Annotated in this window: 47 protein-coding genes and 1 tRNA gene (1 of these 48 only partly in view); 26 read left to right on the top strand and 22 right to left on the bottom strand. The window is 65.9% G+C overall.

Features of this window, described 5'->3' with window-relative positions:
* The 6 genes from phoB to GTH22_RS05045 all read right to left on the bottom strand — a co-directional run.
* A protein-coding gene (gene phoB / locus GTH22_RS05070) for a phosphate regulon transcriptional regulator PhoB (RefSeq protein WP_252943674.1) crosses the window boundary here: on the bottom strand, positions 1–201 show its 5' end (the start). The gene continues 492 nt to the left of window position 1, outside the view; 201 of the gene's 693 nt are visible here — the first part of the coding sequence; its start codon is at positions 199–201; its stop codon lies beyond the left edge, outside the window.
* A gap of 8 nt (positions 202–209) precedes the next feature.
* Positions 210–932 (bottom strand): phosphate signaling complex protein PhoU, encoded by a 723-nt coding sequence (gene phoU / locus GTH22_RS05065; protein WP_252943673.1) that lies wholly within the window; start codon positions 930–932, stop codon positions 210–212.
* 4 nt (positions 933–936) lie between these two features.
* On the bottom strand, positions 937–1,734 hold the full coding sequence (gene pstB / locus GTH22_RS05060) for a phosphate ABC transporter ATP-binding protein PstB (RefSeq protein WP_252943672.1): 798 nt from the start codon (positions 1,732–1,734) through the stop codon (positions 937–939).
* An 18-nt stretch (positions 1,735–1,752) separates the two neighbouring features.
* A complete protein-coding gene (gene pstA / locus GTH22_RS05055) occupies positions 1,753–3,087 on the bottom strand; it encodes a phosphate ABC transporter permease PstA (RefSeq protein ID WP_252943671.1) in 1,335 nt (444 codons plus the stop codon).
* Positions 3,087–4,550 carry a phosphate ABC transporter permease subunit PstC gene (pstC, locus tag GTH22_RS05050; protein ID WP_252943670.1) on the bottom strand — a complete coding sequence of 488 codons (1,464 nt, stop codon included), beginning with the start codon at positions 4,548–4,550 and terminating at the stop codon, positions 3,087–3,089. Before pstC ends, pstA begins: the two co-directional genes overlap by 1 nt.
* 120 nt (positions 4,551–4,670) lie before the next feature.
* On the bottom strand, positions 4,671–5,711 hold the full coding sequence (locus GTH22_RS05045) for a substrate-binding domain-containing protein (RefSeq protein ID WP_252943669.1): 1,041 nt from the start codon (positions 5,709–5,711) through the stop codon (positions 4,671–4,673).
* Positions 5,712–5,986: 275 nt separating this feature from the next.
* Here GTH22_RS05045 and GTH22_RS05040 point away from each other — a divergent pair, with 275 nt between their 5' ends.
* Positions 5,987–6,343: a Rid family hydrolase gene (locus tag GTH22_RS05040; RefSeq protein WP_252943668.1), complete on the top strand. Its 357-nt coding sequence runs from the start codon at positions 5,987–5,989 to the stop codon at positions 6,341–6,343.
* Positions 6,344–6,400: 57 nt separating this feature from the next.
* On the opposite strand, the gene GTH22_RS05035 is transcribed toward GTH22_RS05040, so the two are convergent.
* The 4 genes from GTH22_RS05035 to GTH22_RS05020 are packed head-to-tail and all read right to left on the bottom strand — an operon-like array spanning position 6,401 to position 9,507.
* The gene (locus GTH22_RS05035; protein ID WP_252943667.1) at positions 6,401–7,429 is read right to left on the bottom strand and encodes a cell wall metabolism sensor histidine kinase WalK; all 1,029 of its coding nucleotides are present in this window, start codon (positions 7,427–7,429) and stop codon (positions 6,401–6,403) included.
* Between the two features lie 6 nt (positions 7,430–7,435).
* Positions 7,436–7,960 carry a gamma carbonic anhydrase family protein gene (locus GTH22_RS05030; protein WP_252943666.1) on the bottom strand — a complete coding sequence of 175 codons (525 nt, stop codon included), beginning with the start codon at positions 7,958–7,960 and terminating at the stop codon, positions 7,436–7,438.
* Complete coding sequence (gene gmk, locus GTH22_RS05025) at positions 7,957–8,601, bottom strand: guanylate kinase (RefSeq protein ID WP_252943665.1); 645 nt, start codon at positions 8,599–8,601, stop codon at positions 7,957–7,959. Before gmk ends, GTH22_RS05030 begins: the two co-directional genes overlap by 4 nt.
* A 9-nt stretch (positions 8,602–8,610) precedes the next feature.
* A complete protein-coding gene (locus GTH22_RS05020) occupies positions 8,611–9,507 on the bottom strand; it encodes a YicC/YloC family endoribonuclease (protein ID WP_252943664.1) in 897 nt (298 codons plus the stop codon).
* Between the two features lie 132 nt (positions 9,508–9,639).
* Between GTH22_RS05020 and GTH22_RS05015 the strand changes: the two genes are divergently transcribed.
* Positions 9,640–10,407: a PAS domain-containing protein gene (locus GTH22_RS05015; RefSeq protein WP_252943663.1), complete on the top strand. Its 768-nt coding sequence runs from the start codon at positions 9,640–9,642 to the stop codon at positions 10,405–10,407.
* Between the two features lie 85 nt (positions 10,408–10,492).
* On the opposite strand, the gene GTH22_RS05010 is transcribed toward GTH22_RS05015, so the two are convergent.
* Complete coding sequence (locus tag GTH22_RS05010; RefSeq protein WP_252943662.1) at positions 10,493–11,863, bottom strand: class II 3-deoxy-7-phosphoheptulonate synthase; 1,371 nt, start codon at positions 11,861–11,863, stop codon at positions 10,493–10,495.
* 189 nt (positions 11,864–12,052) lie between these two features.
* Here GTH22_RS05010 and GTH22_RS05005 point away from each other — a divergent pair, with 189 nt between their 5' ends.
* The 3 genes from GTH22_RS05005 to GTH22_RS04995 are packed head-to-tail and all read left to right on the top strand — an operon-like array spanning position 12,053 to position 14,680.
* Complete coding sequence (locus GTH22_RS05005) at positions 12,053–13,057, top strand: GlxA family transcriptional regulator (protein ID WP_252943661.1); 1,005 nt, start codon at positions 12,053–12,055, stop codon at positions 13,055–13,057.
* A gap of 16 nt (positions 13,058–13,073) precedes the next feature.
* Entirely contained in the window at positions 13,074–13,577 is a 504-nt protein-coding gene (locus GTH22_RS05000) for a GNAT family N-acetyltransferase (protein WP_252943660.1), read from the top strand.
* The gene (locus GTH22_RS04995; protein ID WP_252943659.1) at positions 13,574–14,680 is read left to right on the top strand and encodes a hypothetical protein; all 1,107 of its coding nucleotides are present in this window, start codon (positions 13,574–13,576) and stop codon (positions 14,678–14,680) included. Before GTH22_RS05000 ends, GTH22_RS04995 begins: the two co-directional genes overlap by 4 nt.
* Before the next feature lie 166 nt (positions 14,681–14,846).
* Here GTH22_RS04995 and GTH22_RS04990 read toward each other — a convergent pair whose 3' ends face one another.
* Complete coding sequence (locus tag GTH22_RS04990; protein ID WP_371928319.1) at positions 14,847–15,932, bottom strand: PQQ-dependent sugar dehydrogenase; 1,086 nt, start codon at positions 15,930–15,932, stop codon at positions 14,847–14,849.
* A 152-nt stretch (positions 15,933–16,084) separates the two neighbouring features.
* On the opposite strand from GTH22_RS04990, the gene GTH22_RS04985 reads away from it, so the two are divergent.
* The 11 genes from GTH22_RS04985 to GTH22_RS04935 all read left to right on the top strand — a co-directional run bounded on the left by GTH22_RS04985 (position 16,085) and on the right by GTH22_RS04935 (position 26,127).
* Positions 16,085–17,281, top strand: coding sequence for an ABC transporter substrate-binding protein (locus GTH22_RS04985; RefSeq protein ID WP_252943658.1), 1,197 nt, complete (start codon positions 16,085–16,087; stop codon positions 17,279–17,281).
* A 64-nt stretch (positions 17,282–17,345) separates the two neighbouring features.
* Positions 17,346–18,128, top strand: a complete 783-nt coding sequence (locus GTH22_RS04980) for an ABC transporter ATP-binding protein (protein WP_252943656.1) — start codon at positions 17,346–17,348, stop codon at positions 18,126–18,128.
* 34 nt (positions 18,129–18,162) lie between these two features.
* Positions 18,163–18,888 carry an ABC transporter ATP-binding protein gene (locus GTH22_RS04975; RefSeq protein ID WP_252943654.1) on the top strand — a complete coding sequence of 242 codons (726 nt, stop codon included), beginning with the start codon at positions 18,163–18,165 and terminating at the stop codon, positions 18,886–18,888.
* Between the two features lie 2 nt (positions 18,889–18,890).
* Positions 18,891–19,274, top strand: coding sequence for a hypothetical protein (locus GTH22_RS04970; protein WP_252943652.1), 384 nt, complete (start codon positions 18,891–18,893; stop codon positions 19,272–19,274).
* Entirely contained in the window at positions 19,271–19,651 is a 381-nt protein-coding gene (locus GTH22_RS04965) for a hypothetical protein (RefSeq protein ID WP_252943651.1), read from the top strand. The genes GTH22_RS04970 and GTH22_RS04965 overlap by 4 nt, the downstream gene beginning before the upstream one ends.
* Positions 19,651–20,034 (top strand): hypothetical protein, encoded by a 384-nt coding sequence (locus tag GTH22_RS04960; protein WP_252943650.1) that lies wholly within the window; start codon positions 19,651–19,653, stop codon positions 20,032–20,034. The genes GTH22_RS04965 and GTH22_RS04960 overlap by 1 nt, the downstream gene beginning before the upstream one ends.
* Positions 20,031–20,435 (top strand): hypothetical protein, encoded by a 405-nt coding sequence (locus GTH22_RS04955; RefSeq protein ID WP_252943649.1) that lies wholly within the window; start codon positions 20,031–20,033, stop codon positions 20,433–20,435. Before GTH22_RS04960 ends, GTH22_RS04955 begins: the two co-directional genes overlap by 4 nt.
* Positions 20,435–21,445: a branched-chain amino acid ABC transporter permease gene (locus GTH22_RS04950; protein WP_252943648.1), complete on the top strand. Its 1,011-nt coding sequence runs from the start codon at positions 20,435–20,437 to the stop codon at positions 21,443–21,445. Before GTH22_RS04955 ends, GTH22_RS04950 begins: the two co-directional genes overlap by 1 nt.
* Entirely contained in the window at positions 21,442–22,740 is a 1,299-nt protein-coding gene (locus tag GTH22_RS04945) for a branched-chain amino acid ABC transporter permease (RefSeq protein ID WP_252943647.1), read from the top strand. The genes GTH22_RS04950 and GTH22_RS04945 overlap by 4 nt, the downstream gene beginning before the upstream one ends.
* Before the next feature lie 345 nt (positions 22,741–23,085).
* Positions 23,086–25,494, top strand: a complete 2,409-nt coding sequence (locus tag GTH22_RS04940; protein WP_252943646.1) for an FAD-dependent oxidoreductase — start codon at positions 23,086–23,088, stop codon at positions 25,492–25,494.
* Between the two features lie 30 nt (positions 25,495–25,524).
* Positions 25,525–26,127 carry an NTP transferase domain-containing protein gene (locus GTH22_RS04935; protein WP_252943645.1) on the top strand — a complete coding sequence of 201 codons (603 nt, stop codon included), beginning with the start codon at positions 25,525–25,527 and terminating at the stop codon, positions 26,125–26,127.
* A gap of 68 nt (positions 26,128–26,195) precedes the next feature.
* Here the strand turns inward: GTH22_RS04935 and GTH22_RS04930 are convergent, their stop codons facing one another.
* From GTH22_RS04930 to GTH22_RS04900, 5 genes are all read right to left on the bottom strand, one after another.
* Positions 26,196–32,369: a Hint domain-containing protein gene (locus GTH22_RS04930; protein WP_252943644.1), complete on the bottom strand. Its 6,174-nt coding sequence runs from the start codon at positions 32,367–32,369 to the stop codon at positions 26,196–26,198.
* A gap of 287 nt (positions 32,370–32,656) precedes the next feature.
* Positions 32,657–34,516 (bottom strand): Hint domain-containing protein, encoded by a 1,860-nt coding sequence (locus GTH22_RS22195; RefSeq protein WP_305884653.1) that lies wholly within the window; start codon positions 34,514–34,516, stop codon positions 32,657–32,659.
* A 457-nt stretch (positions 34,517–34,973) separates the two neighbouring features.
* Positions 34,974–39,251 carry a Hint domain-containing protein gene (locus GTH22_RS04910; RefSeq protein ID WP_252943642.1) on the bottom strand — a complete coding sequence of 1,426 codons (4,278 nt, stop codon included), beginning with the start codon at positions 39,249–39,251 and terminating at the stop codon, positions 34,974–34,976.
* Positions 39,252–40,278: 1,027 nt separating this feature from the next.
* Positions 40,279–40,364, bottom strand: a tRNA-Leu gene (locus GTH22_RS04905).
* Between the two features lie 45 nt (positions 40,365–40,409).
* Positions 40,410–41,258, bottom strand: coding sequence for a neutral zinc metallopeptidase (locus GTH22_RS04900; protein WP_252943639.1), 849 nt, complete (start codon positions 41,256–41,258; stop codon positions 40,410–40,412).
* A gap of 83 nt (positions 41,259–41,341) precedes the next feature.
* Here GTH22_RS04900 and GTH22_RS04895 point away from each other — a divergent pair, with 83 nt between their 5' ends.
* Both GTH22_RS04895 and GTH22_RS04890 read left to right on the top strand, forming a co-directional pair.
* Positions 41,342–41,920 (top strand): YqaA family protein, encoded by a 579-nt coding sequence (locus tag GTH22_RS04895; protein ID WP_252943637.1) that lies wholly within the window; start codon positions 41,342–41,344, stop codon positions 41,918–41,920.
* Positions 41,920–42,396 (top strand): disulfide bond formation protein B, encoded by a 477-nt coding sequence (locus GTH22_RS04890; protein ID WP_252943636.1) that lies wholly within the window; start codon positions 41,920–41,922, stop codon positions 42,394–42,396. The genes GTH22_RS04895 and GTH22_RS04890 overlap by 1 nt, the downstream gene beginning before the upstream one ends.
* 21 nt (positions 42,397–42,417) lie before the next feature.
* Here GTH22_RS04890 and GTH22_RS04885 read toward each other — a convergent pair whose 3' ends face one another.
* Positions 42,418–42,687 carry an usg protein gene (locus tag GTH22_RS04885; RefSeq protein WP_252943634.1) on the bottom strand — a complete coding sequence of 90 codons (270 nt, stop codon included), beginning with the start codon at positions 42,685–42,687 and terminating at the stop codon, positions 42,418–42,420.
* A gap of 216 nt (positions 42,688–42,903) precedes the next feature.
* Here GTH22_RS04885 and gyrA point away from each other — a divergent pair, with 216 nt between their 5' ends.
* The 7 genes from gyrA to gluQRS all read left to right on the top strand — a co-directional run bounded on the left by gyrA (position 42,904) and on the right by gluQRS (position 50,823).
* Complete coding sequence (gyrA, locus tag GTH22_RS04880; RefSeq protein WP_252943632.1) at positions 42,904–45,693, top strand: DNA gyrase subunit A; 2,790 nt, start codon at positions 42,904–42,906, stop codon at positions 45,691–45,693.
* Entirely contained in the window at positions 45,690–45,902 is a 213-nt protein-coding gene (locus tag GTH22_RS04875; protein ID WP_252943630.1) for a YebO family protein, read from the top strand. Before gyrA ends, GTH22_RS04875 begins: the two co-directional genes overlap by 4 nt.
* 210 nt (positions 45,903–46,112) lie before the next feature.
* On the top strand, positions 46,113–46,979 hold the full coding sequence (locus GTH22_RS04870; protein ID WP_252943629.1) for a LysR family transcriptional regulator: 867 nt from the start codon (positions 46,113–46,115) through the stop codon (positions 46,977–46,979).
* A 182-nt stretch (positions 46,980–47,161) separates the two neighbouring features.
* On the top strand, positions 47,162–47,563 hold the full coding sequence (locus GTH22_RS04865) for a hypothetical protein (protein WP_252943628.1): 402 nt from the start codon (positions 47,162–47,164) through the stop codon (positions 47,561–47,563).
* A 225-nt stretch (positions 47,564–47,788) separates the two neighbouring features.
* A complete protein-coding gene (locus GTH22_RS04860; RefSeq protein WP_252943627.1) occupies positions 47,789–48,577 on the top strand; it encodes a hypothetical protein in 789 nt (262 codons plus the stop codon).
* 39 nt (positions 48,578–48,616) lie between these two features.
* On the top strand, positions 48,617–49,981 hold the full coding sequence (gene trmFO, locus GTH22_RS04855; RefSeq protein WP_252943626.1) for a methylenetetrahydrofolate--tRNA-(uracil(54)-C(5))-methyltransferase (FADH(2)-oxidizing) TrmFO: 1,365 nt from the start codon (positions 48,617–48,619) through the stop codon (positions 49,979–49,981).
* Complete coding sequence (gluQRS, locus tag GTH22_RS04850; protein ID WP_252943625.1) at positions 49,978–50,823, top strand: tRNA glutamyl-Q(34) synthetase GluQRS; 846 nt, start codon at positions 49,978–49,980, stop codon at positions 50,821–50,823. Before trmFO ends, gluQRS begins: the two co-directional genes overlap by 4 nt.
* A gap of 10 nt (positions 50,824–50,833) precedes the next feature.
* Here gluQRS and hisI read toward each other — a convergent pair whose 3' ends face one another.
* Entirely contained in the window at positions 50,834–51,193 is a 360-nt protein-coding gene (gene hisI, locus GTH22_RS04845; RefSeq protein WP_252943624.1) for a phosphoribosyl-AMP cyclohydrolase, read from the bottom strand.
* 66 nt (positions 51,194–51,259) lie between these two features.
* On the opposite strand from hisI, the gene GTH22_RS04840 reads away from it, so the two are divergent.
* Positions 51,260–51,700 carry an iron-sulfur cluster assembly scaffold protein gene (locus GTH22_RS04840; RefSeq protein WP_252943623.1) on the top strand — a complete coding sequence of 147 codons (441 nt, stop codon included), beginning with the start codon at positions 51,260–51,262 and terminating at the stop codon, positions 51,698–51,700.
* A gap of 588 nt (positions 51,701–52,288) precedes the next feature.
* Here GTH22_RS04840 and recG read toward each other — a convergent pair.
* From recG to ctrA, 3 genes are all read right to left on the bottom strand, one after another.
* The gene (gene recG / locus GTH22_RS04835) at positions 52,289–54,379 is read right to left on the bottom strand and encodes an ATP-dependent DNA helicase RecG (RefSeq protein WP_252943622.1); all 2,091 of its coding nucleotides are present in this window, start codon (positions 54,377–54,379) and stop codon (positions 52,289–52,291) included.
* Positions 54,376–56,631 (bottom strand): NAD-dependent DNA ligase LigA, encoded by a 2,256-nt coding sequence (ligA, locus tag GTH22_RS04830; RefSeq protein ID WP_371928318.1) that lies wholly within the window; start codon positions 56,629–56,631, stop codon positions 54,376–54,378. Before ligA ends, recG begins: the two co-directional genes overlap by 4 nt.
* Before the next feature lie 171 nt (positions 56,632–56,802).
* Entirely contained in the window at positions 56,803–57,522 is a 720-nt protein-coding gene (gene ctrA / locus GTH22_RS04825; RefSeq protein WP_252943621.1) for a response regulator transcription factor CtrA, read from the bottom strand.
* Positions 57,523–57,671 lie beyond the last annotated feature (149 nt).

Genomic DNA, 57,671 nt, shown 5'->3' with positions numbered 1-57,671 from the left:
CTCGATGCCCGAGAGGTTGGGCAGCATCCAGTCCAGCACGATCAGGTCGGGGCGCTCCTCCTCGACCAGCAGCATGGCGTCCTCGCCATTGTCGGCGCTGACCAGATCAAAGCCCTCGGCCTCGAGGTTGTAGCTCAGAACCTCCCGCTGGGCGGGCTCGTCTTCTACAACCAAGACAAGGGGTTGTGCAATTCTGCTCATGTCGTTTCTCAGCCGTCGACCTCGTAGGCCGGCGCCGTCTCCTTGGGTCTCGCGTCTTCCGGCATGTCGCCGGTGACAAGGTAGATCACCTGCTCGGCCACCGAGGTCACATGGTCGCCCATCCGCTCGGTGTTCTTGGCGATGAAATGCAGATGCATGCAGGCCGTGATGTGGCGCGGGTCTTCCATCATGTAGGTCAGGAACTCGCGGAACAGCGCGTTGTACATCTGGTCCACTTCGCGGTCGCGGTTGCGCACGTCCTCGGCCAGCTCGGCATCGCGCTGGATATAGGCGTCGAGCGCGTCCTTCAGCATCCCCTCCACGGTCCGGCACATCCGCCGGATCGAGGTCGTCGCGCCCTCGATCGGGTCGAGCTGCACCAGAACCCCGGTGCGCTTGGCCATGTTCTTGGCATAGTCGCCCACCCGCTCGAGGTTGCCCGAGATCTTCATGACCGACAGCGCGGTGCGCAGGTCGGTGCCCACGGGCGCACGCAGTGCGATCAGCCGGGCGACCTCCTCGCTCACCTGCTCCTCCAGCGCGTCGATCGCCTGGTCGTTCTTGCGCACGCGCTCGGCGGTCTCCTCGTCGCGGGCATCCAGCGAAGAGGCGGCATCGGTGATGGCGGTTTCAACCATGCCGCCCATCTTCATGATCATCGCCTGAATGGCTTCCAGATCACGGTCGAAGGCCGAGGCGATATGCTGTTCGTTCGGGGGAAGTGCGGACATGAGATCAACCAATTCTGCCTGAAATGTAGGATTCGGTGCGCGGGTCGGTCGGGTTGGTGAAGATCTGCCCGGTCTCCCCGAACTCGACAAGATTGCCGAGGTGGAAGAAGGCGGTCTTCTGGCTCACCCGTGCAGCCTGCTGCATCGAATGGGTCACGATCACAACCGAATACTGCTCGCGCAGCTCGTCGATAAGCTCCTCGACCTGGCTGGTGGCAATCGGGTCGAGCGCCGAGCAAGGCTCATCCATCAGCAGAACCTCGGGCTCCGTGGCCACGGCGCGGGCAATGCACAGCCGCTGCTGCTGCCCGCCCGAAAGCCCGGTGCCGGGCTTGTCGAGCCGGTCCTTCACCTCGTCCCAGATCGCGCCACGGCGCAGGCTCTTCTCCACGATCACGTCGAGATCGGCCTTGCTCTTGGCCAGCCCGTGAATGCGCGGCCCATAGGCGATGTTGTCATAGATCGACTTCGGAAACGGGTTCGGCTTCTGAAACACCATGCCCACCTTGGCGCGCAGCTGCACCGGGTCGACCTTCTTGTCATAGATGTTCTCGCCATCCAGCAGGATCTCGCCCTCGACCCGGCAGATGTCGATGGTGTCGTTCATCCGGTTCAGGCAGCGCAGAAAGGTCGACTTGCCGCAGCCCGACGGGCCGATGAAGGCGGTCACGGTCTTGTCTTCGATCTGAACGTCCACGTCCTTGATCGCGTGCGTCTCACCGTAATAGACCTGACAGTTCGACGCCGAGATCTTGATGTTGTCCGTGTCCACTATTCTCTCCAGCGGTCGCATGTCATTCATTGTTGTATCCTCCATGGATTACCACCGCCGCTCGAAGCGCCGGCGCAGCACGATGGCGATGGCGTTCATGATAAGCAGGAATACGAGCAGCACGATGATACCGCCCCAGGCCTTTTCATAGAAGGCCACATCCGAACGTGCGGCCCAGGTGTAGATCTGCGCCGGCATGGCCGAGTTCGGCTCCACGAACCCCTCGACAAAACCGCCCGGATATTCGCGCGCCACAAAGCCCACCATCCCGATCAGCAGCAGCGGCGCGGTCTCCCCCAGCGCCTGCGCCAGCCCGATGATCGTGCCGGTCAGAATGCCCGGCGCGGCCAGCGGCAGCACGTGGTGAAAGGTCGCCTGCATCTTGCTCGCGCCTACCCCGAGCGCCGCATCGCGGATGCTCGGCGGTACCGCCTTCAGCGAGGCCCGCGTCGAGATGATGATGGTCGGCAGGGTCATCAGCGTCAGCACCAGCCCGCCCACCAGCGGCGCCGACTGCGGCAACCCGGCAAACTGGATAAAGACCGCCAGGCCCAGAATACCGAACACGATCGAAGGCACCGCGGCGAGGTTCGAGATGTTCACCTCGATGATATCGGTCCAGCGATTGCGCGGCGCGAATTCCTCAAGGTAGATCGAGGCCGCCACGCCAATCGGCAGCGCCAGCGCCAGCACCACCAGCATCATGAAGAACGAGCCCAGCACCGAGGCGCCGATCCCCGCACCGCCGGGGTTGTCCACGCCCGCATCCTTGCCGGTGATGAAACCCCAGTCGAACTGCCGGGTGATGATCCCGGCCTCGTTCAGCGCATCCACCACGTCAAGGTCGCTGGCCACCATGAAGCGGCTGTCCACCAGCGTCTCCCGGTTCACCCGGCCCTTGAAGTAGCCATCGACCCGGCTCGCGGCGTTGAGCGTGAAGGTCACCGGCTCACCGATCTTGTCGGGGTTTTCCTGGTAGAAGACCCGCAGATCGCTGCCCACCTTGCCCATGATCCGCTCGATCGCGTCATCCTGCACGTCATCGCCAATCCCGGCCTCGCGCAGCTGCACCCCGAGCTTGGTGATGAAGAGCCTGGTATAGGCGGCGGTCTTCAGCATCCCGCTCTCGGCCTCGTCAATCTCGCCCCGGCTCACGTTCATCTCAAGGCTGACAACCGTGGTGGTGAAGGCCGGAATGCCCGAGCGCAGGATCGAAGTGGCCAGCACCACCAGAAAGAACAGCCCCAGCGCAATCGCGGCGATCCCGTAGGCCCGAAACCGGGCCTCGGCGGCATTGCGGCGCTTGGTGCGCGGGTCCAGCGTGGCCAGCGAGCCGTGGCGCGAGGCCGGAGCGGCGGCAGGGTTTGCAGTTGCGTCGGCCATCAGTCGTATTGCTCCTGATATTTGCGCACGATGTAGAGCGCGAAAACATTCAGCCCCAGCGTGATGACAAACAGGGTCATCCCGAGGGCAAAGGCCACCAGCGCCTCGGGCGAGGCAAAGTCGGCATCGCCGGTGAGCTGGCTGACGATCTTCGCGGTGATGGTCGTCATCGCCTCGAAGGGGTTGAGGCTCAGGCGGGCCGCGGCGCCCGCGCCCAGCACCACAATCATCGTCTCGCCAATCGCCCGCGAGGCCGCGAGCAGCACCGCGCCCACGATGCCCGGCAGCGCAGCGGGCAGCACCACCTGCCGGATCGTCTCCGACTGGGTGGCGCCAAGGCCGTAAGAGCCATCGCGCATCGCCTGGGGCACCGCGTTGATGATGTCATCGCTGAGCGAGGAGACGAAGGGAATGAGCATGATCCCCATCACGAGGCCGGCCGTCATCACCGCCGTCCCCGACTGCATCCACCCCAGCCCCTCATCGCCGAACATCGCCATCAGCACCGGGCCGACCGTGAGCAGCGCGAAGAGGCCGTAAACGATGGTGGGAATGCCCGCGAGGATCTCCAGCAGCGGCTTGGCCACCGAGCGCACCCGGTTGGAGGCGTATTCGCTGAGGTAGATCGCCGCGAAAAGGCCGATCGGCACCGCCACCGCCAGCGCGATGACCGAGATATAGAGCGTGCCCCAGAGCAGCGGCCAGACCCCCAGCTCCGAGCCGCCGCCAAAGGAGGGCGACCACGTGAGCGAGCCAAAGAACTCGCCCGCCGGATAGAGCCGGAAGAACTCGATGGTGTTGAACAGCAGCGACAGCACGATGCCCACGGTGGTCAGAATGGCAATCGACGCCGCGCCCACCAGCATCCAGCGCACCCCGCGCTCCACCACGTTGCGCGCCCGGTAGTCCTTCTGCGAGCGCAGCACCGCCAGCGCAGCGCCAAGCACGGCCAGCGCGAGCACCGCAATCATCATCCACTGGCGCGAGCTGGCGTCGGCCTTGCGCATCTCCTGCGCGGCCCGCAGCACCGGCACCGTGACGTTCTGGGTGATGATCTGCCCGGCCTCCTTCAGCCGCGCCGTCATGTCGGTGAAGTCACCGCGCGCGTTGGTCGCCATGTCCTCGCTCATCGCGCCCATGGCCACCGCATTCTCGAGCCCCACGGCCACCCGGCGCACCTCGGCCATCAGCAGCCCCTGCGAGGCCGACTGCTCGATCACATCGGCAGGCAGATGCCGCGCCACCTGCCGCTCGATCACCATCGGCCCGATGATGAGCCAGAGAATGAGCAGCAGCAGGGCCGGCGCGGTGGCAAACATGAAGCCCATGTAGCCGTAGTAGCTGGGCAGCGAATGCAGGTGCCTCGGGTCGTTTCCGGTGCTGGCAAGCGCCTTCGTGCGCGCCGCCACATAACCTGCAACGCCCAAGGCAAGAACGATCAGGATGATCCACAAAACCGGCATGTGCCGTCCCCCGGGGTCTGAAATCTGGGCCCCGTAACTGGGGCGGGCACTGGTATCGAAACTGAAACAGAAAAACGGAGGCGGCACCGCACCGGCACCGCCTCCGAAATCCGGGGAGGCTTACATGCCTTCGCCCATGGTCTGCTCGTCGTTCACCATCTTCTGGGTCGCGGCCAGCTCGGGGTCGGACACGAGGCCATAGTTGGCGAGCGGGCCGGAGGGGCCGGCCAGGTCATCGGAGATGAAGAACTGGGCGTATTCCTTCAGGCCGGGGATCACGCCGATATGGGCCTTCTTGATGTAGAAGTAGAGCGGACGGCTCACCGGGTACTCACCCGAGGCGATGGTCTCGGTCTTCGGCTCGATGCCGCCCATGGTGGCAACCTTCAGCTTGTCCTGGTTGTTCTCGTAGAACGCCAGGCCGAACACGCCGATGCCGTTGGGGTTGGAGTCGATGCGGGCGAGGGTCTCGGTGTAGTCGCCGTCGATGTCGACCGACTTGCCATCGGTGCGAACCGAGAGGCAGGCGCCTTCGGCATCGTCTTCCGACATGCCCGAGGCAATCATGGCTTCCAGAGCGCCGGTGGCTTCACAGCCAGCCGCCATCACCTTCTCTTCGAAGACTTCGCGGGTGCCGTGCTTGGTGCCGGGGATGAAAGCGGCGATCTCGGCGTCGGGCAGATCGGCGTTGAACTCGTTCCACTTGGTGTAGGGGTTGTCGACCAGCTCGCCGTCCTTCAGCACCTTGGGCGCGAGGGCGTTGTAGATGTCGGCGGCTTCAAAGGCGGTGAAGGCCGGGCCGGACTGCTGGGAGGCAAAGACGATCCCGTCGTAGCCGATGCGCACTTCGATGATGTCGGTCACGCCGGCATCGGCACAGGCCTTGATCTCTTTTTCGCGGATCGCGCGCGAGGCGTTGGCCACGTCGATGGTGTTCTCGCCCACGCCTTCGCAGAAACGCTTGAGGCCAGCCGAGGAGCCGCCCGATTCCACAACCGGGGTCGGGAAGTCGGTGTTGTCGCCGAAGGCTTCGGCCACGATGGAGGCATAGGGCAGCACGGTGGAAGACCCGGCAACCTGCACCTGGTCACGCGCGGCAGCAGTGCCGGCGGCCAGCGCGGTCAGCGCGAGGGTGGAAACTGTGAGCTTGGTCAGGGACATTTTGAACTCCGTTAATGTCAGGCTCGCCCCAACTGCTCATGCGGGGCGTTCGCCGGGCCCTTCTCTGCCCCGCGTGTTAGGCTTTTGTGACGGCTGTGTAACAGTTTGATGACATACCGCGGGGGAAAGCGGGATAATCCCCGACATTATGGGCCCGAGGCCCACCGAACGCCCGTCTTGCTTTCGCTCGGCGGCGCAGCGAATGTCGTGCTTCAGGACAAACCTGAATTGGACGGATCGGGCATTTGGCTAAGCAGGCAATCATCCCCAGCACCATGACGACCCTCTACAGGGACTGGAAGATGGCCCCCGGTTCCGAAGTGGACGGCTTCCTTTTTCTGACCGGTTTCAACGGCATGGGCCTTGATGGCACTGTGTCAAAGGATGCCGCAACGCAGATAGAAACAGCTTTCGACCAGGTTTTCAGCGTTCTGGAAAAAGCCAGGATGGACGCAAGCCACATCGTGGAAGTGACAAGCTACCACATCGGACTGAAGGACCACCTGGCAGTCTTCAAGGCAATCTGGGGACAGAGGATGTGCGAGCCTTATCCGGCGTGGACTGCAATCGAAGTCGCAGGATTCGCTTCTGACGGTGTCGTCATCGAGATGCGGGTCGTCGCCCATCGCTGAGCGAGCCTTGATGCGCTGGCGGAGGCTCGGACCCTGTCCCACAAAGCCGCGCACCCCCTACTCCAACGGCAAAAACACCGTAAAACACGCCCACTGCCCCAGCTCGCTCTCGATCTGGAAGCGGCCCCTGTGGCGCGCCACGATATGCTTGGCGATGGCGAGGCCGAGGCCTGTTCCGCCCATTTCGCGCGAGCGGTGCGAATCCACCCGGTAGAATCGCTCCGTCAGACGCGGAATGTGGAGCGGGTCGATGCCGGGGCCGTGGTCGCGGACATCGCAGCGCAGCGCCGGGCCGCGCAGGGTGGCCACCCGCTCCTCCCGCGTCACCGATACCTCGATCCTGCCGCCCCCGCCGCCGTATTTCAGCGCGTTCTCGATCAGGTTGGTAAACACCTGCGTCAGCTGGTCGGCATCGCCCATCACCAGCGGCAACCCCGCGGGCAGATCGCGCACCACCTCCACCCCGGCCTCCTCGGCCAGCGGCTTCAGCGCGTTCAGCGCCGAGCCCAGCAGCGCACAAACGTCCACCTCGTCCGAAGGCCGCTGCCGCGCCACCGCCTCCACCCGGCTGAGCGAAAGCAGGTCCGTCACCAGCCGGTTCATCCGCGCGGTCTCGCGGTCCATGATCCCGAGGAACCTGTCGCGCGCCGCCTCATCGTTGCGGGCCGGGCCGCGCAGGGTCTCGATGAAGCCCATCAGAGCCGTCAGCGGCGTCTTCAGCTCATGGGACACATTGGCCACGAAGTCGCGCCTGATCTGGTTGGCGGCCTCGGTCTGGCTGAGATCTTCGAAGGCCAGCACCACCCGCCCCTGCAACGGCGTCGCCTTGACCTGAAAGATCTGCTCCCCCTCGCCCTCCACCCGCCGGATGCGGGCCTGCCCGGCATGGCCGAGGCCAAGCGCGTTCTCGATGAGCTGCGCCACCGAGGGCTGCCTGAGTTGCAACGAATAGTGCCGCCCCTGCCCCACCCGGCCAAAGATCTCGGCGGCGGGCCGGTTGATTCCCTCGATCCGCGCATCCGCCCCGATGACAATCAGCGGCACGGGCACCGCCTCGATGAAGAGCTCGATCTCGGCGGGGGTCATCTGCGGCTACAGCGCCTTCAGCCCGGCGCGGAACCGCCGCATGTTCTGCTGGTAGTAGAGCGCCGAGCTCTTCAACTTCTCGATCGCCTCCGCGTCGAGCTGGCGCACGATCTTGCCGGGCGCGCCCATCACCAGCGAGCCGTCCGGAATTTCCTTGCCCTCGGTAATCAGCGCCCCGGCCCCGATCAGGCAGTTCTTGCCGATCACCGCGCGGTTCAGCACCGTGGCGCCCATCCCGATCAGCGAGTTCTCCCCGATGGTGCAGCCGTGCAGCATGGCCTTGTGGCCCACCGTCACCCCCGCGCCGATGGTCAGCGGGCAGCCCGGATCGGTGTGGCAAACGGTGTTTTCCTGCACATTCGCGCCCGCTCCCACCCGGATCTCCTCGTTGTCGCCCCGCAGCGTCGCCCCGAACCAGACCGAGGCGCCGCTTTCCAGCACCACCTTGCCGATCACATTGGCATCGGGCGCCACCCAGACGTCGCCATCCTCCGGCAATTGCGGCTCGAAACCGTCCAGCGCATAGATCATCGGTCTTCCTTCTCTCGAAATTGCTCGTGAAGCGTGCGGACATGGGCGGCAAGGTCGGGCTGCTGGGCGCGGCGCATCCGCTCCGCCGAGACGATGGTGCGCAAGTGCCGCTCGCTGTCGTCGAGATCGTCGTTCACCAGCACGTAATCATAGCTGTCCCAATGGCTGATCTCGTCCCAACTCTTCTGCATCCGCTTCGAGATGGTGTCCGCCCCGTCCTGCCCCCGCTCGATCAACCGGCGGCGCAGCTCGTCGATGCTGGGCGGCAGGATGAAGATCGACAGCGTGTGGCGGCCAAGCTCCGAGTTGCGGATCTGCTGGGCGCCCTGCCAGTCCACGTCAAACAGCACGTCACGGCCCGCGTTGATCGCCTCGCGCACCGGGCCGGCGGGGCTGCCGTAGTGGTTGCCGAACACATGGGCATGCTCCAGCATCTGCTCGTCGGCCACCTGCTGGCGAAATTCCGTCTCGGTGAGAAAGTGGTAGTGCACCCCATCCTCTTCGCCGGGACGCGGCGGGCGGGTGGTGGCGCTGACCGAGAATCTGAGGTCGACATCCCACTCCATCAGCCGTCTCGCCAGGGTGGTCTTGCCTGCGCCGGAAGGCGAAGACAGGATGATGAGCAATCCGCGTCGGGCCAAGGCTCCCCCTCACTCGATGTTCTGAACCTGCTCCCGCATCTGGTCGATGGCGGCCTTGAGGTCAAGCCCGATGCGGGTCAGCTCCACCGCCTGCGCCTTGGAACAGAGCGTGTTGGCCTCGCGGTTGAACTCCTGGCAGAGAAAGTCGAGCTTGCGCCCCACCGCATCCTCGCTGGCCAGCAGCTCGCGGCTTGCCGTAACATGGGCCTCCAGCCGGTCCAGCTCCTCGGTCACGTCCGATTTCAGCGCCAGCAACGCCACCTCCTGCGCCACCCGCGACTCGTCGAGCCCCTTGGCGTTCTCCATCACGCGGGCGAGGTTCTGCTTCAGGCTGTCGGCCATCTCCGCCTTGCGCTCCTCGGCCACGGGGCGGGCCTGCGCCACCAGCTTGGCCACCTTGTCGAGATGGGCCAGCATCACCGCATGCAGCGCCGCCCCCTCGGTGGCGCGCATCTCGATGAAACTGTCCAGCAGCGGGCGGAAGTCGGCCATCAGCTTGGAGCGCAGCGCCACCGAGGCCCCCTCGCTCAGCGTGTTGGGGTCGTCGGCGATGCCCTTCATCGACAGGATCTCCGCGGTCGTCGGCGCCTTCAGCTCCACCCCGGCCCGCTCTGCCTCGCGGGTGATCGCGCTCAAAGCGGCCAGAACCTGGCTGAGCTGGGCGCCGTCAAGCTGCATCATCCCCTCGCCCCGGCTGCGCTGAAGCCGCAGAGTGAGCGAAATATTGCCACGTATCAGGGCGCGGCTCAATTCGGTGCGCAGCGCCTGTTCCAAGCCCGAAATCCACTCCGGAAGCCGCAAACGCAGCTCCAGGCCCTTGCCATTCACCCCGCGCAGTTCCCAGCTCCAGGTGTAGTCGCTGCCCTGCTGGGTGCGGGCGGCGAACCCCGTCATGGAGTTAACCATTTATGAATTTCCCCCCGGAAATGCGTCGGGCATTGTGGTATTAACAGATAGGTAATCTTTCTTGTCTATGGGTTAACAGACCGTGCGCCCCTGGACAACAAAGCCAATGGGTTTTTGCGCGAGGGCGAGAGCATGGAACATCAAGATGATAGCGACCGCGAGGTTGTTTCGCTGATGAAGTATCACAACGATATCCGGTTTCCCGCAGTCCATGCGCTGCGCCAGTATTGGGAGGAGCTTCGCGGCCCCCGTCAAGTGCCCTCCCGCGCCGAGGTCGACCCGCGGGCCATCGAGGAAACGCTGGAATATGCCTTCATCCTCGAGCGCATCGCGCCCGGCGTCGGGCGGTTCCGGCTGGCGGGGATGCACCTCAACGACCTGATGGGAATGGAAGTGCGCGGCATGCCTTGCACCTCCATGTTCATGCCCGAGCACCGCGCCACCCTCAGCCGCGCCCTCGAAGATGTCTTCGCCGGCCCCTCCACCGCCCTGCTCACCCTTGCCGGCGAGCGTGGCGTGGGCCGCCCGCCGATGGACGCGCAAATGCTCCTGCTCCCGCTGGCATCGGACTTCGGCGACGTTACCCGTGCCCTCGGCTGCCTCTGCACCATCGGCCCCATCGGCCGCTCGCCCCGCCGCTTCATCGTAAAGGACGACGTCGTCCGCCCGATCCGCACCGGCGTGAAACACGAGCTGACCGATCCCCCCCAAACCCGCGACGACCGGCTCACCGCCCGCCGCACCCGCCAGCAACTCAACGAAACTCCGGGCTTCTCCGAACCCGCCGCCAGCTACACGCCGCCGCAGCCGCGCACCCCGCCCAGCCGCCCCGAGCCGGGCGAAAAGCCCCGCCTGCGCCTCGTGCGCAGCGATGGCGAAACCGTCGAGACCGAAAGCTAGCGGGACACAGAACGCGCCCCCCAAAAGCCAAACGGCGGGCCATTCCAGCCCGCCGTTTGCATCTTAATCACCCTTTCGGCCGGCGTCAGACCGCCTCGGCGGCCGCCGCCTTGCCCCGGTTCGAAAGCTCCTCGGCCACCAGAAACGCCAGTTCCAGCGACTGCGACGCATTCAGGCGCGGGTCGCAGGCCGTGTGGTAGCGCGAACCAAGGTCTTCGTCGGTGACGGCACGCACGCCGCCGGTGCACTCGGTCACATCCTTGCCGGTCATCTCGAAATGCACACCACCGGGGATGGTGCCCGCCGCGCGATGGGCCGCGAAGAACTCGCGCACCTCGCCCAGCACCCGGTCGAAGGGCCGGGTCTTGTAGCCGCTTTCGCTCTTGATGGTGTTGCCATGCATCGCATCGCAGACCCACACCACATTGGCGCCCTCGCTCTTCACCACCTCGATCAGACGCGGCAGGTGCTCTTCCACCTTGCCCGCCCCGAAGCGGGTGATCAGCGTGAGCCGCCCGGCCTCGTTCTTGGGGTTCAGATCCGCCATCAGGCGCTTCAGGTCATCGCTCTCCATCGTCGGGCCGGCCTTCAGCCCGATCGGGTTGATGATGCCCTTGCAGTATTCCACATGCGCCCCGTCGGTCTGGCGGGTGCGATCCCCGATCCACACCATGTGGCCCGAGCCGGCAACGGTCTGGCCGGTGGTGGAGTCGACGCGGGTGAGCGCCTCCTCGTATTCCAGCAGCAGCGCTTCGTGGCTGGTGTAGAAATCCACCGACTGCATGGCATGCACGCTGTCGCTGTCGATCCCGGCGGCAGACATGAAGTCGAGCGCATCCTGAATCCGGTTGCTGAGGTCTCTGTATCGTGCACCGCGATCCTCATCCGCGAAGCCCGTCGTCCAGGCGTGAACCCGGTGAATATCGGCAAAACCACCCTGCGAGAAGGCCCGCAGCAGGTTCAGCGTCGCCGCCGCCTGGGTGTAGGCCTGAAGCATCTTCTTGGGGTCCGGAATGCGGGCCTCGGGGGTGAAGTCCAGCTCGTTGATGATGTCGCCCCGGTAGCTCGGCAGCTCCACGCCATCCTTGGTCTCGGTCGGGGCCGAGCGCGGCTTGGCAAACTGCCCCGCCATCCGGCCCACCTTCACCACCGGCACCTTGGCGCCATAGGTCAGCACGATCGCCATCTGCAACATCACCTTGAAGGTGTCGCGGATGTTGTCGCCGCTGAACTCCGCAAAGCTCTCGGCGCAATCGCCGCCCTGAAGCAGAAACGCCTCGCCGCGCGCGGCCTTGCCCAGCTCGGCGCGCAACCGGCGCGCCTCTCCGGCAAACACCAGCGGCGGATATTTGGCAAGCTGCGCCTCAACGGCATTCAGGGCTGCCGCATCTGGATAATCCGGCATCTGAACCCGGGGCTTGTTGCGCCAGTCGGTCTTGGTCCAGGTCTTGCTCATGGTCTCGCGTCCTTCATTCATCCCGCGCCTCCCTGCGCGGCAGAGGCCGCCCTTATAGGGCGAGCGCCGCCCCCCGGCTAGCCCTGCGCCACCGGCGCGGGCAATTTTCTCGCCCGCCCGCTCTTGCGCCATGTGTCAAATCCTGATTGCCTCCCCCCCGGGGACAACATCTAGGATGGAGCCAGGCCGATGCGGCGGGCGGACACGCAAACTCTTGTGGTGGAAGTGCCGGCCAAGCCGCGCAGCTTTGCCTTTCTTCTGGTGCCCGATTTTTCGCTGCTCAGTTTCGCCGGGGCCATCGACGCCCTGCGCCTCGCCAACCGCACCGCCAATGCCCGCCTCTACGACTGGCGCCTGATCTCGGAGGGCGGCACGCCGGTGCAGGCCTCCTGCGGCTCGGTGTTCCAGGTCGACGGCGGGCTCGACGACCTCAACCGCGAGGAGGTGGTGCTTGCCTGCGCCGGGCTCGACGTCGAGGGCAAGGCCTCCCCCAAGCTGCTGGCATGGCTGCGCAAGCAGGCTCGCCGCGGCCTCACCATCGGCGGTCTCTGCACCGCCGGCTACCTGCTCGCCCGCGCCGGCCTGCTCGACGGCAAGCGCGCCACGATCCACTGGGAAAACGCCGACAGCTTCACCGAAGAATTCGAGGAGGTCCGCCTCACCAAGACCGTCTTCGTCCATGACGGCAACCGGATGACCACCGCAGGCGGCACCGCCTCCATCGACCTCGCGCTTCAGATCATCGCCGAAGACCACGGCGAGGAGCTGGCCAACACCGTGGCCGACCAGCTCATCTATTCCTCGATCCGCACCGATCAGGACACCCAGCGCCTCTCGATCCCCACCCGCATCGGCGTCCGCCACCCCAAGCTGTCGCGCGTCATCCAGATCATGGAGCAAAACCTCGAAGAGCCGATCTCGCCCGCCCGCCTCGCCGACGACGTGGTGCTCTCCACCCGCCAGCTCGAGCGCCTCTTTCGCCGCTACCTCAACCGCTCGCCCAAGCGCTACTACATGGAACTGCGGCTGCAAAAGGCCCGCAACCTGCTGATGCAAACCGACATGTCGGTGATCAACGTGGCCCTGGCCTGCGGCTTCACCTCGCCCTCGCATTTCTCCAAATGCTACCGCGCCCAGTATCAAACCACCCCCTACCGCGAACGCGGCTCCCATGGGGCGCGGCTTTCGGTCTAGCCCCCGAGACGGCCCCATGATCCAGACCGCCCGCCTCACCCTGCGCCCCGCCGAACCCGGCGACCTCGCCGCGCTCCACGCCATCTTCACCGACCCCGTCGCCATGCGGCACTGGTCCCACCCGGCCCATGAGCACCTCGAACAGACCGCCGCGCGCCTCGAAGGCTTCATCCGCGCCGAGCGCGAGCTTGGCCCCGAGCTGATGATCCTCCACGACGGCCAGCTCATCGGCCGCGCCGGCATGTGGCGCGAATGGGAGGTCGGCTACCTGCTCGCGCCCGCCGCCTGGGGCCATGGCTACGCCACCGAAGCCCTCACCGCCCTCTGCGCCGAAGCCTTCGCCCGCCACCCCGCCTGCGCCGCCCTCACCGCCGACATCGACCCCCGCAACATCGGCTCCGCCCGCGTGCTCGAGAAATGCGGCTTCACCGTCACCCACCACGCGGCCAACACCTTCTGCATCAACGGCGAATGGTCCGACAGCACCTACTACTGCCTCCCCCGGCCCGCCGCCCCATGAGACGCCTGCCCCTGGTCCTCGGCCTCGCGCTGGGCGCCGCCACCCTTGCCCTCCTCGCCTTGGGCGTCTGGACGGTGCTCTCCCTCGCCTCCGCCCTGCGCGGCGTCGTCCCCAACGAGCGCAGCCTGGCGGACCTGCCCCGCGTCCCGCTCTCGCAAGTGCTCTCCACCGATCTCGCAGAGGCCGATCTCCTCGTGTTCCACGACGGCCCCCGCGGCTGGTATGCCATCGAGGATCCGGCCACCCTGACCAACACCGAAATCGGCTTCTACGGCCGCCGCTTCCTCGGCGAGCTCACCAACACCGGCCCCGCGCCGCAATATTGCGAGGGCGACAAGGACTCCAAGATCATCTGGGCCGTGCGCGAGGCCCGCGAGGTCGCCGCCATGGCCTATTGCAACGTCTCCCGCATGGATTTCGCCCCGCTCCTGCCCCACGCCCGCCCCGTCACCCTCACCGACGCTAGGCTGAGCGAGGTCGAAATCGCCGCCCTGCGCCCCCAGATCGCCGCCGACCCGGCCCGCCACTTCGTCGACGTGCCCGCACAGCCCCTCCCCTTCACCCACCACCGCGCCCTGCGCCCGCCGATGCTCTGGGGCACCCTCGACAGGGCCGAACAAGGCGCGCTCGAAACCGCCCTGACCAAAGCCATAAGCGCCGCCATGCAAGGCGCCCCCCACTTCACCCATATCTACAACGACAGGCTCAACTACGCCGCCTTCCACCAGGGCGACAGCGCGCAGATGACCTACGGCTCCTACATCCTCACCGAGCAAGGCCCCGCCGTGCTCGACGGCCTCTACCTCTACGCCCCCTACATCGAAATCGCCTGCGCCCCGCCGGACTGCGCCCGCCTCGACGGCCTCTCCCTCGCGCCCGCGATCGCCAAATACCGCCCCGCCGCGCCCCTCAACACCGCCCTCGCCAATCCGGTGCCCTTCACCAAACCTCACGACAGCGCCGCAAACCCCCGCGACCCGCTGCAACGGCCCGGCAGCTTCTTCATCCCGCGCCCCGAACACCTGCACGACACCGCAACCAACCTCGCCCCCACAACCGCCTACACCACCCGCACACGCCATATCGCCCCCCGCCAAGACTGAAGCGCCCCCAGCTCATTTTCTTGCTGCAAATATCTCCGGGGGTGTGGGGGCTGGCCCCCACTGAACGCTGCGTGTGGGGGCTGGCCCCCACTCAACGCTGCATCCTGGGGCCGCCCCAACCGGCAAGCCCTCAACACCTCTCCAAACCAAAAGGCCCGGCCGCAACCTACTCCGGCGTCATCCGGAAAATCGCGCCCTCGCCCACCGACAAAAACCAGATGCTCCCGTCCGGCGCCTCGCGCACATCGCGCACCCGGCTCGTCTCCGGCGCCTCGATGCGCGCCAACTCGGCGCGCCCGTCCGCCGAAAGCCTTGAAATCATGTCAAACTTCAGGCTCCCCACAAACACATGCCCCTCCCACTCCGGCCAGAGCCTGCCCGAGTAGAACATCAGCCCCGAGGGCGCGATCGACGGATCCCAATAATGCACCGGCTGCACCATCCCCGGCTTCTCCACGCCCTCGCCGATCTTCGCCCCCGAGTAGTGCCGCCCGTAGGAAATCACCGGCCAGCCATAGTTCGCGCCCTTCTCCACGCGGTTCAGTTCGTCGCCGCCCTGCGCGCCATGCTCCACCACCCAGAGCTGCCCGCGCCCGTCCAGCGCCGCGCCCTGCGGGTTGCGGTGGCCGTAGCTCCAGATTTCGGGCTGTGCGCCCGCCTGCCCGACAAAGGGGTTGTCCGAGGGCACGCTGCCATCGCGCGCCACCCGCACCACCGAGCCATTCTCCCGGCCCAGATCCTGCGCCGCCGGCCGGTCGCCCCGCTCACCGATCGTCAGGTAGATGTACCCGTCCGACCCCTCCACGATCCGGCTGCCAAAATGCCGCCCGCCGCTCGATCCGGGCTCCATCTCGAAGAGCACCTCGAAGCCCTCGAGCGCCGTGCCATCCGCCGACAGCCGCCCCTTCCCCAGCGCCGTCCCGGCCCCGCCGCCCTGCGTCTTCGAATAGCTCACGAAGACCTCGCGGCTCTGGGCAAAATCCCGTGGCACCATCACGTCCAGCAGCCCGCCCTGCCCGCTATCATAGACATCCGGCACCCCGCGCACCCTCTGCGCCTCGCCATTCATGACCACGGTCAGATCTCCGCCGCGCTCGGTCACCAGAAACCCGCCACCGGGCATGAAGGCCAGCCCCCAAGGCTCGTCCAGCCCGGCCATCACCCGTTCGATCACCACGCCCTGCGCCGCAGCCGCGCCCCCTGCGAAAAGGGCCCAAACCCCGATCAACAGCCCTGCCATCCGTCCAGACATCACAATTCTCCTCTTTGACCCCAAGCCTAACCGCCCGCCCCCGCACAGCCCATTCAACTTTCCGCAAGGCAACCCGCACAGCCCCGCTTTCCAAAGCGAAATTCCCGGTCTAGGCTCTCCGGCAGGACAATGTTCCAACAGGGAGACCAACAATGAAAAAACTCATCCTCGCCACCACGGCCATCGCTGCCCTGAGCAGCCCCGTGCTGGCCGAAAGCCACAGCTCCGAAGTGAAGCTCGGCATCATCCTCGGCTTCACCGGCCCGATCGAAAGCCTCACGCCCCACATGCGTGACGCCGCCAAGATGGCCATGGCCGAAGTGACCGAGAGCGGCGCGCTCATGGGCGGCGCCACCGTCACCGCCGTCGAGGCCGACAGCACCTGCGTCGACAGCGCCGCCGCCGCGGCCGCCGCCGAACGACTGATCACCTCCGACGGGATCAAGGGCATCATGGGCGCCGACTGCTCCGGCGTGACCGGCGCGATCCTCACCAACGTCGCCGTCCCGAACGGCATGGTGATGATCTCCCCCTCCGCCACCTCGCCGGGCCTGTCGACCACCGAAGACAACGGCCTCTTCTTCCGCACCGCCCCCTCCGACGCCCGCCAGGGCGAGGTGATGACCCAGGTGCTGATGGACAACGATGTGAAGACGGTCGCGCTGACCTACACCAACAACGACTACGGCAAGGGTCTGGCCGACAGCTTCCAGGCTGCCTACGAGGCCGCCGGCGGCACCGTCACCATCTCGGCCGCCCATGAAGACGGCAAGGCCGACTACTCCGCCGAGGTCGCCTCGCTGGCCTCCGCCGGGGGCGATCTGCTGGTGGTCGCGGGCTACGTCGACCAGGGCGGCTCGGGCATCGTGCGCGCCGCGCTCGATAGCGGCGCCTTCGACAAGTTCCACTTCCCCGATGGCATGATCGGCACCGCGCTCGAGGAGAACTTCGGCGCCGAGATCAACGGCTCCACCGGCCAGCACCCCGGCACCGACAGCCCCGGCAACGCCATGTTCGCCGAGCTGGGCACCGCCGCGGGCTTCGATCCCACCTCCCCCTTCGCGCCCGAAAGCTATGACGCCGCCGCGCTGATCATGCTGGCCATGGCCGCCGCCGACTCCGACGATCCCAACGTCTACAAGGACAAGGTGATGGACGTCGCCAACGCCCCCGGCGAGCAGATCTTCCCCGGCGAGCTGGCCAAGGCGCTCGAACTGATCGCCGCAGGCACCGACATCGACTACGTCGGCGCCTCCGCCGTCGAGCTGATCGGCCCCGGCGAAAGCGCGGGCAACTACCGCGAGATCCTGTTCGAAGACGGCAAGATCGCGACCGCCAAGTACCGCTGATCGCGGCCACAAGACAGATGCGGCGGGGGCCAGCCCTCCGCCGCATCCCATTCGGGGACATCACATGATTCAGGTCGAGAACCTGCACAAGCACTTCGGCGGCTTCCACGCCGTCGACGGCGCCACGCTTGCCATCCAGCCCGGCTCCATCACCGGCCTCATCGGCCCCAACGGCGCCGGAAAGACCACCCTTTTCAACGTGGTAGCAGGCGTTCTTGAACCCACCTCAGGCCGCGTCACAATGGATGGCGAAGACATCACCGGCCTGCCGCCCCACGCGCTCTTTGCCAAGGGCCTGCTGCGCACCTTCCAGATCGCGCACGAGTTCTCCTCCATGACCTGCCGCGAAAACCTGATGATGGTCCCCGGCGGCCAATCCGGCGAGGCGCTCTGGAACACATGGTTCGGCCGCAAACGCATCGCCGACGAAGAGCGCGCGCTCCGCGCCAAGGCCGACGAGGTGCTGGAATTCCTCACCATCTCCCACCTCGCCGACCACAAGGCAGGCCAGGTCTCCGGCGGGCAGAAAAAGCTGCTCGAACTGGGCCGCACCATGATGGTCGACGCCCGCATCGTCTTCCTCGACGAGGTCGGCGCCGGGGTCAACCGAACCCTCCTCAACACCATCGGCGACGCGATCATCCGGCTCAACAAGGAGCGCGGCTACACCTTCGTCGTCATCGAGCACGACATGGATTTCATCGAACGCCTCTGCGATCCGGTCATCTGCATGGCCGAGGGCAAGGTGCTGGCCGAGGGCACGCTCTCCGAGATCAAGGCCAACGAGCACGTCATCGAGGCCTATCTCGGCACCGGGCTGAAGCACAAGAAGGCAGCCCCCGCATGACCCGCCCCGCCCCCCGCCAACCGAAAGCCCGCTGATGCTCGACAACACCTCTAACGCCTTCCTCATCGGCGAGGCCATGACCGGCGGCTACGGCGCTGGCCCCGACATCCTGCATGCGTGCACCATCGCCGTGGACCCGGGCGAAATCGCCGTCATCGTCGGACCCAATGGCGCGGGCAAGAGCACCGCCATGAAGGCCGTCTTCGGCATGCTCAACATCCACAAGGGTGCGGTGCGGCTGAACGGGCAGGATATCACCGCCCTCTCCCCACAGGACCGGGTGCGCGCCGGCATGGGCTTCGTGCCCCAGACCAACAACATCTTCACCTCCATGACCGTCGAGGAAAACCTCGAGATGGGCGCCTTCATCCGCGAGGATGACATCTCGGGCACCATGGCGCAGGTCTATGATCTCTTCCCGATCCTGAAGGAAAAGCGCCGCCAACCCGCGGGCGAACTTTCCGGCGGCCAGCGCCAGCAGGTTGCCGTGGGCCGCGCCCTGATGACCCAGCCGAAGGTGCTCATGCTCGACGAGCCCACCGCCGGCGTCTCCCCCATCGTGATGGACGAGCTGTTCGACCGCATCATCGAGGTCGCCCGCACCGGCCTGCCGGTGCTGATGGTCGAGCAGAACGCCCGGCAGGCGCTGGAAATCGCCGACAAGGGCTATGTGCTGGTCCAGGGCCGCAACGCCCACACCGGCACCGGGCAGGAGCTTCTGAACGACCCGGAAGTCCGCCAGAGCTTTCTGGGAGGATGAAGATGTTACTACAACCCCTTGTCATCGCGGCATTTATCGCCGCCTTTGCCACCATTGCACAGGCCGACGAACCCCCGCAGGAATGGCTCTGCACCTCCGCAACCCACAGCCTCGCCGTCTCGGTCATGCCCTCCGACGACCGCCCCGCGCTGTTCACCCTCGACGAAACCCTGCAACGCGACGCCAAGCTCACCCGGCGGGGCGACAACCTCCGCCTCTCCGCCACGGCCTCCACCGCAAAGCTCTTCCTCGCCCTCAACCTGCGAGACGACGGCAGCACCGAAATCATGGTCAAACCCATGGTCGATGGCGCGGAAACCCTGTTCGAACCCGCCGACTGCGAAGACCGCGCGGGCCTCGTGGCCTATCTGGAGAGCCGCCTGTGATCCGCGCGCTCCTCCTCGCCCTCGCCCTGCCCGTCACTCCGGCCCTCGCCCTCACCTGCACCCCCACCACGAGCTGCACCCTCGAGGGAAGCTGCGAAACCGGCATGACCGAAAGCCGCTTCACCCTCACCCGCGAAGGCAACACCTTCGCCCTCACCGACATTCCCAAACTCGCCACCGCGCCCGAAATGCGCTTCACCGAAGGCCCGCCCAGCGGGGACGGGCTGCGCAGCTTCACCCTCACCTCTCCCGAGCGCGGCGAAGTTGCCCTGCTGACCCTGCATGACGAACGCCAGTTCATCCTCTCGGTCCACGGCCAGCTCTTCGGCACCCCCTTCGGCTTCCTCTCCGAAGGCCCCTGCGAAGGAACCCTCTGATGCGCCTCGCCCTCCTCGCCGCCCTGCTCCTTCCCGCGCCCGCGCTGGCGCTTGGCTACGAATGCAGCTTCACCCGCTACTGCGTCGAAGAGCGCTCCTGCCAGCCCTCCGGCCTGACGCTCCACATCCGCCCCCGCGCCGAGGCCACCGCCCCCGACCAGTGGGAGATGGAAACCGGCGGCGCCGCCACCGCCCGCGTCATCCCCGTCCGGCAAATCCGCGACCCGCTGGGCGACAGCTTTTCCTACGTCTCGGCCATGGAATACGACACCATCCACCTCGTCTCGATCTTCAAACGCGGCATCACCCGCTACTCGATGCACAACTCCGTCGAGGGCATCCAGAGCCAGAACTTCCACGGCACCTGCAAGGTGGCCCCGTGAGGCTGGCGCTGATCCTTCTCGCCACCGGGCTCACCCAGCCTGCGGCCCTCGCCGCCGAGGGCGCGCAGCTCTCGCTGGCCTGCGAGCTGCACCGAAGCTGCAACGAGACCGGCGCCTGTGACCCATTTGGCGGCGCCCAGCAGTTCACCCTCGCCCCGGTGTCCACCGACACGAACGGCACCGGCGACTGGACGGTGGCGCAGGACGGCGGCGAGGCGCTGCCCGCCCGTGGCCTCGCCCACACCGGCCCCTGGGTCTGGCAGCCAGGTGATGGCCACCTCCACACCCTGTCGCTCACCGGCGAGGCCTCGGCCCTGCGTATCCGCCAATGGCTGCCCACCGAGCGCTACCCCGTAACCTATGCGGAGATCGACATCATGACCTGCGAGGTTACCGGCTGATGGACCTGCTCAACGCCCTCGTGGCCCTCACCAACTTCGTCATCATCCCGGCCGCCACCTACGGCTCGCAGCTCGCGCTCGGCGCGCTCGGGGTCACGCTGATCTATGGCATCCTGCGCTTCTCCAACTTCGCCCATGGCGACACCATGGCCTTCGGCACCACCATGACCATCCTCGTCACATGGGCGCTGCAAGCGGCAGGCATCACCTTCGGCATCCTGCCGACGGCCCTTCTCGCGCTCCCCTTCGGCATCGCCGCCACGGCGCTGCTGGTGCTGGGCACCGACCGCGCGGTCTACCGTTTCTACCGAAGGCAAAAGGCCGCCCCGGTGATCCTGGTGATCGTCTCCATCGGCGTCATGTTCATCCTCAACGGCCTCACCCGCTTCATCATCGGGGTCGATGACCAGCGCTTTGCCGACGGCGCCCGCTTCGTGATTTCCGCGGGCGATTTCAAACAGATGACCGGGCTGGCCGAGGGCCTCGCCCTGCGCTCCACCCAGCTCCTCACCATGGTCGTCGCCGCCATCTGCGTGGCCCTGCTGTTCTGGTTCCTCAATCGCACCCGCACCGGCAAATCCATGCGCGCCTTCTCCGACAACGAAGACCTCGCCCTGCTCTCGGGCATCAACCCCGAGAAGGTCGTCGCCGTCACATGGGTTATCGTCGCGGCGCTGGCCACCATCGCGGGCGTGCTCTACGGGCTCGACAAGTCGTTCAAACCCTTCACCTATTTCCAACTCCTGCTGCCCATCTTCGCCGCCGCCATCGTCGGTGGCCTCGGCTCGCCGCTGGGCGCCATCGCGGGCGGTTTCGTCATCGCCTTTTCCGAAGTCACCGTCACCTATGCCTTCAAGAAGGTCGCCACCTACGTCCTGCCCGACGCGCTGGCCCCCTCCGGCCTGCTGCAACTGCTGACCACCGAGTACAAGTTCGCCGTCTCCTTCGCGATCCTCGTGATCGTCCTGCTCATCCGCCCCACCGGCCTCTTCAAAGGCAAATCGGTATGAAGATCCCCCCCGTCCTCCTCTTCGCTCTCATCGCCGCGCTCTACATCGGCACCGGCCTCGTGCAGAGCTGGAACAGCTCCCTGACCATCCTCAACATGGGCCTGGTCTCGGCGATCATGGCGCTGGGGCTCAACATGCAATGGGGCTTCGCGGGGCTGTTCAACGTGGGCGTCATGGGCTTCGTCGCGCTCGGCGGGCTGGCCACGGTGCTCATCGCCATGCCCCCGGTGCCCGAGGCCTGGGCCGTCGGCGGCCTGCGGCTCTGGGGCAGCCTCCTGCTCGGCGGGGCCGCCATCGCCGCCGCCATCTTCACCTTCACCCGGCTCTCGCCCGGCCGCGCCCGCCTGCTGGCCACCACCCTCGTCATCATCGGCGGCTTCGTGCTCTACCGTCTCGCCTTCGACCCGGCCCGCGATGCCGTCGAAGCCGTCAGCCCGGCCACCACCGGCTACCTCGGCGGCCTCGGCCTGCCCGTCATCCTCGCCTGGCCCGCCGGTGGCCTGCTCGCCGCCGGGGCCGCCTGGATCGTCGGCAAGACCGCGCTGGGCCTGCGCTCCGATTACCTCGCCATCGCCACCCTCGGCATCGCCGAGATCATCATCGCCGTGATGAAAAACGAAGACTGGCTCGCCCGCGGCGTCAAGAACGTCAACGGCATCCCCCGCCCCGTCCCCTACGAGATCGACCTCCAGCAATCCGAGGCCTTCACCGCCCGCGCCGACTCGCTCGGCCTCCCGGTCGAAACCGCCTCCACCCTCTACGTCAAACTGCTCTACGGCTGCCTCTTCACCGCCACCCTCGTGCTCATCATCGTCGCCCTGCAACTGGCGCTGAAATCGCCCTGGGGCCGGATGATGCGCGCCATCCGCGACAACGAAACCGCCGCCCGCGCCATGGGCAAGGACGTCACCCGACGCCACCTTCAGGTCTTCATCCTCGGCTCCGCCATCTGCGGCATGGCCGGCGCGATGATGACCACCCTCGACGGGCTGCTCGTGCCCGGCACCTACCAGCCGCTGCGCTTCACCTTCCTCATCTGGGTCATGGTCATCGTCGGCGGCTCGGGCAACAACCTCGGCGCCCTTCTCGGCGGCCTTCTCGTCTGGTGGCTCTGGATTCAGGTCGAACCGCTCGGCCGCCTCTTCATGGAAGGCCTCACCTGGCCGCTCCCCGATGGAAGCTGGCTGAAAGACCACCTGCTCGACAGCACCCAATACATGCGCCTGCTCACCATGGGCGTCGTGCTCCTCCTCGTGCTCCGCTTCTCCCCCCGCGGCCTCATCCCCGAGCGCTGAACCCGCCACCCCGCACCCGGTCATCCTCGGGCTCGACCCGAGGATCTCCACCCACGCCGCCAACCGTCATCCTCGGGCTCGACCCGAGGATCTCCAGCCTCCTTGTGATCACACCCACCATCACACCCCGCCAACCTTCGTAAACGCCCGCCAACTATGTCATCTGACGTCTGCACGGGCTGTGCACGGCGTGTGCACGGGATGTGACATTGCCGAATCCCATGGTTAATGCCGCCATTAACCCGCCTGAACGCACCCCGTTTCCGACACCCGATGTCGCTCAGCGGCCAGCACCGCAGCCGCGCCCTGCCCAGCATCAAACCCGTAAGCCAAGGGAGTCGCGCCATGAAAACCACCACCCGCGTCTGTGTCATCGGCGGCGGCGTCGTCGGCTGCTCGGTGCTCTACCACCTCACCAAGCTCGGCTGGTCCGATGTCATGCTGCTCGAACGCTCCGAGCTTACATCCGGCTCCACATGGCACGCCGCAGGCGGCTTCCACACCATGAACTCCGATACCAACATGGCCGCGCTCCAAGGCTATACCATTGGTCTCTATAAGGAATTGGAGGAGATCACCGGCATGTCCTGCGGCCTCCACCACGTCGGCGGCATCACCCTTGCCGAGACGCCGGAACGCTTCGACATGCTGAAAGCCGAGCGCGCCAAGCACCGCTACATGGGCCTCGACACCGCCATCCTCACCCCCGCCGAAATCGCCGATATGGCCGAGCTGGTGAACCTCGATGGCATCCTCGGCGGCCTCTACGACCCCCTCGACGGCCACCTCGACCCATCGGGCACCACCCACGCCTACGCCCGCGCCGCCAAGCTGGCCGGGGCCGAGATCGAGCTGCATTGCAAGGTCGAAGACCTCCAGCCCCGCCCCGATGGTTCCTGGGACGTCATCACCAACAAGGGCACCATCCACGCCGAGCACGTCGTCAACGCCGCCGGCCTCTGGGCGCGCGAAGTCGGCGCCATGGCGGGCGTCTACCTGCCCCTCCTGCCCATGGCCCACCAATACCTCGTCACCGACGATCTCCCCGAGATCATGAACCGCGAAACCGAGTTCCCCCACGTGCTCGATTGCGCGGGTGAATCCTACTTCCGCCAGGAGGGTCGCGGCCTCTGCATCGGCTTCTACGAGCAGCCCTGCGAGCCCTGGGCGCTCTCCGGCACCCCCTGGGAGTTCGGCCACGAGCTGCTCCCCGACAATCTCGAAAAGGTCAGCGATTCCATCGAGATGGCCTACCACCGCTTCCCCGTGCTCGAACGCGCCGGGGTCAAGCGCGTCATCCACGGCCCCTTCACCTTCGCCCCCGATGGCAACCCCCTCGTCGGCCCCGTGCCGGGCCTGCGCAACTACTGGTCCGCCTGCGCCGTCATGGCAGGCTTCTCCCAGGGCGGCGGCGTCGGCCTGACCCTTGCGCAATGGATGATCGAAGGCGAGCCCGAGCGCGATGTGACCGGCCTCGACGTCGCCCGCTACGGCAAGTGGATCACCCCGGGCTACACCGTCCCCAAGGTCATCGAATTCTACCAAAAGCGCTTCTCCGTCAGCTACCCAAACGAAGAACGCCCCGCCGCCCGTCCCCACCGGACGACTGCCATGTATGACATTTTTAACGAAATGGGCGCAGTCTGGGGCCACCAGTTCGGGCTCGAAGTCCCGAACTACTTCGCGCAAGGAGACGAACCGAGCTACGAAACCCCAAGCTTCACACGCTCCAACGCCTTCGAGGCCACCGGCCGCGAGGTCCGCGCCGTGCGCGAAAGCGTCGGCATCAACGAAATCCAGAACTTCGGCAAATTCCGCGTCACCGGCCCCAAGGCCCGCGACTGGCTCGACCGGATCATGGCAGGCCGCATCCCCAAGGAGGGCAAACTCACCCTCACCCCCATGCTCTCGCCCAAGGGCCGCATCATCGGTGACTTCACGATCAGCTGCATGGGGCCGGAAAGCTATGCCTTAACAGCCAGTTACGGCGCACAGTCAATGCACCTGCGCTGGTTCGAGCAACATGGTGAAGACGGCGTTAACATCGAGAACGTCTCCGATCGCCTCACCGGCTTCCAACTCGCCGGCCCGCGCGCCCGCGACGTCCTCCAAGCCTGCACCCCCTCCAACGTCGCCGCACTCCCATTCCTCGGCGTCGCCCAAATGGTGGTCGGCCAGATCGCCTGCACCGTGCAGCGCGTCAGCTACACAGGCGACCTTGGCTATGAAATCTACTGTGATCACATGGACCAACGCGCCCTCTGGCACAGCCTCTGGGCCGCCGGGCAAGCCCATCACATCACCCCCTTCGGCATGCGCGCTATGATGTCCCTGCGCCTCGACCGCTTCTTCGGCTCCTGGCTCCGCGAATTCTCGCCCGATTACACCCCCGCCGAAACCGGCCTCGATCGCTTCATTTCCTTTCAGAAAAACAGCGACTTCATCGGCAGAGCTCACGTAGAATCCGAGCGCGCCACGCCCCCCAATCGCCAGCTTGTCGCCTTTCTCGTCGATGCCGATAACGCCGATGTCCACGGCTACGAACCGGTTTGGATCAACGGCGAAGTCGTCGGCTTCTGCACCTCCGGCGGCTACTCCCACCACGCCCGCCAATCCGTCGCCCTCGCCCTCATCCCCCGAGAATACGCGCAGGACGGCCAAGAAGCCGAAATCGAAATCCTCTCCCAAATGCGCCCCGCGCGCCTCACCACAACCCCGCTCTTCGACCCAGATGGCACCGCCCTGCGGGCTTGAGCCAAACCCCGGGCAGGGCTACACAATTCCATGACCCTGCCCATCCTCATCCTCGCCGCCGGAGCCGCCTCGCGCATGGCCCCGCGCGACAAGCTGCTGGAGCCGATCAACGGCACGCCCCTGCTCACCCGCATCACCGAAATTTCCTGCAAAGTCAGCGACTTCACCCTCGTCGCCCTGCCGCCGGACCGTCCCGCGCGCCAAGCCGCCATCGAGCACACAACCGCCCGCCTCCTCACGGTTTCAAACGCCGCCGAAGGCATGAACGCCACCCTCCGCGCCGGCCTCGCGGCTCTCCCCAAGGCCCCCGCCTTCATGCTCCTCCTCGCCGACCTCCCCGACCTCACCGAGGAAGACCTCCGCGCCGTTCTCCAAAGCCACCAGGCCCACCCCGAGGCCCTCATCTGGCGCGGTGCCACCTCGGACGGCAAACCCGGCCACCCGGTCATCTTCTCATCGCAGCTCTACGAAAACATCCAGCAACTCCAAGGCGATGACGGCGCAAAATCCATCGTCGCCGCCGCGCAAGGCCGGGTCCACCTCACCCCGCTGCCGGGCCAACGCGCCCGGCTCGACCTCGACACCCCCGAGGCCTGGGCGTCATGGCGCAAGGCCACCAACACGCCCCGCTGACCTCATTTTCTTGCTGCAAATATCTCCGGGGGGTGTGGGGGGCTGGCCCCCCACCGCCTCGGCTCAACTCAGTGAAACAGCGCCGTAACTTCGCGCTTTTTCAAAGCCATACGGGCCGTGATCACCGAGTTGGCATCCTCACGCAGCTCCGGGAAGATCTCGAAGATCTCCTCGCGCTGCTCATCCTCCATCTCGCCCAGCACATGCGCACCCGGCTGATAGCTTTCGGTCCATGCCCCCTCGGCCATGATGATCTCATGGGCATCAAACATCACATGGACATAGACCACCTCGTCCATCTCCACCTGCTCGATCCCCGGCAGCCCCACCAGGTGAACCGCCGAAACCAGCACCTCATGCTCGCCAAAGAGCATCTCCGCACGGGCATCCGAGATCAGCATCTTGTGCTGCGGGCTCACCAGAATGTCGCGCTCCGGCAGATCATACCCCAGCGCCCCGGCCTTGATCAGCACCGGCTGCAGCCGCGGGTTGGCGGCAAGGTGGTGGGTGTTCAGCAGCCGCTGGCCCACCCACTCGAGACGTTTCACCCCATGGTCGCGCGTCAGCACCCGGTCGCCCGGGCCAAGCTGCTCCACCGGGCGCGGCCCCTCGGGCGTCGCAATCATCGTGCCCGGCGTGAAACAGGGGATAAAGTTGACCGTCTCGATCTCCGAGAAGGTCATCGTGTCGGTCACATTGCCCGCCCCGTCGAGAAACTGCACCGTGCCGCTCTCGGGATCGCCCTCGTTGTAGATCACGCGGGTCGGCCCCGCGCCGGTCAGGTCGAGCACGTCGTCGTCGAAGCCGCCTTCGCCGCCCTGCACATGGTCGCCGGGTCCGGCGTAGAAGGTATCGGCGTCATCGCCGCCCAGCAGGGTATCGGCGCCTGCGCCGCCGGTCAGCGTGTCGCTGCCCGCGCCCGCATCGGCGGTGAACCCTTCGGCCGCGGCGGTGCCGTCGATGGTGTCATCACCCGCGCCGGTCACGAAATTCTCGATCTCCGAGAAGGTCGCCGTGTCGGTGCCGTCACTCAGCGTGCCGGCCTCGCTGTCGCTGAAAGTCACGGTAACGCCAGAGGTTACGGCGCTCGCATCAAGCGTGTCGCCGCCCGTTTCGCCGCCCTCGCCACCGACGATCACATCATTGCCGAACCCGTCTTCCAGCACGATCCGGTCGTCGCCGTCCCCGGCATTGATCCCGTCATCCCCGGCGCCCGCGGCGATGGTGTCATCGCCCGCGCCGGTAAAGAAGGTGTCGCCGCCGCTGGAGCCGGTCACGGTATCGTCGCCCGAGCCGGTCACCACCAGCTCGACCTCGCTGAAGGTCACCGTGTTCGTGCCATCGGTGAGCGTGCCGCTCTCCGGCGTGGCCGACATGTCGACCGTCAGGTCGGCGGTCACATCGCTGGCCCAGAGCAGGTCGGCATCGCCGCCGCCCGCATCCTCGCCGGCGGTGAAGCTGTCGTTGCCGAAGCCGTCGCTGACGCGGAAGTTGTCGCTGCCCTCGCCGGTCACGACCACATCGTCGCCCGCGCCGCCGATCACCCCGTCATCGCCCGCGCCGGTGCTCAGGTTCACCCCGCCCGTGGTGGCGCTGGCGTCGATCAGGTCGTCGGTGCCGCCGGTGGTGATGTTCTCGATCTCCGAGAACACCACGCTGCCGTTGGTATGGGTCAGCGTGCCGGCCTCATCGCCGGACAAGGTGATCGACATCGACCCGGCGGTCACCCCGGTGGTGTCAAGCGTGTCGCCATTGGTTTCGCCGGTCTCGCCGCCGACCAGCGTGTCATTCTCGAAGTCGCCGGAAATCAGGAAGGTATCGTCACCCGCCTCGCCCAGCACCAGGTCGTCGCCGAGCCCAGCGTCGATGATGTCATCGCCCGCACCGGCATGGATGACATCGTCGTTCAGCCCCTGGTTCGGATCGTTGAAATTGTCTTGCCCGTCAACCACATCGCCGTGGGGATCGCCGGTATAGGTGCCGTCGATCACGTCATTCCCGGCGGTGCCCTCAACGATGCCGTCATAGGGGATACCGGCGGCGATCTGCCAGAACGGGTCGGAGGCCGCGGCGGGGGTGATCCCCACCAGCGTCAGGCTTTCGCCATTGGGGAACGCGAGCACGGCATTGCCCGCGCCATCATCGCTCACCACCACGTCCTGCACCGTCACCGGGTTGCCCTCGGCGTCGGTCATGCCGCTCACGTCGATCTGGTCGATGCCGGTGTAGGTGCCGTCGCCGTTGGGGGTGGGCGCGTCGAAGAAGTGAACCGTGTCGTTGCCGTCGCCATCGGAGAAGATGATGGTGTCGACATCGCCATCCGGCGTCACCCAGTTGCCGGTGGAGCCGAGGCCATAGGTGTCGTCACCCGCGCCCGCCTCCACCGTGTCGGACCCCCTTCCGGTGTCGAAGATATCGGCCCCCGTCGAGCCGGTCACGGTGTCATCGCCGCTGCCCAGGGTGACGCTCTCGAACTCCCCGAACGAGAGGGTGTCGGTGCCATCGCTGATGGTGCCGGTCTCGGGCGCGGTGAATGTCAGGGTGACATCGTCGCTCAGCCCGTTGGCCATGAGAACATCGCCCACGAAGAGGCCGCCGAACACCAGCGTCTCACCGCCCTCGCCGCCCAGCAGGCTGTCGTTGCCGAAGCCGTTGTAGACAGAGACGATATCGTTGCCGGTGCCCGCGTCCAGCGTGTCGTCACCGCTGCCCAGCGTCACCGTGTCGTCGCCCGCTCCGGTGTCGACATCGACGCCGCCGGTGGCCGCGGTGGAGTTGACGATATCGTTGCCGCTGCCGGTCACGACACGCTCGATCTCCGAGAAGACCGCCGCGTTGGCGCCCTGCGTGACGGTGCCGCTCTCGTCGCCGGTGAAGGTCACGGCGACGCCCGAGGTCATGCCGCCCGCGTCCAGCAGGTCGCCGGCCGTCTCGCCGCCTTCGCCGCCGGTGATCTGGTCCGAGCCGAAGGCCTCGCCCAGCACGATCACATCATCGCCCTCGCCGGCAAAGATGGTGTCGGCCCCGGTGCCGAGCGCGATGCTGTCGTTGCCCGCGCCGGTAAACACGGTCTGATCGCCGGTGTCGCCGGTCACGGTGTCATTGCCGGCGCCGGTTACGACGTTCTCGATCTCGGCAAAGCTCGCGGTGTCGGCCCCGTCCGAGATGGTGCCCGTCTCGGCACCGCTGAAGGCCACGGTCTGGTCGCCGCTGACCAGCACCGCGCTGAGGGTGTCGCCATTGGTCTCGGCAGTCTCGCCGCCAAAGATCTGGTCGGCCCCAAAGCCGTCTTCCAGCATGAAGGTGTCGTCGCCGGCCTCGCCATAGACCTCGTCGTCACCGAGCCCGGCATAGATGGTGTCATTGCCCGCGCCCGCTTCGATGATGTCATCGTTCGGCGCTTCGCCGGGCAGGATCGCGTCGCCGCCGTCCACCACGTCGCCATGGGGATCATCGGCATAGCTCGCGTCGATGATGTCATCACCCGCCGTGCCGCTCACGATTCCGTCGCCCGGAATACCGGCTGCAATCAGCCAGTTGGGGTCGTCGGCCTCGGCCGCGCTGATGCCCACGAGGGTCAGCGTCTCGCCATTGGGGAAGGTCAGCACGGCAGAGCCGAGCCCGTCATCGCTGACCACAACGTCATGCACCGAAACCGGGTCGCCGCCCGCATCGGTCATGCCGCTCACGTCGATCTGGTCGAGCCCGGTAAAAGTGCCGTCGCCATTGGGCGTGGGTGCCTCGAAGTCGAAGACCGTGTCTTCGCCGTCGCCGTCCGACATCGCCACGGTGTCCACCGCGCCATCACCGGCCCCGAGCGCCACGGTGTCATTGCCCGCGCCCATGGCCACGGTATCGGCCCCTGCCCCGGTCTCAATGTAATCGTCGCCGGTGGAGCCGGTCACGCTATCGTCGCCCGCGCCAAGGCGGACGGTCTCGATCTCGGCAAAGCTGGCGGCGCTGGTGCCATCGGCAATGGTGCCGTCCTCGGGGGCCGAGAACACCACCGTCAGATCGTCGGTCACCGCCGTGGCGTCGATCTCGTCGCCGAAGGTCTCGCCGGTCTCGCCGCCGGTGATGGTGTCATTGCCGAGATCGTTCTCGATGATGAACACATCATCGCCGTCGCCACCGGTCATCACATCATCGCCGGTGCCCCCGGCAATCACGTCATCGCCGTCGCCCCCGTCGATGGTGTCATTGCCCGCGTTGCCCGACAGCGTGTCGTCGCCCGCGTAGCCGTAGATCTCGTCGTCACCCGTGCCACCGTCCACGGTGTCATTGCCCGGCGCGGCGGGCACGGTGGTGAAGTCCACATCGGTGACCCAGAGCGCCTGGGCATCGGTGCCGCCGTTCTCGTATATGATCTCGATGCGCGACACCGGCCCCGCGATCTCGACCAGAACCGAGCCCGCCTGCGCCGACTGTGCATCGTTGGTGCCGCCGCCGCCGATCACCGTGTTCGGGCCCGAGGCCGTGTCGTTGCCGTCGATCGTGAGCGTCACCGGAACGGCATTGCCGTCGGCGTCATAGGCCAGCACCGTCACCACATCCTGCCAGCCGGCAACGTCAACGTCGTTGATGCGGAAGTTGACGTCCTGCACCTCGTCGCTCATGCCGGTGCCCGCGGTGGGGGCGAAGTCCATCACGATGGTCGAGGTGCCCGAGGGCGAGCCCGCGCTGCCCGAACCCGCCACACCGCGCAGCTCCAGCGCCGACGCCGCATCGTAGCCCTGCCCGCCCACGTATTGGGTGTCGGTCGAGGTGGCCGCCGAGGCAAGGTTGCCGTCATCCAGGAAGGACACGGTCACATCCATCGTGCCGGTGTTCTGGGTGAAGCCATTGATGATCGAGGTGTTGTTGCCGCCCTCGCTGACCCAATGCAGGGTCTCGTCTACCGGGGCCTCTTCGGTGAAGCCCGCATCATCGGCGTGGATCACGTCGTTGCCGGCACCGCCGGAAATGGTGTCGTCGCCGCCACCGCCATAGATCGTGTCGTTGCCGGTGCCGCCGTACAGGTCGTCATCGCCGTCATAGGCATAGATCGTGTCGTCCCCGGCACCGCCCATGACCACATCATCGCCCACCCCGTTGTCGGGAATGGTGGTGTAGGTCATGTCGGTCATCCAGATCGCCTGCCCAGCCACATCGGCGTTCTGGTAGATCACTTCGACCCGGTGCACCGGGCCCGCCACCGTGACCAGCACCGAACCATCGGCCTCGTTCGGGTTGTCGCTGCCCGAGTTGGCGTCGATGGTGTCGCCGTTGATGATCCGGTCGTTGCCGTCGACCTGAAAGCTGACCGGCACGAGGTTGCCCTCTGCGTCATAGGCGCGGATCGTGACCCGGTCGTCCCAGCTGTTGAACCCGCCATCGTCGATGTCGTTGATCCGAAACTGGAGGCCCTCGACCTCATCGGTCATGCCCCCGCCGGCCTGTCCGTTGAACTCGAAGGTCACGGTGCCGGTCTCGTCGGGGTTGGCGTTGGAGCCGTTGGCAGTCGAGCCGGTCAGGTAGAGCGCGGAGTTGGGGTTGAACCCCGAGCCGCCCACGTACTGCTGGGTCGTCGACACCGAGGCGCCGGTGAGGTTGCCGTCGTTCGTGACCGAGACGGTCACGTTCATCGTGCCCGTATCCTGGGTGAAGCCGCCCAGCACATTGGTGCCGTTGCCGCCCTGATCCGTCCAGTTCAGCTGCTCGTTGGCGGCCACGGTGGGCGCATTGTCGGCATGAATCACGTCATTGCCGTCACCACCCTCGATGATGTCGTCGCCCGACCCGGCATAGATTGTATCATTGCCACCGCCGCCGTAGATCGTGTCGTTCCCGGCCTGGGTCTGCACCGTATCGGCGCCACCACGGGCCAGAACCGTGTCATCGCCGCCAGAGGTTTCGTCTCCCTGCGCGTCCACGAACCGCCCGTCGATCACATCGTTCCCGGCGCCGCCATCCACCGCACCGGCGGTGTCGGAATAGGCGGGCGTGGAACTGGCGCTGGCGCTTTCGATGGTGGCGGCGGGCGGCGTGTCGGGGATGAACCACACGCTGCCATCCTCGTCCTGCACGTAGCTGCCGGTGCCGGTGACATTGCTGAAGCTGTTGCCGTCGCTGTCGGTGCCCGACCATTGCCAGGTGCCGGTGCCGATCACCGCCGCAGGCGTGACGTCGCGGGACACTTCACTGATCACGTCTCCGCTGTTCAGTGTTCCGTCACCCAGAGTAACTCTGTACCCGATCGCCATTGCCGCGTTTCCTGCTCACTACAGGCTTCAGGCGGGTATCTGTGCACCCTGCCAAAGCCGGAATTTCCCGATGTTGATTGGCCAAGCTGGCCCTTTCCCATCTCGGGATATGGCGGAGTAAAGCGGCGAAACTTTGAGAAACTCTGAAGTCGGGGGGGTAATTCTGCGGCGAGAATGCGGCAAATGGTCAAAAAACATAGGCTTTTCAACCACTAGTTTAGACAGGCCTCCGCGCCTCCCGGCACCCTTCGGCCCCGGGATTGTCGCCAATTTTACCTATCTGTCGGTCAGCCTGCGACCAGCGCCGCCTCATGGCGTTTCAGCACCCGGCGGGCAGCCACATAGCCGCCGCGGCCCGCGGCCTCCGCCAGCTCGGGAAACAGCCCCAGCAGCTCGGCGCGCGCGGCCTTGTCGAGCCCGGCAAGGGTGCGGTCTCCGGGCTGAAAGCTCTCGGTCCATGCCCCGTCCGAGAGCACCACCTCGTGCTGATCGAACAGGATGTGGATGTAGGTCACATCCTCCAGCGAGGCCCGGCAGATGCTCTCGCCGTTCACCAGATGCACCGCCGCCGCCAGCACTTCGCGGTCCTCGAACCACAGCGCGGGCGTGTCGCCCGTCACCAGCAGCCGGTGCTGCGGGCTCACCATCATGTCGCGCTCCGGCACGCCCTGCCCCATCGCCCCCTTGCGCACCAGCACCGGCTGAAGCTCGGGCTGGCGGGCCAGTTGCGCCGCGTTCAGCCGCTTGCGGCCAACCCAGCGGATCACCTGAAGCCCGTTGTCGCGGGTCATCACCCGGTCGCCCACCTTCAGCCGCTCCACCGCAACCTCGCCCTCGGCGGTGGCGATCTGGGTGCCGGGGGTGAAACAGGGAATGATTTCCTCGATATCGGTGAAGTTGATGTTGGCCGTCTGCCCGGTGCTCTCGTTGAACATCTGGACCTGCCCGTTGAACCCGGGATTGCCATTGTTTTCAGGGTTTTGCACCAGGCTGGTGATCTTGAATCCCTGGCTCCGCAAGCCGCCCAGGTCGAGCACGTCCCAGTCGTTTCCGCCCGAGCCGCCGTTGACGGTGGTGTTGTTCACCCCCGCCGAGCCGAGGCTGTCGACAAAAATGGTGTCGGCATCGTCACCGCCGTTCAGCACATCATTGTCGCCGCCCCCGTGAATCTCGTCGTTCCCGGCCCCGCCGTTCACCTGGTCAAACCCGTCGCCCGCGGTGATCACATCATCCCCGGCGCCGCCCTCGATCACGTCGTTGCCGCTGCCGCCGTCGATCACGTCATTGCCGCCCTGGCCGTAGATCGTGTCGTTGCCCGCGCCGCCGAAGATGGTGTCATTGCCATCCGGGATCGGCTCGACGATCACATCGTCGATCAGATCGCCGTTCATCGAAAAGCCCGACTGGCTGCTGCGCGTGGTCAGGGTGAACTCGATCGAGGTGCGGTTGTCGAACTCGGCCGAGAACCAGGCATCCTGATCGCTGGGATCGTTGCCCTCGGTGCCCCGCGCGGTCACGAAACCGGGGCCGGAGCTGACCTGAAGCGAGGTGTCGGCGGCGGTGCCATAGGCGCCGAAGCTGCCTGCATCCAGCGTGACGGCCTCAAAATCGGTGGCGCTGTTCTGATCGAGATCGTTGAATGTGGCGGTGGAGTTCAGCGCAACCGGCTGCCCGGTGACGGGGTTGAAGAACTCCAGCCGGAACGTCGCCTCATCCCCCGCCCGAAAGCGGCTGCTGCCCGCGTTCAGCAGGATCTCGGAGCCGTTGCCGCTGGCCAGATCCACCTGCAAGCGCGAGTCCGTCACGCTGACCAGCACAAGCCTTGCGGAGATCGAGGTGCCATCGTCGAGGCTGGCCACGTTGTCGTAGATCACCGAGTCACCCGGCCGGGCGCTGTTGGCGCTCCCGGCGGTCTCGCTGCCCGGGCGCACATTGAAGATCGACAGGCTCAGCGGCGTGGCATCGAACCCCGGCGCGGTGCCCTCACCGGCGTCGCCGAAGATGGTATCGTTGCCGTCGCCACCATAAATCGTATCGTCGCCACCCTCGCCCGAAACCCGGTCATCTCCACCCATCGCATTGATGGTGTCATCCTCGGGCGTGCCCTGGATGGTTTCGTTTCCGTCGTTGCCGTTAATCGTGGCCATGGCAAAGCCTCCCCAAAGGCTGTGGTACTGGAACTGGTGGTCGTGCGATGCAGCAACGCGTCATATCGTAAGCAGCGGCGCCTCAATTACACCACAAAGGCGATTCACAAATGCCTTGATTTCGTAACGTAGCGGAACTTCGCCTCGCGTTGTCTCCGCTCCGAAGACAATCACCGCGAGAGGCCCATCACTGTCTCCCGCCGCGCCGCAGCAAGCGCCCCTGCCCCCGACGCCCCCCCCGAAAGCGCAGATGTCCGCGCGGTTCGCACCACGCGGACAAGCTGCATATGGTCCCCTCGGGGATCGCTCTTGATCGGCTGCCAACCATGGCCCTTGCGGAACCGCCCCATGGCAACCGGAGCGCGGATGTCGTGAACATGCCTGCGGGCCACGGCCTTGCGGCCTGCCCGAAGGCGATGCGCCCGCCGATCGCTGGGATCGCCGGGCGCGAAGTCTGTTACTCGGCGAGCAGCAGGGCTTCGTGCTTCTTCAGGGTCTTGCGAGCGGCGGTGTAGCCCTCGCGGCCCTCTTTCTCGGCAAGCTCGGGGAAGAGCGCCAGAAGTTCCTCGCGCTGCTCCTTGTCGAGCCCCTCCAGCGTGTAGTCGCCGGGCTGGAAGCTTTCGGTCCAAGCCCCGTCCGACAGCACCACCTCGTGCTGGTCGAACATGAAGTGGATGTAGCTCACCGAGGCCACATCGGCCGCCTCGGCAATCCCCTCACCGTTCACCAGATGCTTGGCCGCCACCAGAACCTCGCGCTCCTCGAAGTAGAGGGCCGCACGGTCGGAGGCCACCAGCACGCGGTGCTGCGGGCTCACCAGCATGTCACGCTCGGGCAGGTTGCCGTCGAGTGCACCCTTGGCAATGCGCACCGGGCGGAGTTGGGGGCGCTTCATCAGCTCCACCGTGTCCACATCGGTCCGGCCCAGCCAACGGATCTCCTGGATGCCGTTGTCGCGGGTGATGACCTTGTCACCGACCTTCAGTTCCTCGACGGCCACCTCGCCACGCGGCGTCGCAATCAGCGTGCCGGGGGTGAAGCAGGGGATGACGTTCTCGATTTCCTCGAAGGTCATCGTGCCGCCGTCGTTGAAGTGAACGATACCGTCCTCTTTGTCGGGCGAGGTGTACTCGATGTAATCCACATCCGAACCGGTGAGGTTCAGCGTGTCGTAATCGTCGCCACCCGAGCCGCCGTCAACGTGGTCGCCCGCGTTGCCGCCGATGAAGGTATCGCGGTCATCGTCGCCGTAGAGCTTGTCCTCGCCCTCGCCGCCGATGATCGTGTCGTTGCCGGTGCCACCGTAGATCGTGTCATCGTCCACGCCGCCGTCGATGTAATCGTCACCTTCGTCGCCGTAGATCAGGTCGTCGTCGTCCTGGCCGTAGATGGTGTCGTTACCTGCACCGCCATGGATCTCGTCATCGCCGTTGTCGGGGCGCAGGTCGCCTGCGTCATCGGGGATGTTGAGCACATCGGGGAAGACCGGGTCCAGACCACCATAGATGGTGTCGTCGCCATCCCCGCCGTCGAGGTAGTCGTTGCCCTCGCCGCCGACGATGTAGTCGTTGCCCTCGTTGCCGTAGACCGTGTCATCATCGTAGCCGGCATTGATCTTGTCGTTGCCCGCACCGCCTTCGATGTAATCGTCATCGTCCCCGGTGATGATGGTGTCGTTTCCGGCCCCGCCATAGACGGTGTCCTTGTCGTCGTTCGGGTCGGCGTCGGGTGCCCAGATGCCCGGGTAGCCCTGATCCGGGGTGCCCGACAGGCCGGTGACCGGGTCGATGTTGCCGGAGGTGTCGATGTAGTCGTCAGACCCGCCACCTTCGACATAGTCGGAGCCGTCCCCACCGATGATGGTGTCCTTGTTGTTGCCGCCAAGGAGCGTGTCGTCACCCGCACCGCCGTCGATGTGGTCTTCGCCGCCACCGCCGTCGATCACGTCGTTGCCGTCACCGCCGGTGATGAGATCGTCGCCGGACATGCCGTAGATCTCGTCGTCGCCCGCACCGCCATGGATGACGTCATCATCCTTACCGCCGCGGATCCAGTCGTCACCCTCGCCGCCATCGATGACATCGTTGCCACCCTGGCCGTAGATGGTGTCGTTGCCGGTGCCACCGGTGATGGTGTCGTCGTTCTGGCCACCTTCGATGTAGTCGTCACCAGCGCCACCATCGAGGGTGTCGTTGCCGCCGCGGCCGTAGATGGAGTCGTTGCCGTCACCGCCGTAAACCGTGTCGTCACCGAGACCGGCCTTCACCACGTCATCGCCCGCACCCGCGTCGATGATGTCGTCATCCGGGCCACCGCCAAAGATGTTGTCGCCACCATCCACCACGTCGCCCTCGGGGTCGCCCGTGTAGTCCTGGTCGATGTAGTCGTTGCCGGCGGTGCCCTCGACGATCCCGTCGCGCAGGGTCACGGTCACGGTGGCGGTATCGGTGCCACCCTGGCCGTCGGAGACGGTGTATTCGAAGGTCACGTCACCATCCACGGTCCCGTCGGGGGTGAAGGTCACGGTGCCGTCGCCATTGTCCACCACGGTGCCGCCGGCGGCGGGCTGGGTGATGGAGTCGATGGAGAGCGTGTCGCCGTCAATGTCGGTGTCGTTGCCGAGGACATTGATGGTGACGGGGTTCAGGATATCGCCCTTGGCCACATCGTCCATCGCATCGGGATCGTCGTTCACCGGGTTCACGGTGACGGTCACAATGGCGGTATCGGTGCCACCCTGGCCGTCGCTCACCTCATAGGTGATCGTGTCGGTCCCGTTGAAGTCGGGGTTCGGCTCGTAGGTGATGGTGCCATCGCCGTTCACGGTCACGGTGCCGTTCTCGGCGGTCGCGCCTTCCACGGTCAGCGGGTCGCCATCCGGGTCGCTGTCGTTGGCGAGCACAGGGATGGTGACGGAGCCGTCCTCATCCACTTCGGCCACATCGTCATTGGCAACCGGAAGCTGGTTCACCGGGGTGCCGTTGATGTTCTCGATCTCGGTGAAGGTCATGGTCTCGCCGGTCGGCTTGCCATCGTCATCGAGGTAGACAACCGTGCCGTCCCAGCCGTTGCCGTTGGAGTCGACCACCAGGTCCTTCAGGTAGAAGGGCTTGCCGAGCGACAGGTCGAGCGTGTCGTTGTCGTCGCCACCGGCGCCGCCATCAACCACATCGCCTGCACCGCCGATGATGGTGTCGGCATCGTCGCCGCCGAACACCGTGTCGGCACCTTCGCCACCGTCGAGGAAGTCGTTGCCGGCATTGCCTTCGATGTAGTCATCGCCGAGCCCACCATAGATGGTGTCGTCGCCCGGAATGCCCTCGCCCTCACCGTCGCCGGTGATGGTGTCGAAGTAGATGTCGGTCACGTTCACGCCGCTGTCGTGGTAGCCGATCTGGGTGTGGGTGATCACGATCTTCGAGACCGGGCCGGCAATGCTCACCAGGCCCGAGTAGTCGGGAGAGGTGTCGGGCGCGCCGCCACCCTTGGACACGGCGGTCTCGTTGCCCGCAACGCCGTCCTTGTCGTAGAGGCTCACGCCGCTGCCGGCGGTGATGTTCACCGGAACCTCATTGCCATCGGCATCAAAGGCGGTGATCACGACCTTGCTGTCGAAGTCGATGTCGTTCACCCGGAACGACACGTTCTCGGCGGCCTTCTCGAACTCCAGCTTGTAGGTCTGGCTCTCGCCCTTGTAGTCCAGCTCGCTTTCCAGCGAGGAATAAGCATTGGCGCCGGGCAGCTCGCCGGTGTCGATCGAGTGCACCTTCTGCTGATCGGTGGAGAAGGTGTTGTCGTAGGACTTCTGCAGCGACAGCTTCACCACGTTCTCGCCGGTGTCCTGGCTCTGGCTGACGATCTTCTCGCCATTCGACAGGTGGCCGCCGTTGTAATCCTTCAGCTCGGACCACTTGAAGGCTTCCTGGGTCGACTCCGTGCCGCCCGCGCCGTTGCCGTAGGGGCCGGCCGCATCGCCGATGAGCACGTCGTTGCCGGCACCGCCATGGAGGGTGTCGGAGCCGCCGTTGCCGTAAACCTCGTCGTCGCCTTCACCGGCAAACACCGTGTCGTTGCCGTCGCCGGCCAGCACGATGTCGTCATTCGGGGCCTCGCCCGGCAGGATCGCATCGTTGTTGTCGATCTTGTCGCCTTCGGGGTCGTCGTCATAGGCGGTGTCGATCAGGTCGTCGCCGGCGGTGCCGTCCACGATGCCGTCGCCTTCCGGCCCGACCAGGCCAAAGCTCAGATCGCCGATCGCCACCGCGCCGGAATTGCCGCCCGAGGCGCTGGAGCCTGTGTCGTCATGCACGATGACCAGCTCGCTCACGGGGCCCGCGACGGTGATCTGGATGTCGTACTCCGACCCAGCGTTGGGGCCGTCCGCCGTCTGGCCCTTGCCGACGATCGAGTTGCCGTTGATGTAGTGGCTGCCGGTGTTCTCGAAGCTCACGGGGATGAGGTTGCCGTCGGCATCCTTCGCGTAGATCGAAACTTCGTCAAAGCAATCAACGTCATAGACGGTAAAGCTCACGTTCTCGACCGGCTGGTCGAAGGTCAGCTTCGCGGTCGTGTCGCGGCAGACGTCATTGCTGTAGAGCTGGCCATCCTTGATCGTCCAGCTGTCGTTGTCGCTGTTGCTCGGCGTCCAGACGGAGACACCGACAGTTTCTCCGCCACTCGCCAGAGTGTTGGAACCGTCGATATCGGTGGTGCTCCAATCGAGGTTGAAAGTCATTTCGTATTCCCCTGCATTGCGGATACGGCCAGCAGCGACCCCGCGCGTTTCATCTCAAGATCGGCCCCGAAAACGGAACCAGGTCGAACACCTTGGGTCAGGAGTGGCAGCGCCGGGGAAATGTGCCCCGTCTCTGGGTCGAGCCTTGCTCTCTCTGCCTTGTCCATCGTCATCAAAACGTTCCTTCACCAACACCCAAGCGAAGCGAGTTACCGGCCAATAGCGGTTCCGCGCGGCGCGCAATCGTCAGCCAAAAGGGGAACGGTGACCGAAACGCGGGCAAGCGCGCCGGTTTGGAATTGGAGATCGTCGGCCAACATGGCCAACCCCTCCGCACCTGTCGTAGTCGACTGTCTTTCGGGGACAGCAGACACGCACCGATCCCGCAGAATTGGTCTCTGCGTCGTCGTGCGGCCGCCCCCGCAGCCAGCAAACATCGCCCCCCAGTTGGGCACGTTCGGTATACTCGTTCGGGCCTCGCCGCCGGAAGCGAAAAGTGGCGCGAATGGGGCAGATGCATGCTGAAATCAGGCTTTTTTTGGCCCAATTTTGGCGCGAATAAGGCAGCAGCACTTTCAACTGCCGGAAGAATTGCAAAAATTGAACCTGTGAAGGATATTCACGGGATTTCTGTTTATTTACATACCATTATAACAAAACTGAGCGGGATTCAGCCTGCTGCGCTGCAGCGGGTCAATCCGGGTGTTGACCCGCCACTGTTTCGCCTTTCAGAACAATTAACCCTGCCGATCACATTTTGCGCGGCACACAATGTGGCGCTCATGTGGCAGGCAAAAGTGTTCTCGATTTTGCACCAATGCCCGGACAACCCCCCGATTGGCCGCGTCGGCCCGGCAAATTCTGCTCGAATCGATTCTGTTTCTCTGACGCAGCGGAAGCCTCGGCCCCTCGCGCTGCGCCCGCCCGCGGTTCGCCGCGCCGCAATCGGTCGTGAAATCAATGCAAAAGCCCCGGCGGCCACCTGGCCCCGGGCCACGCGCCGTAGCGCCATTCATCAAGGTAAATCTGGTGCCGGTGGAGAGACTCGAACTCTCACGATGTTGCCATCGGGGGATTTTGAATCCCCTGCGTCTACCATTCCGCCACACCGGCCAGCAGGCGCTTCCTAAGCCGCGTCCCCTGCCCCGTCAACGTGTCTCAGGGCCGGGATGCGGCGAAGGTATCGCAATCCTCGACCGCGCCGCGCTCGTACCCGCGGGCAAACCAGTCTTGCCGCTGTGCAGCAGAGCCGTGGGTAAAGGTGTGCGGCATCGGCGTGCGCCCCGCGCTGCGCTGAAGCACGTCATCGCCGATCTGGCGCGCCGCGTTCAGCGCCTCATCCAGATCGCCCGGCTCCACCGTGCCCAGCCTCGCTTCGGCGTAATGCGCCCAGACGCCCGAGAGGCAATCGGCCTGAAGCTCGGTGCGCACGCTCAGCGCATTGCGCTCCCGCTCGCCCGCAGCCGCCTTGGCCTCGTTTACCTGCCCCAGAATGCCCAGCTCGTTCTGCACGTGATGGGCAATCTCGTGGGCCACCACATAGGCGGCGGCAAAATCGCCCTTCGCCCCAAGGCGGCCCTGAAGCGTGGCAAAGAACTGCGTATCGAGATAGGCCCGCCGGTCGCTCGGGCAGTAGAACGGCCCCGTCGCCGCGCTCGCCCCGCCACAGCCCGAAGCCACTCGGCCCGAGAACAGCACCAGCTGCGGCGGGCGATAATCCCGCCCGAGCTGCTCTGGAAAGACCTGCCCCCACACCTCTTCCGTATCCGCCAGCACCACGCTCACGAACTGCCCCGCCGCCTGCTCCTGCGCACTCAGCTCGCGGCTTTCGCCCGATTGCACCGGCACCCCGCCGCCATTCAGTAGCGGAGTCACGTCGATCCCGAGGAAGTAGCCGATCACCAGCACCGCGATCAGCCCGACCCCGCCGATGCCGCCCGCCCTGCCCGCGCTCACCCCGCGCCGGTCGATCACATTCCGGCTTCCGCGCCGTCCTCTCCACTTCATATGTCGCTCCCCGGCGCCGCCGCGCACTTGACCTCGCACGGCCCTCATGGTCACTGGCCGCAAACCAATAACAGGCCACACGCATGTTGCGTTCCCTTTATGACTGGACGATCCGTCAAGCCACAAGCCGCTACGCGCTCTGGGTGCTGGCTGCCGTTGCGTTCATCGAAAGCTCCGTCTTCCCGATCCCGCCCGATGTGCTGATGATCCCGATGATCCTCGCCACCCCGCGCCGCGCCTGGCTCATCGCCGGGGTGGCCACTGTCTCCTCGGTGCTCGGCGGCCTGCTGGGCTATGCCATCGGCGCCCTGCTGTTCGACAGCCTCGGCCAGCCCATCCTCGCGGCGCTGGGCAAGGGTGACGCCGTGGCCGAGTTCAACACCCGCTTCAACGATTTCGGCTTCTGGGCTGTGCTGACCGCGGGGATGACCCCCTTTCCCTACAAGGTCATCACCATCATGTCGGGCTGGACCGGCATGCCGCTGGCCACCTTCCTCGTCACCTCCATCCTTGCCCGTGGCCTCCGCTTCTTCATCGTCGCCGCGCTGCTGTGGAAGTTCGGCACACCCATTCGTGACTTCATCGAAAAGCGCCTCGGCCTTGTCTTCGTGCTCTTCGTGGTCATTCTCATCGGCGGCTTCTTTCTGGTGAAATACATCTGATGCTCAAACGTTTCTCAGCCCTCGCCGGTCTCGGCTCCCTCGCCATGGTGCTCGGCGCCTGGGTGTTCCAATACCGCTTCGGCATGGCCCCCTGCGCCATGTGTTTCTGGCAGCGATACCCGCATTGGGCCGCCTTCGGCATCGGGGTGCTGATCGTGGTTCTGCCGGGGCTGACCGCGCTGCACCGGGGCCTTGCCTGGCTCGGCGCGCTGGCGGCCGCCACCACGGCGGGGATCGGGGTGTTTCACACCGGCGTCGAGCGCAAATGGTGGCCCGGCCCCTCCTCCTGCACCGGCTCCGGGCTGGGCGAAGGGCTGGATGGCGGCTCGCTGATCGACCCCACGGGCGGCGCCGCCCCGGTCATGTGCGACCAGTCGGCAGGCGAATTTCTCCTGCTCTCCATGCCCTCGTGGAACGCGATCTTCTCGCTCGTCCTCGTCGCCCTCTGGATCCGCGCCGCCACCCGCGCCGCCTGAGGCCGGGCCGGCCGCCGGCCCTCAGTGCAGCGTGAACTCGCCGGTGACGTTGCGCCATTCGCCGGGCCCGATCATCTTGCGATGGGTAAAGCGCACCGAATGCAGCGGCCCCTCGATCTCGTCCTGCCAGAACTCGATGAACTTGAAGAGCTTCGGGTGGTCCGGCGCCAGATCATAGTCCTGCCAGATGAAGGTGTTGAGAACATTCCGAAAATCCGGCATCCGATAGAACATCTCTGCCGTCGTCAGCCCGTAGCCCCGGAGCATCAGTTCGGTTTCCGATTCCGCCATATCGCGTCTCCTTTCCGCCTCGCTGCTTCATGCCTCTGACGCCAAGCTTGCCACGAACCATTTACTTTTCAATGAAAACAATGCGTTCCCACCGCGTCCCGTTGCAGTTTTGCCTAAAAGGGAGGCGCAGGTTGCACCCCATATCTGGGTTGCTGTATAAATCGGCAACAAAATCTAGAAGCGCCCAGATCACGCGGCGCCCCAACGGGACACCTCATGAGCGACACGCCAGAACCTCCTGAAAACACAGAGGATAATCCGCCCGAGCGGCCCGAGTATCGTGGGCCCTCCATCACGATCGAAGAGGAGATGAAAACCTCCTACCTCGATTATGCGATGAGCGTGATCGTCTCCCGTGCGATTCCCGATCTGCGTGACGGCCTCAAGCCGGTGCACCGCCGCATCCTCTTCGCGATGCACGACACCAACAACACCCACGACAAACCCTACCGCAAATCGGCCCGCCCCGTGGGCGACACCATGGGTAAGTACCACCCCCATGGCGACAGCGCGATCTACGACGCGCTGGCCCGCATGGCGCAGGACTTCTCCATGTCCCTGCCCCTGCTCGACGGCCAGGGCAACTTCGGCTCGATGGACGGCGACAAGCCCGCCGCCATGCGATACACCGAGATCCGCATGCAGAAAGTGGCCGGAGCCCTGCTCTCCGACATCGACAAGGACACCGTCGATTTCATCGACAACTACGACGGCAAGGATCAGGAGCCCACGGTTCTTCCGGCCCGCTTCCCCAACATGCTGGTCAACGGCGCGGGCGGCATCGCCGTCGGCATGGCCACCAACATCCCGCCCCACAACCTCGGCGAGGTCATCAACGCCACCCTCGCGCTGATCGACGATCCCGACCTCGACAGCGCGGCGCTGATGGAGCACATCCCCGGCCCCGACTTCCCGACCGGCGGCGTGATCCTCGGCCAGTCCGGGGCGCGCAAGGCCTACCTCGAAGGGCGCGGCTCGGTGATCCTGCGGGCCAAGACCCACACCGAGGAGGTCCGCAAGGACCGCTACGCCATCGTGGTCGACGAGGTGCCCTACCAGGTCAACAAGTCCTCGATGATCGAGAAGATCGCGGAACTGGTGCGCGACAAGAAGCTCGAAGGCATCTCCGGCATCGCCGATGAATCCGACCGTCACGGCGTGCGCGTCGTGGTCGAGCTGAAGCGCGATGCCACGCCCGAAGTGGTGCTGAACCAGCTGTTCCGCTTCACCCAGATGCAAACCAGCTTCGGCGCCAACATGCTGGCCCTCAACGGCGGCCGGCCCGAAACGCTGACGCTGCGCGGCTTCCTCTCGGCCTTCGTCGCCTTCCGCGAAGAGGTCGTGGCCCGCCGCACCGCCTACGAGCTGCGCAAGGCCCGCGAGCGCAGCCACATCCTCTGCGGCCTCGCCGTGGCCGTCTCCAACGTCGACGAGGTGGTCGCCACCATCCGCGCCTCCGCCGATGCCGCCGAGGCCCGCGAAAAGCTGATGACCCGCCGCTGGCCCGCCACCGACATCGCCGGCTACATCCAGCTGATCGACGATCCGTCGCACAAGATGAACGAGGACGGCACTTACAATCTGTCCGAAACCCAGGCCCGCGCCATCCTCGAACTGCGCCTCCAGCGCCTCACCCAGATCGGGGTGAAGGAAGTGACCGACGAGCTCGAGGAGCTGGCCGGCAAGATCAAGGACTACCTCGACATCCTGCGCTCGCGCGACCGGATCATGGAGATCATCTCCAACGAGCTGAAAGAGGTGCGCGAAGAGTTCGCCGTGCCCCGCCGCACCGAAATCGTCGACTGGTCCGGCGACATGGACGACGAAGACCTGATCGAACGCGAAGAGATGGTCGTCACCGTCACGCAATCCGGCTACATCAAGCGCACCCCGCTGGCCGACTTCCGCGCCCAGAAGCGCGGCGGCAAGGGCCTCTCGGGCGGCGACCTGAAGGAAGAGGACGTGGTCACCACCCTCTTCGTCGCCAACACCCACACCCAGCTGCTGTTCTTCACCACCGACGGCATGGCCTACAAGCTCAAGACCTGGCGTCTGCCCCAGGGCGGACGCACCTCGCGCGGCAAGGCCATCGTCAACATCCTGCCGATCCCGCAGGGCGTGTCGGTTGCCGCCATCATGCCGGTCGACCGCCCCGAGGAAGAGTGGAACGACCTGCAGGTGGTCTTCGCCACCGATGCCGGCACCGTGCGCCGCAACCGCCTCTCCGACTTCACCAACGTCATGCGCAACGGCAAGATCGCGATGAAGTTCGAGGATGAAAACGCCGGGATGAGCCTCATCAACGTGCGCATCTGCTCCGAAGATGATGACGTGATGCTGGTCACAGACGCCGGCCGCGCCATCCGCTTCCCCGCCACCGACGTGCGCGTGTTCAACTCCCGCGCCTCCGTCGGCGTGCGCGGCATCCGCCTGTCCAACGGTGACAAGGTCGTGTCGATGTCGGTGATCCGGCACTTCGAGGCCGAGTCGCAGGAGCGCGTGGCCTATCTCAAGCAGCGCCGCCTCATGGCCGGTGTCACCGAAGAAGAGCCCGTCAGCGACGACGACGAAGAGGAAACCGTGGCCGAGGGTCAACTCGCCCCCGAGCGCTACGCGGAAATGTCGGCAGCCGAGGATCTGATCCTCACCATCACCTCCGGCGGCACCGGCAAGATCTCCTCCTCGCATGACTACCCGATCCGCGGTCGCGGCGGCCTCGGCGTGACGGCCTGGACCAAGGGCATGCCCACCGGCCCGATCATTGCCTGCTTCCCGGTCGAAATGTCCGACCAGGTCATGCTCGCCACCTCCACAGGCCAGTCCATCCGCTGCCCGGTTGACGGAATCTCCTTCCGCTCGCGCTCCGCCGGCGGGGTGAAGGTGTTCAACACCGCCAAGGGCGAAGAGGTGGTTTCGGTCGCCTGGATCGCAGAGCAGGACGAAGACGACACCATCGACGAGACCGGCACGCCCGAAACGCCCGGCCCCGACGAGGCACAGGAATGAGCGGCGGCGGCCATGAGGCAATGACCCTTCTGGCCGCCTTCATCCCGCTCCTGATCGTGGTCGGGATCATTGCCCTGATCCTCTTCGTCACCGGCGCCCGTGCAGCCCGGCAGCAACGCCTGCTCCAGCGCTTGCTCGAAAACAGCGAGCGCCAGACAGCGTTGCTCAAACGCCTCGAAGAGCGGCTTTCCGGCACACGCAACGATTGAACGCGGCGCGCCCGTTCTCTAGACTGTCAGCTCCCGTCCAGCCCCGTATGTCCTATGACATTCAGATTCCTGCATTTTTGCAACACATCATCTAGTTGCATTGTACGGCTTGAACTCACCCCGTTGAGACGCTAACAACAATTCTGCAAACCCGTAACATTAAAAATCGTTGTTCGCTTTCACCGCAACCTCAGGCCTCAGGATACAGACATGCCGTCATGGGATGACCTCAAGTTCGCTCTCGCCCTCTCCCGCCACGGGAGAATGAATGCCGCGGCCCAGAGCCTGGGAATCAATGTTGCCACCATGTCGCGCCGGATCGAACGCCTTGGCGAGATCCTCGGCCAGCCGCCCTTCGTGAAAAAGGCAGACGGATGGCAGCCCAGCCCCGTGGTCACCGGGTTGCTCCAGATCGCCGAAGACATCGAACAACGCCTCGAAACCGAGATGAACTCGATCCACGCCGGCACCGCCGGCCAGAGCACCCGCCTCTCCATCGGCTGCCCGCCCGTCGTCTCGCTCTTCGTCCTCTATCCCAACCTCGCCAACCGTGCAGGCTCGCTGGCGGATGTGACCTACACCTTCACCCAAAGAGTGATGGAAGACGGCCTTGGCGAAAACGACCTGGTGCTCCAGCACAAACGCCCCGAGTCCGGCCGGGTGCTCGCGCAACGCGTCGCCACCCTCACCTCCAGCATATACCGCCGCAAGTCGGCCTCCGCCGATGCGGGCTGGGTCTCGCTGAGCGAGCACTACGATGCGACCCCCTTCAACCAGACCGCCTACCAGTTCTTCGAAACCGCGCCCTCGGTCCGGGTCCAGTCGATGTACGAACTCTACGAGCTGATCGGCGCCACCGAAATGGCCGGCCCGCTGATCGACATCGTGGCCGCAAGCAACCCCGATCTCACCGTCGTGCCCGGCGGCGCAGAGGTCTCGCAGACCGACATGTGGCTGATGTATCATGCCTCCCGGAAGGGCGATCCGGTCGTCGAAGGCACCGTTGCATGGATCAAGGACAGCTTTTCCAAGATGCAAAACCGCAAATCCGAAGTCGTCAACCTCCGCAGCGCCTAGGGCCTGACGGGCGCAAAACATCAATAAATTAGCACTTCGCGCCATGCCCCCATTGTCCCGAAATGTGCAACTTGCACATTTTACTGTTTCCGTTTTGCAGAATTTTCTATTTTCAGGTGTGGGAAATCTCTCCATCCTCAACCCAACGATGAGAAACATCATCACTTTGAGGCAGAGCAGAAATGACCCTTACACCCATGGTGCAGTGTACCTTCAGACTGGCATTCGCCTTTTTGCTGGCTAATCAGGCACTCTCCACGCTCGTGGTGCCGTCGATCGCGGCCGAGGCCTCCACCGGAACGACACAGTTCAGGGCCCCGATCGAAACGGCACAGTTCATCGCTGTAAACGCCCTCCTGATCGTCATCGCGATCTGGGTTGCTTTCGGCATCCGTACCCGTCTGGTCTCCGCGATCGGCCTGACGCTCTACACCGGGTACACGCTTGCAAGCGGAAGCTACGAGGCCGACAATCTCGGCATCGGTATCTTCGTCGCACTCGGGCTCGCCCTGCCGCTCATCGTGGCCGGCGGCGGAGCCTATGCAATGTATCGCAAAGGATGGTCCGGGTTGGCTGATCTCTAGCATCGTAACCGCACTGGTCGAACGGACTTAAACTCAGGGGCGTCGCGTGTTTTTGCGGCGCCCCCTTTTCGTTTCCAGGCCCCTTCTTTGGCCCCCCTTGCAGGGGCGGGCGGTTAACCAAGGGTTACGGATTCTGTTCAAATTTGGCGGGCTTTAGGGCAAAACTTGGGCGAACGACAGCGCCGGTGGTTGGGGGCTCTGTCTCACACATCGAGGAGTAACCCCATGAAAACCCGCATCACCGCGGCAGCAATTGCCGTGGCCAGCTTCCTGCTGCCCTCCACCCTGCTCGCCCAAAGCTCCGCCATCGGCTTTTCCGGCGCCGAACTCTCGCTCGGCCACATCAGCGGCGACAGCGGCAGCCTCACCACGCTCGACGCAAATGCCGGTTTCGCCATCACAGCGCAGCACGGCTTTCAGCTGGATGTGACCGTGGTCGATTATGGCGCCACATGGTTCGGGGCCATCGCCGGTCACCTCTATCTCCAGCCCACCCGGCAGGCAAAGTACGGGATCTTCCTCGCCTATGCCGACGCCAACGACACCGAGGCCGCAACCTTCGATGCCGGGGTCGAGGGCATCTGGAGCCTCGGCACCGCCACCACCCTCACCGCCCGCGCCGGTCTGGGCCGCGCCGATCCCTCCGAGGTCGACTATATCTTCGCCAGCCTCGGCGCCCGTCAGGCCCTGACCGACCAGCTCTCCCTCACCGGCTCGATCGCCCTGCTCGATGCCGACGAGGCCCGCGCCTCCTTCACCGCCGCCACCTATGATCTCGGCCTCGCCTACGCCCTGCCCTCGGCCCCGATCGAGGCCTACATCGGCGCCAGCCACACCCGGATCTCCGGCAGCCTCACCACCGCCGAAACCCGCCTCGCCATCGGCCTCACCGCCCGCATCGGCGGCCCCCGCACGGCCCGCGCCGCCGCCGCCGCCCGCAGCTTCGCCCCGGTCCGGCCCCTGCGCCCGCTGCTCGAGCGAAACATGGTCTGGGACTTCGTCGCCAACCGCTAGGGCTTTCCAAATCGGGGCGGAGGCCCTATCTCCGCCCCCATGACAAAACCTCTCCACATCATCGGTGCAGGCATGGCTGGCTCCGAGGCCGCCTGGCAGGCCGTTCAGGCCGGCCAGCCCGTGGTGCTGCACGAGATGCGCCCCCACGTCGGCACCTTCGCCCACCAGACCGGCAACTTCGCCGAAATGGTCTGCTCCAATTCCTTCCGCTCCGATGACGACGAGCAAAATGCCGTCGGCCTGCTCCACTGGGAGATGCGCGCCGCGCAGGGTCTCGTGATTTCCGCCGCCGACCGCCACGCCCTGCCTGCAGGTTCGGCCCTCGGGATCGACCGCGAGCCGTTCTCCGAGTGGATCACCGCGCAGCTTCGCGCCCATCCGCTCGTCACCGTTTCCGAGGCCGAAGTCACCGCCCTTCCCAAGCCCGAGGACGGCCTCGCCATCATCGCCACCGGCCCGCTGACCTCCGGCGCGCTGGCAGAGGCCATCGCCGCCGAAACCGGCGCCGAGGCGCTCGCCTTTTTCGATGCCATCGCCCCCATCGTCCACGCTGATACCGTCGACATGTCGGTCGCCTGGATGCAGTCGCGCTACGACAAGGGCGAGACCGAAGAAGAGCGCACCGCCTACATGAACTGCCCGATGAACCGCGAGCAGTATGAAGCCTTCATCGACGCGCTGCTCGAAGCCGACAAGACCGAGTTCCGCGAGGGCGAGACGGCAAAGTATTTCGACGGCTGCCTGCCGATCGAGGTCATGGCCGAGCGGGGCCGCGAAACCCTGCGCCACGGCCCCATGAAGCCCATCGGCCTGACCAACAGCCACAAACCCGAAGAGAAGGCCTATGCCGTTGTCCAGCTCCGGCGCGACAACAAGCTCGGCACGCTCTTCAACATCGTCGGCTTCCAGACCAAGATGAAGTACGGCGCGCAAACCGCTGTTTTCAAAATGATCCCCGGGCTGGAAAACGCCAGCTTCGCCCGCCTCGGCGGCATCCACCGCAACACCTTCCTCAACAGCCCCACGCTGCTTGACGATGAAATGCGCCTCAAGTCCCAGCCCCACATCCGCTTCGCCGGCCAGATCACCGGCGTCGAAGGCTACGTCGAAAGCACCGCGATGGGCCTCCTCGCAGGCCGCCTTGCGCTGGCCGAGCTGCGCGGCGAAAGGCTTCCTCCGGTGCCGCAGACCACCGCCATGGGCGCGCTCGTCACCCACATCACCGGCGGCGCCGAGGCCAAGACCTTCCAGCCGATGAACGTCAACTTCGGGCTCTTCCCTCCGGTCGAGGCCAAGGGCGGGCGGCGCGGCCGCAAGGACCGCTACAAGGCCTACACCGACCGCGCCAAGGAAGACTGGCAGGGCTGGTTGAACGCCGCCGCACAACCTGCTGAAACCGCGTGACATTCACCACCCGCTTCGCCCCATCTCCCACTGGCCCGCTGCACCTGGGCCATGCCTTCTCGGCCCTCACCGCCGCCGACAGGGCCCGCGCCGCCGGGGGCCGCTTTCTGCTGCGGATCGACGATCTCGACCAGTCCCGCGCCCGACCCGAGTGGGAAAACCAACTCAAGGGCGATCTCGCCTGGCTCGGCCTCACCTGGCCCGAGCCCTGCCGCCGCCAGTCCGAGCACCTGCCCGACTATCGCGCCGCCCTCGACGCGCTCGCGGCACAGGGCCTCACCTATCCCTGCCAGTGCTCCCGCCGTGACATCACCGCCGCCGCCTCCGCCCCGCAGGAAGGCGCGCCGCACTTCGGCCCCGATGGGCTGATCTACCCCGGCACCTGCCGCGCCCGTCCGATGTCGGAGGCCGCGCCGGGCGATGCCATCCGCCTCAATGTCGAAAAGGCCCTCGGCCAGGGCGCCCTGCCGGGCTTCACCGAAACCGGCCCCGCCCACGCCGGCCAGCACCTGCTGACGGCCGACTACCTGCTCACCGGCATCGGCGATCCAGTGCTCGCCCGCCCCCAGATGGGCGCCAGCTATCACCTCTCGGTGGTCGTGGATGATGCCGCGCAGGGCATCACCCACGTCATCCGCGGCGAAGACCTCTTCACCGCTACCTTCCTCCACCGCTTCCTGCAAATGCTGCTCGACCTGCCGGTGCCCGCCTATCACCACCATCCGCTCATCCGTGACGACAACGGCAAGCGGCTCGCCAAGCGCGATGACGCCCGCGCCATCGCCCGCTATCGCGACGACGGGATGAGCCCGGAGGAAATTCGTGCGATAGTAGGGCTTTAGAGCCGGACCTTCACGCGATCGGCTCCGAGATCACCACCTCTTCACCCTCCCGAACCGCCGTGTAGAAGCAACTGCGCCGGTTGGTGTGGCAGGCAGGCCCCTCCTGCTCGACCAGCACCAGCAGGCAATCGCGGTCGCAATCCACCCGCAGCTCCACCAGCCGCTGCACATGCCCCGAAGTCTCGCCCTTCACCCAGAACGCCGCGCGCGAGCGCGACCAGTAGGTCACCCGGCCAGTCTCCAGCGTCCGCGCAACCGCCTCGGCGTTCATCCAGGCCACCATGAGCACCTCGCCGCTCGCCGCATCCTGCGCCACGGCGGGGATCAACCCCTTCGCGTCATAGACCAATGTATCGGTGTCAAACGACATGCCCGCTCCTTTGCATTCCGCACCCTCGCGGCTATCTATGGGGTGCACGTGCCGGAGGCCAACCCCATGAACGCCGAAAATGACCTTATAAAGCTCTACTCGGGCCGGATTCTGGCGCTGGCCGCGGATATTCCGCTGACCGACCGCCTCGATACGCCCCAGGCCACCGTCAAGCGCCGCTCGCCGCTCTGCGGCTCCACCGTCACCGTCGATCTGGTGGTCGAAGACGGGCGGATCGCGCAGTTCGGGCAGGACGTGAAGGCCTGTGCCCTCGGCCAGGCCTCCGCCGCCATCGTCGGGGCGCAGGTGATCGGGCGCACCGCCGAAGAGATCACCACGGCCCGCGACCAGCTCAAGGCCATGCTCACCGCCGAGGGCCCGGTGCCCGATGCCCCCTTCGACGCCTACGAAGTGCTCCTGCCCGCCCGCGACTACCGCAACCGCCATGCCTCGATCATGCTGGCGCTCGAGGCCACCGCAGAAGCCATGGAGCAGGCCGCGGGCTGATCTGCTCCTGTCGAATTGAGCGCCTTGCGGCGCATTCCTTTTATTTGTTTGCCTCCGGCGGGAGATATTTTCGGCAAGAAGATGCACCTGCCGCCCGCCTGCGCCCGTCTGGCGCCTCGTGCCACCTCCGGACAAAAAAAACCGCCGCACACCCGGGCTGGGTGGCGGCGGCAGGCAAGGACGGAGACAGGAACCGGGCGCCGGGCGGGGAAGGCCCATGAAGACGCTCGGAACAGGCAAGGAGCGCAATGCATCCCGAAGTTGGGGACAGATGGATGCAGCGCGCCCGGTCCCTGGACCGCAGGCAAGCAAGGTGACAAGAGGCAGATGTCACCCCGCAGAGAAAAACCTCAGAGAAGACCGGGCAGATGCAGCCCCCCGACCAGCAGAACCATCAGGGAGACGGCGCCAATGGCATCCTGTGCCAGGGGCGGTATGCGGTGGGTGAGCTTTGTGATCATGGGCGGTGATCCTTGAAGTGTTTCGTTGCACCTTTGTTCTCATATCATCGACCTCATGTCTAGAACTTTTTGAGAACATTCGTGAACAAAGGGGCAATCCCGGCGTTAACCTTTTGAGAACAAAAGGCTAACCCACCGAAAGAAGCCGGATCGCCCTGTCCTGCTCGGTCAGCCACAAAAGCATCCGCGCCGCCTCTCCCCGCGCGCTTTCCAGCGCCGGGTCCAGCTCCAGCAGGGCGCGCGCGTCGCTCTGGGCCAGCTCGGCCAGCGCCACCATGCGCTCCATGTCGGCAATGCGGAATTTCGGCAGCCCCGATTGCGCCGTCCCCAGCACATCGCCCGCGCCGCGCATCTCCAGATCGACCTCGGCAATCCGAAACCCGTCCTCGGTTTCGCGCAGCGTGGTCAGCCGCTGGCGCGCCGTCTCTCCCAGCGGCGCGGTGTAAAGCAGGATGCAGGTGCTCTCCGCCGCTCCGCGCCCGACCCGACCGCGCAGCTGGTGCAGCTGCGCCAGCCCGAAGCGCTCGGCCTGTTCGATCACCATGATCGACGCATTGGGCACATCGACCCCCACCTCGATCACCGTGGTCGCCACCAGCACGCCCGTGCGCCCGGCCACGAAGCCCGCCATCGCGGCGTCCTTCTCCGCCGGGGGCATCTGGCCGTGCACCAGCCCCACGGCGCCCTCGCCCAGGGCCGCGCGCAGCCTCTTGAACCGCTCTTCCGCCGCCGTCGCCTCGCTCACCTCGCTCTCGCCCACCAGCGGGCAGACCCAGTAGCACTGCCGGCCCTCGGCCACCGCGCTGCGCAGCCGCTCCACCACGCTGTCGAGCCGCTCGGTGCTGATCATGGCCGTCACCACCGGCGTCCGCCCCGGCGGCTTCTCGTCGAGCACCGAAATCTCCATGTCGCCATATTGCGTCAGCGACAGCGACCGCGGAATCGGCGTGGCCGACATCACCAGCACATCCACCGCCGCGCCCTTGGCCCCGAGCCGGGCGCGTTCGTTCACCCCGAACCGGTGCTGCTCGTCGATCACCGTCAGCCGCAGGTCGGCAAATTCCACCGCTTCCTGAAACAGCGCGTGGGTGCCCACCACGATCTGCGCCGCGCCACTGGCAATCGCGGCAAGCTTGGTTTCCCGTTCCGCCCCCTTGTCGCGCCCGGTCAGCAGCTCGATCCGCAGGCCCGCCGCCGCCGCCAGCGGGCTGAGCGAGGCGAGGTGCTGGCGGGCCAGAATTTCGGTCGGCGCCATCATCACGCCCTGCCCGCCCGCCTCCACGGCAATCAGCAGGGCCATCAGCGCCACAAGGGTCTTGCCCGCGCCCACATCGCCCTGCAGCAGGCGGTTCATCCGCTTGGGCGCGCCCATGTCGCCTGCAATCTCCGAGATCGCCCTGAGCTGAGCGCCGGTTGGTTTGTAGGGCAGCGATTTCAACACCTTGTCCTGCATCTCGCCGGTGCCGGTGGTGGCAATTCCGGGCTTGGTGCGGCTGGTGGAGCGGGCAAGGGCAAGGGTGAGCTGATGGGCGAAGAGCTCGTCATAGGCGAGGCGACGGCGGGCGGGCGAGGTGTCAGATACCTCGGCAGGCGTGGTCGGCTGATGGGCCGAAGCCAGCGCCTCGTGCCAGCGCGGCCAGCCCTCGCGGCGGGCCAGCGCCGGGTCGATCCACTCCTCAAGCTCCGGCGCCCGCGCCAGCGCTGCCTCGGCGGCCTTGCCCATCACCCGCTGCGTCACCCCGGCGGTCAGCGGGTAGATCGGCTCGTGCTCGGGAATGTCGCCCGCCTCCTCCGGGCGCTCGATATGGTCGGGATGCACCATCTGCGCCTGCCCGTCGAAATGCTCCAGCTTGCCCGAAATCACCCGGCGCTGGCCGGTCGGCAGCTGCTTCTCGATCCACTTGGAGCCGCCCCGAAAGAACACCAGCGTGATCGTGGTGGCGGCATCTTCCACCTCCACCCGATACGGGCCACCGGGGCGCGAGCTGCCGCGATGGCGCCCCACCGTCACCTCCACCGTCACAACCGTACCCGGCGGAACCCCCTGCACCGTGTCGCGCCGCCGCCGGTCGACCATGCCATGGGGCAAGGTGAACAGCAGGTCGCGCGGGCGCGCGATGCCCGCTCCCTCCAGCGCTGCCTTGATCTTGGGGCCGACGCCGGGGAGCGTGTCGATCCCGGCGAACAGCGGGAAAAGCCGTGTCGGCCGGGTGCTCATGCGTCGCCGATCAGCGACAGCCAGCCATCTTCGTCCAGGGTCTCCACCCCGAGATCGGCGGCCTTCTTGGCCTTGCTGCCCGCGCCCGGACCGGCCACCAGCAGGTCGGTCTTGGCGCTGACGCTGCCCGAAACCTTGGCCCCCAGCGCCTCGGCCCGCGCCTTGGCCTCGGCGCGGGTCATCTTCTCGAGCGTGCCGGTAAACACCACCGTCTTGCCCGCCACCGGGCTGCCGGAGGCGCGGGCCTCGGGGGCCTGCGGGCTGAGATGCGGCAGGAGCCGGTCCATCGCGGCGCGCTCATCGGGGTTGGCGAAGGCGTCCGACAGCGAAAGCGCCAGCGTCGGGCCGATCCCGTCGGTGCCGATCAGGTCGGCCCAGGCTTCGGCCGCCTCGGGGGGCACCTCGGCGTCAATCCCGGCGCGCGCCTCGGCAAGCCGGGCGCGGCGGCCCTCCGCGGCGGCGCGGGCCCGCTCGGCCTCAGCGGCCTCATCGGCCTGCCGCTGCGCCAGCGCGGCGGGCCGCGCGGTATCGAGTGCCGCCGCCATCTCCTGCCAGCCGCCGTAGTGGCGCGCCAGATCCTGCGCGGCCACCTCGCCGACATGGCGGATGCCGAGCCCGAAGATCAGCCGCGCCAGAGGGATTTCTCTCTTTTCGTCAATGGCTTCAAAGAGGTTCTTCGCGCTGGTCTCGCCCCAGCCGTCCCGGTTGGCGAGCTTGGTCATGTTCGCGCTGTCGCGCTCCGCCAGCGTGAAGATATCCGCAGGCTCCTTCACCCCAAGCTGGTCGTCGCCATAGAAGGCCTCCACCTGCTTGGCCCCCAGCCCCTCGATGTCGAAGGCCGCGCGCGAGACGAAATGCTTCAGCTTCTCCACCGCCTGCGCCGGGCAGATCAGCCCGCCGGTGCAGCGACGCACCGCATCGCCCTCCTCGCGGATCGCCGGGCTGCCGCACTCGGGGCAGGTCTCGGGAAACACATAGGCCTCCGCCCCCTCGGGCCGCTTGGCAAGGTCCACATCCGCCACCTTCGGGATCACGTCGCCCGCGCGATAGACCTGCACCCAGTCGCCGGGCCGAATGTCCTTGCCGCCCCGGATCTCGCCGCCCTTGGCATCGCGCCCGGCAATGTAATCCTCGTTGTGCAGCGTCGCATTGCTCACCACCACGCCGCCCACCGTCACCGGCTCCAGCCGCGCCACCGGGCTCAGCGCGCCGGTGCGGCCCACCTGAATCTCGATCTCGCGCAGCCAGGTCCAGGCCAGCTCGGCCGGGAACTTGTGGGCAATCGCCCACCGCGGCGTGGTCGAGCGAAAGCCGAGCCGGGCCTGAAGCGCCAGATCGTTCACCTTGTAGACCACCCCGTCGATGTCATAGCCCAGCGTCGCGCGTTTCTGCTCGATCTCGCGGTAATGCGCGATCATCTCCTGCGGCCCGGCGCAGAGCGCGGTATCGGCATTGGTCGAAAATCCCATCGCCGCCAGCCGTTCGATGGCACCGAACTGGGTCTCCGCCAGCGGCTCCGAAAGTTCGCCCCAGGCATAGGCAAAGAACCGCAGCGGCCGCGCCCGGGTGATCTCGGCATCGAGCTGGCGCAGCGAGCCTGCGGCCGCATTGCGCGGGTTGGCAAAGAGCTTGCCGCCCGCCGCCTCTTGCCGGGAGTTCAGCGCGGCAAAATCCTCGTGGCTCATGTAGACCTCGCCGCGCACCTCGAGCACCTCGGGCGCGGCCTCGATCTGCTCGGGGATGTCCGCGATGGTGCGGGCATTCGCGGTCACGTTCTCCCCGGTCTCGCCATCGCCGCGCGTCGCCGCCTGCACCAGCCTGCCGCCCTCGTAGCGCAGGCTCAGCGAAAGCCCGTCGATCTTGGGCTCGGCGGTATACTCCAGCCCCTCCTCGCGCCCGAGGTAGCTGCGCACCGAGCGGTCGAACTCGGTCACATCCGCATCGTCGAAGGCATTGCCGAGCGACAGCATCCGCACCGCGTGGCGCACCTTCGAGAATGTCTCCGAGGGCGCCGCCCCCACCTGGTCGGAGGGCGAGTCGGCGCGTTTGAGGTCGGGAAAGGCGGCTTCGATCGCCGCGTTGCGCCGCTTCAGCGCGTCGTATTCCCCGTCGTCGATCACCGGCGCATCGGCCGCGTGATAGGCCTCGTTGGCCTTGCCCAGAAGCGCCGCCAGCCGGGCCAGCTCGGCCTCGGCCTCGGCGGCGCTCATGCGGCCGATCTCATCCGTCCCGCCGGACTTGCTGTCAGACATCCCCGTCCTCTCCGAAAGCTGCCCCTGATTGATAGGAGGCCGCCCCGGAGAGGTCCAGAGAGGGGTGAGTGGTGGTGGTCTTCATGCTGACGTCCGCAGGCCCGGGCGTCCGGCCCCGGGAGGCACAGCGCGCGGCGGGCCCGCGAAGGGGCCACACCGCCGGCGCCGCGCTCAGGCGCCGACGGCGAGGCGATTGTCGCCGCTGTCTTCCATCGGTTCGGGATCGCGCAGCACGTAGCCCCGGCCCCAGACCGTTTCGATATGATTGTCGCCGCCCGTGGCCGTGGCCAGCTTCTTGCGCAGCTTGCAGATGAACACGTCGATGATCTTCAGCTCGGGCTCGTCCATGCCGCCATAGAGATGGTTGAGAAACATCTCCTTGGTCAGCGTCGTGCCCTTGCGCAGGCTCAGAAGCTCCAGCATCTGGTACTCCTTGCCCGTCAGGTGCACCGCACGCCCCTCCACCTCCACCGTCTTGGCATCGAGGTTCACCACGATCTTGCCGGTCTTGATGACCGATTGCGCGTGGCCCTTCGAGCGGCGGATGATCGCGTGGATCCGCGCCACCAGCTCCTCGCGGTGGAACGGCTTGGTCAGGTAGTCGTCGGCGCCAAAGCCGAACCCCTTGATCTTGTTCTCGGTGTCATCAGCGCCCGACAGGATCAGGATCGGCGTGTCGATCCGTGCAAGCCTGAGTTGTCTGAGCACTTCATGGCCCGTCATGTCGGGGAGGTTGAGATCGAGCAGGATCAGGTCGTAGTCATAGAGCTTGGCAAGGTCGATCCCCTCTTCTCCCAGATCCGTCGAGTAGACGTTCAGGTTGGCGTGGGTCAGCATCATCTCGATGCTTTTTGAGGTCGTGGGATCGTCTTCAACCAAGAGTATGCGCATCGGAATGCTCCGTTTATCTACTGTTCAACTTTGACCATGCATCACAATGGTTAATTGCCAGTTACCAATGGTAAACAGTGTCAGGCTACAACCCAACGTTGTCCATATCACTATTTTTGGGGAGTTGGTTTTGCACAGGTGAAGTACCG

This window comes from Oceanicola sp. 502str15, from assembly GCF_024105635.1.
In the GTDB taxonomy this organism is placed as follows: Bacteria; Pseudomonadota; Alphaproteobacteria; order Rhodobacterales; family Rhodobacteraceae; genus Vannielia.
Note: the sequence above shows the minus strand (reverse complement) of the source record. Positions and strands in the feature narration are given on the sequence as shown.

Excerpts from the sequence above, each read along its gene's own strand:
- pstB (WP_252943672.1), bottom strand. The coding sequence starts at position 1,734 with ATGAATGACATGCGACCGCTGGAGAGAATAGTGGACACGGACAACATC.
- GTH22_RS04840 (WP_252943623.1), top strand. The coding sequence starts at position 51,260 with ATGAACGCCGAAAATGACCTTATAAAGCTCTACTCGGGCCGGATTCTG.
- pstC (WP_252943670.1), bottom strand. The coding sequence starts at position 4,550 with ATGCCGGTTTTGTGGATCATCCTGATCGTTCTTGCCTTGGGCGTTGCA.
- pstA (WP_252943671.1), bottom strand. The coding sequence starts at position 3,087 with ATGGCCGACGCAACTGCAAACCCTGCCGCCGCTCCGGCCTCGCGCCAC.
- GTH22_RS05015 (WP_252943663.1), top strand. The coding sequence starts at position 9,640 with ATGGAACATCAAGATGATAGCGACCGCGAGGTTGTTTCGCTGATGAAG.
- GTH22_RS05000 (WP_252943660.1), top strand. The coding sequence starts at position 13,074 with ATGATCCAGACCGCCCGCCTCACCCTGCGCCCCGCCGAACCCGGCGAC.
- GTH22_RS04960 (WP_252943650.1), top strand. The coding sequence starts at position 19,651 with ATGCGCCTCGCCCTCCTCGCCGCCCTGCTCCTTCCCGCGCCCGCGCTG.
- GTH22_RS04930 (WP_252943644.1), bottom strand. The coding sequence starts at position 32,369 with ATGGCGATCGGGTACAGAGTTACTCTGGGTGACGGAACACTGAACAGC.
- GTH22_RS05045 (WP_252943669.1), bottom strand. The coding sequence starts at position 5,711 with ATGTCCCTGACCAAGCTCACAGTTTCCACCCTCGCGCTGACCGCGCTG.
- phoU (WP_252943673.1), bottom strand. The coding sequence starts at position 932 with ATGTCCGCACTTCCCCCGAACGAACAGCATATCGCCTCGGCCTTCGAC.
- GTH22_RS04875 (WP_252943630.1), top strand. The coding sequence starts at position 45,690 with ATGAGCGGCGGCGGCCATGAGGCAATGACCCTTCTGGCCGCCTTCATC.
- GTH22_RS05030 (WP_252943666.1), bottom strand. The coding sequence starts at position 7,960 with ATGATCTATGCGCTGGACGGTTTCGAGCCGCAATTGCCGGAGGATGGC.
- GTH22_RS05035 (WP_252943667.1), bottom strand. The coding sequence starts at position 7,429 with ATGACCCCCGCCGAGATCGAGCTCTTCATCGAGGCGGTGCCCGTGCCG.
- GTH22_RS04885 (WP_252943634.1), bottom strand. The coding sequence starts at position 42,687 with ATGGCGGAATCGGAAACCGAACTGATGCTCCGGGGCTACGGGCTGACG.
- GTH22_RS04935 (WP_252943645.1), top strand. The coding sequence starts at position 25,525 with ATGACCCTGCCCATCCTCATCCTCGCCGCCGGAGCCGCCTCGCGCATG.
- GTH22_RS05010 (WP_252943662.1), bottom strand. The coding sequence starts at position 11,863 with ATGAGCAAGACCTGGACCAAGACCGACTGGCGCAACAAGCCCCGGGTT.
- GTH22_RS04950 (WP_252943648.1), top strand. The coding sequence starts at position 20,435 with ATGGACCTGCTCAACGCCCTCGTGGCCCTCACCAACTTCGTCATCATC.
- trmFO (WP_252943626.1), top strand. The coding sequence starts at position 48,617 with ATGACAAAACCTCTCCACATCATCGGTGCAGGCATGGCTGGCTCCGAG.
- hisI (WP_252943624.1), bottom strand. The coding sequence starts at position 51,193 with ATGTCGTTTGACACCGATACATTGGTCTATGACGCGAAGGGGTTGATC.
- gyrA (WP_252943632.1), top strand. The coding sequence starts at position 42,904 with ATGAGCGACACGCCAGAACCTCCTGAAAACACAGAGGATAATCCGCCC.
- recG (WP_252943622.1), bottom strand. The coding sequence starts at position 54,379 with ATGAGCACCCGGCCGACACGGCTTTTCCCGCTGTTCGCCGGGATCGAC.
- GTH22_RS04890 (WP_252943636.1), top strand. The coding sequence starts at position 41,920 with ATGCTCAAACGTTTCTCAGCCCTCGCCGGTCTCGGCTCCCTCGCCATG.
- GTH22_RS04985 (WP_252943658.1), top strand. The coding sequence starts at position 16,085 with ATGAAAAAACTCATCCTCGCCACCACGGCCATCGCTGCCCTGAGCAGC.
- GTH22_RS04945 (WP_252943647.1), top strand. The coding sequence starts at position 21,442 with ATGAAGATCCCCCCCGTCCTCCTCTTCGCTCTCATCGCCGCGCTCTAC.
- GTH22_RS05040 (WP_252943668.1), top strand. The coding sequence starts at position 5,987 with ATGACGACCCTCTACAGGGACTGGAAGATGGCCCCCGGTTCCGAAGTG.
- ctrA (WP_252943621.1), bottom strand. The coding sequence starts at position 57,522 with ATGCGCATACTCTTGGTTGAAGACGATCCCACGACCTCAAAAAGCATC.
- GTH22_RS22195 (WP_305884653.1), bottom strand. The coding sequence starts at position 34,516 with ATGGCCACGATTAACGGCAACGACGGAAACGAAACCATCCAGGGCACG.
- GTH22_RS04865 (WP_252943628.1), top strand. The coding sequence starts at position 47,162 with ATGACCCTTACACCCATGGTGCAGTGTACCTTCAGACTGGCATTCGCC.
- ligA (WP_371928318.1), bottom strand. The coding sequence starts at position 56,631 with ATGTCTGACAGCAAGTCCGGCGGGACGGATGAGATCGGCCGCATGAGC.
- GTH22_RS04980 (WP_252943656.1), top strand. The coding sequence starts at position 17,346 with ATGATTCAGGTCGAGAACCTGCACAAGCACTTCGGCGGCTTCCACGCC.
- GTH22_RS05005 (WP_252943661.1), top strand. The coding sequence starts at position 12,053 with ATGCGGCGGGCGGACACGCAAACTCTTGTGGTGGAAGTGCCGGCCAAG.
- GTH22_RS04940 (WP_252943646.1), top strand. The coding sequence starts at position 23,086 with ATGAAAACCACCACCCGCGTCTGTGTCATCGGCGGCGGCGTCGTCGGC.
- GTH22_RS04975 (WP_252943654.1), top strand. The coding sequence starts at position 18,163 with ATGCTCGACAACACCTCTAACGCCTTCCTCATCGGCGAGGCCATGACC.
- GTH22_RS04895 (WP_252943637.1), top strand. The coding sequence starts at position 41,342 with ATGTTGCGTTCCCTTTATGACTGGACGATCCGTCAAGCCACAAGCCGC.
- GTH22_RS04970 (WP_252943652.1), top strand. The coding sequence starts at position 18,891 with ATGTTACTACAACCCCTTGTCATCGCGGCATTTATCGCCGCCTTTGCC.
- GTH22_RS04995 (WP_252943659.1), top strand. The coding sequence starts at position 13,574 with ATGAGACGCCTGCCCCTGGTCCTCGGCCTCGCGCTGGGCGCCGCCACC.
- GTH22_RS05020 (WP_252943664.1), bottom strand. The coding sequence starts at position 9,507 with ATGGTTAACTCCATGACGGGGTTCGCCGCCCGCACCCAGCAGGGCAGC.
- GTH22_RS04870 (WP_252943629.1), top strand. The coding sequence starts at position 46,113 with ATGCCGTCATGGGATGACCTCAAGTTCGCTCTCGCCCTCTCCCGCCAC.
- GTH22_RS04860 (WP_252943627.1), top strand. The coding sequence starts at position 47,789 with ATGAAAACCCGCATCACCGCGGCAGCAATTGCCGTGGCCAGCTTCCTG.
- GTH22_RS04900 (WP_252943639.1), bottom strand. The coding sequence starts at position 41,258 with ATGAAGTGGAGAGGACGGCGCGGAAGCCGGAATGTGATCGACCGGCGC.
- GTH22_RS04990 (WP_371928319.1), bottom strand. The coding sequence starts at position 15,932 with ATGTCTGGACGGATGGCAGGGCTGTTGATCGGGGTTTGGGCCCTTTTC.
- GTH22_RS04910 (WP_252943642.1), bottom strand. The coding sequence starts at position 39,251 with ATGACTTTCAACCTCGATTGGAGCACCACCGATATCGACGGTTCCAAC.